At 64.5% G+C, this 55,888-nt stretch carries 54 protein-coding genes, 1 tRNA gene and 5 pseudogenes (1 of these 60 cut by a window edge); 33 read left to right on the top strand and 27 right to left on the bottom strand.

Going from position 1 to position 55,888, the window contains the following annotated elements; all coding sequences use genetic code 11:
* Nucleotides 1-65 carry the beginning of a GlsB/YeaQ/YmgE family stress response membrane protein gene (locus tag ABFP37_RS19080; RefSeq protein WP_078029516.1) on the bottom strand. It extends 220 nt beyond the left edge of the window, so 65 of the gene's 285 nt are visible here — the first part of the coding sequence; its start codon is at nt 63-65; its stop codon lies beyond the left edge, outside the window.
* Between the two features lie 310 nt (nt 66-375).
* Here ABFP37_RS19080 and ABFP37_RS19075 point away from each other — a divergent pair, with 310 nt between their 5' ends.
* Complete coding sequence (locus ABFP37_RS19075; RefSeq protein ID WP_347034569.1) at nt 376-1,191, top strand: response regulator; 816 nt, start codon at nt 376-378, stop codon at nt 1,189-1,191.
* A 1,107-nt stretch (nt 1,192-2,298) separates the two neighbouring features.
* Here ABFP37_RS19075 and ABFP37_RS19070 read toward each other — a convergent pair.
* The 3 genes from ABFP37_RS19070 to ABFP37_RS19060 form a co-directional block, all read right to left on the bottom strand.
* Nucleotides 2,299-3,096, bottom strand: coding sequence for an SDR family NAD(P)-dependent oxidoreductase (locus tag ABFP37_RS19070; RefSeq protein ID WP_347034568.1), 798 nt, complete (start codon nt 3,094-3,096; stop codon nt 2,299-2,301).
* Between the two features lie 73 nt (nt 3,097-3,169).
* On the bottom strand, nt 3,170-4,063 hold the full coding sequence (locus ABFP37_RS19065; RefSeq protein ID WP_347034567.1) for a DNA/RNA non-specific endonuclease: 894 nt from the start codon (nt 4,061-4,063) through the stop codon (nt 3,170-3,172).
* A 378-nt stretch (nt 4,064-4,441) separates the two neighbouring features.
* Nucleotides 4,442-6,193 (bottom strand): Ig-like domain-containing protein, encoded by a 1,752-nt coding sequence (locus tag ABFP37_RS19060; RefSeq protein WP_347034565.1) that lies wholly within the window; start codon nt 6,191-6,193, stop codon nt 4,442-4,444.
* A gap of 1,064 nt (nt 6,194-7,257) precedes the next feature.
* Between ABFP37_RS19060 and ABFP37_RS19055 the strand changes: the two genes are divergently transcribed.
* The 4 genes from ABFP37_RS19055 (at nt 7,258) to ABFP37_RS19040 (ending at nt 10,110) form a co-directional block, all read left to right on the top strand.
* Nucleotides 7,258-7,407, top strand: coding sequence for a hypothetical protein (locus tag ABFP37_RS19055; protein WP_347034564.1), 150 nt, complete (start codon nt 7,258-7,260; stop codon nt 7,405-7,407).
* A 313-nt stretch (nt 7,408-7,720) separates the two neighbouring features.
* Nucleotides 7,721-7,915 carry a hypothetical protein gene (locus ABFP37_RS19050; RefSeq protein WP_347034563.1) on the top strand — a complete coding sequence of 65 codons (195 nt, stop codon included), beginning with the start codon at nt 7,721-7,723 and terminating at the stop codon, nt 7,913-7,915.
* Between the two features lie 794 nt (nt 7,916-8,709).
* Nucleotides 8,710-9,135, top strand: coding sequence for an Hsp20/alpha crystallin family protein (locus ABFP37_RS19045; RefSeq protein ID WP_347034562.1), 426 nt, complete (start codon nt 8,710-8,712; stop codon nt 9,133-9,135).
* A 228-nt stretch (nt 9,136-9,363) separates the two neighbouring features.
* Entirely contained in the window at nt 9,364-10,110 is a 747-nt protein-coding gene (locus ABFP37_RS19040; protein ID WP_347034561.1) for a hypothetical protein, read from the top strand.
* A gap of 112 nt (nt 10,111-10,222) precedes the next feature.
* Here the strand turns inward: ABFP37_RS19040 and ABFP37_RS19035 are convergent, their stop codons facing one another.
* The 3 genes from ABFP37_RS19035 to ABFP37_RS19025 all read right to left on the bottom strand — a co-directional run bounded on the left by ABFP37_RS19035 (nt 10,223) and on the right by ABFP37_RS19025 (nt 11,614).
* A complete protein-coding gene (locus ABFP37_RS19035) occupies nt 10,223-10,612 on the bottom strand; it encodes a hypothetical protein (protein WP_347034559.1) in 390 nt (129 codons plus the stop codon).
* Between the two features lie 36 nt (nt 10,613-10,648).
* Nucleotides 10,649-11,062: a J domain-containing protein gene (locus tag ABFP37_RS19030; protein ID WP_347034557.1), complete on the bottom strand. Its 414-nt coding sequence runs from the start codon at nt 11,060-11,062 to the stop codon at nt 10,649-10,651.
* A gap of 126 nt (nt 11,063-11,188) precedes the next feature.
* On the bottom strand, nt 11,189-11,614 hold the full coding sequence (locus ABFP37_RS19025; RefSeq protein WP_347034556.1) for an Hsp20 family protein: 426 nt from the start codon (nt 11,612-11,614) through the stop codon (nt 11,189-11,191).
* 133 nt (nt 11,615-11,747) lie between these two features.
* Between ABFP37_RS19025 and ABFP37_RS19020 the strand changes: the two genes are divergently transcribed.
* Complete coding sequence (locus ABFP37_RS19020) at nt 11,748-12,092, top strand: MerR family transcriptional regulator (RefSeq protein WP_078028919.1); 345 nt, start codon at nt 11,748-11,750, stop codon at nt 12,090-12,092.
* A 377-nt stretch (nt 12,093-12,469) separates the two neighbouring features.
* On the opposite strand, the gene ABFP37_RS19015 is transcribed toward ABFP37_RS19020, so the two are convergent.
* The 5 genes from ABFP37_RS19015 to ABFP37_RS18995 all read right to left on the bottom strand — a co-directional run bounded on the left by ABFP37_RS19015 (nt 12,470) and on the right by ABFP37_RS18995 (nt 17,407).
* Nucleotides 12,470-12,718 carry a hypothetical protein gene (locus ABFP37_RS19015; RefSeq protein WP_078028918.1) on the bottom strand — a complete coding sequence of 83 codons (249 nt, stop codon included), beginning with the start codon at nt 12,716-12,718 and terminating at the stop codon, nt 12,470-12,472.
* Nucleotides 12,719-12,784: 66 nt separating this feature from the next.
* Nucleotides 12,785-12,856: transfer RNA gene (locus ABFP37_RS19010), tRNA-Lys, on the bottom strand.
* A 692-nt stretch (nt 12,857-13,548) separates the two neighbouring features.
* A complete protein-coding gene (locus ABFP37_RS19005) occupies nt 13,549-14,388 on the bottom strand; it encodes a GAF and ANTAR domain-containing protein (RefSeq protein WP_347034555.1) in 840 nt (279 codons plus the stop codon).
* An 813-nt stretch (nt 14,389-15,201) separates the two neighbouring features.
* Nucleotides 15,202-16,119, bottom strand: coding sequence for a protein adenylyltransferase SelO family protein (locus ABFP37_RS19000; RefSeq protein ID WP_347034553.1), 918 nt, complete (start codon nt 16,117-16,119; stop codon nt 15,202-15,204).
* Between the two features lie 973 nt (nt 16,120-17,092).
* Complete coding sequence (locus ABFP37_RS18995) at nt 17,093-17,407, bottom strand: transposase (protein ID WP_347034552.1); 315 nt, start codon at nt 17,405-17,407, stop codon at nt 17,093-17,095.
* On the opposite strand from ABFP37_RS18995, the gene ABFP37_RS18990 reads away from it, so the two are divergent.
* The 4 genes from ABFP37_RS18990 to ABFP37_RS18975 all read left to right on the top strand — a co-directional run bounded on the left by ABFP37_RS18990 (nt 17,387) and on the right by ABFP37_RS18975 (nt 20,032).
* Nucleotides 17,387-17,881, top strand: coding sequence for an IS110 family transposase (locus tag ABFP37_RS18990; RefSeq protein ID WP_347034550.1), 495 nt, complete (start codon nt 17,387-17,389; stop codon nt 17,879-17,881). The genes ABFP37_RS18995 and ABFP37_RS18990 overlap by 21 nt on opposite strands.
* A gap of 226 nt (nt 17,882-18,107) precedes the next feature.
* Nucleotides 18,108-18,686, top strand: coding sequence for a histidine phosphatase family protein (locus ABFP37_RS18985; RefSeq protein WP_347034549.1), 579 nt, complete (start codon nt 18,108-18,110; stop codon nt 18,684-18,686).
* A 24-nt stretch (nt 18,687-18,710) separates the two neighbouring features.
* Nucleotides 18,711-19,265 carry a DUF3090 domain-containing protein gene (locus tag ABFP37_RS18980; RefSeq protein ID WP_347034547.1) on the top strand — a complete coding sequence of 185 codons (555 nt, stop codon included), beginning with the start codon at nt 18,711-18,713 and terminating at the stop codon, nt 19,263-19,265.
* Nucleotides 19,265-20,032, top strand: coding sequence for an SCO1664 family protein (locus ABFP37_RS18975; RefSeq protein WP_347034546.1), 768 nt, complete (start codon nt 19,265-19,267; stop codon nt 20,030-20,032). The genes ABFP37_RS18980 and ABFP37_RS18975 overlap by 1 nt, the downstream gene beginning before the upstream one ends.
* A 537-nt stretch (nt 20,033-20,569) precedes the next feature.
* Here the strand turns inward: ABFP37_RS18975 and ABFP37_RS18970 are convergent.
* A complete protein-coding gene (locus tag ABFP37_RS18970) occupies nt 20,570-20,860 on the bottom strand; it encodes a hypothetical protein (RefSeq protein ID WP_347034545.1) in 291 nt (96 codons plus the stop codon).
* Between the two features lie 375 nt (nt 20,861-21,235).
* Between ABFP37_RS18970 and ABFP37_RS18965 the strand changes: the two genes are divergently transcribed.
* From ABFP37_RS18965 to ABFP37_RS18930, 8 genes and pseudogenes are all read left to right on the top strand, one after another.
* Nucleotides 21,236-21,841, top strand: a complete 606-nt coding sequence (locus ABFP37_RS18965) for a gamma-glutamyl-gamma-aminobutyrate hydrolase family protein (protein WP_347034543.1) — start codon at nt 21,236-21,238, stop codon at nt 21,839-21,841.
* Between the two features lie 353 nt (nt 21,842-22,194).
* A complete protein-coding gene (locus ABFP37_RS18960) occupies nt 22,195-23,001 on the top strand; it encodes a tyrosine-type recombinase/integrase (RefSeq protein ID WP_347034542.1) in 807 nt (268 codons plus the stop codon).
* Nucleotides 22,943-23,476 carry a tyrosine-type recombinase/integrase gene (locus ABFP37_RS18955; RefSeq protein WP_347034590.1) on the top strand — a complete coding sequence of 178 codons (534 nt, stop codon included), beginning with the start codon at nt 22,943-22,945 and terminating at the stop codon, nt 23,474-23,476. The genes ABFP37_RS18960 and ABFP37_RS18955 overlap by 59 nt, the downstream gene beginning before the upstream one ends.
* Nucleotides 23,473-24,513, top strand: coding sequence for a tyrosine-type recombinase/integrase (locus ABFP37_RS18950; RefSeq protein WP_347034540.1), 1,041 nt, complete (start codon nt 23,473-23,475; stop codon nt 24,511-24,513). The genes ABFP37_RS18955 and ABFP37_RS18950 overlap by 4 nt, the downstream gene beginning before the upstream one ends.
* Nucleotides 24,514-24,627: 114 nt before the next feature.
* A pseudogene (locus tag ABFP37_RS18945) lies at nt 24,628-24,981 on the top strand (integrase core domain-containing protein); the annotation flags it as partial.
* Nucleotides 24,982-25,201: 220 nt separating this feature from the next.
* Nucleotides 25,202-25,459 carry a helix-turn-helix transcriptional regulator gene (locus ABFP37_RS18940; RefSeq protein ID WP_347034539.1) on the top strand — a complete coding sequence of 86 codons (258 nt, stop codon included), beginning with the start codon at nt 25,202-25,204 and terminating at the stop codon, nt 25,457-25,459.
* Nucleotides 25,456-26,706 carry a HipA domain-containing protein gene (locus ABFP37_RS18935; protein ID WP_078028904.1) on the top strand — a complete coding sequence of 417 codons (1,251 nt, stop codon included), beginning with the start codon at nt 25,456-25,458 and terminating at the stop codon, nt 26,704-26,706. The genes ABFP37_RS18940 and ABFP37_RS18935 overlap by 4 nt, the downstream gene beginning before the upstream one ends.
* Nucleotides 26,707-26,841: 135 nt before the next feature.
* Nucleotides 26,842-27,654 carry a hypothetical protein gene (locus ABFP37_RS18930; RefSeq protein ID WP_347034538.1) on the top strand — a complete coding sequence of 271 codons (813 nt, stop codon included), beginning with the start codon at nt 26,842-26,844 and terminating at the stop codon, nt 27,652-27,654.
* A 997-nt stretch (nt 27,655-28,651) separates the two neighbouring features.
* On the opposite strand, the gene ABFP37_RS18925 is transcribed toward ABFP37_RS18930, so the two are convergent.
* Nucleotides 28,652-29,563 carry an IS110 family transposase gene (locus ABFP37_RS18925; RefSeq protein ID WP_347034537.1) on the bottom strand — a complete coding sequence of 304 codons (912 nt, stop codon included), beginning with the start codon at nt 29,561-29,563 and terminating at the stop codon, nt 28,652-28,654.
* Nucleotides 29,564-29,834: 271 nt separating this feature from the next.
* Between ABFP37_RS18925 and ABFP37_RS18920 the strand changes: the two are divergent.
* A pseudogene (locus ABFP37_RS18920) lies at nt 29,835-30,835 on the top strand (IS256 family transposase); the annotation flags it as partial.
* A 99-nt stretch (nt 30,836-30,934) separates the two neighbouring features.
* On the opposite strand, the gene ABFP37_RS18915 reads toward ABFP37_RS18920, so the two are convergent.
* Complete coding sequence (locus ABFP37_RS18915; protein ID WP_347034536.1) at nt 30,935-32,392, bottom strand: transposase; 1,458 nt, start codon at nt 32,390-32,392, stop codon at nt 30,935-30,937.
* A gap of 168 nt (nt 32,393-32,560) precedes the next feature.
* On the opposite strand from ABFP37_RS18915, the pseudogene ABFP37_RS18910 reads away from it, so the two are divergent.
* Nucleotides 32,561-32,818, top strand: a pseudogene (locus ABFP37_RS18910) (transposase); the annotation flags it as partial.
* Nucleotides 32,819-33,337: 519 nt separating this feature from the next.
* Here the strand turns inward: ABFP37_RS18910 and ABFP37_RS18905 are convergent.
* The 7 genes from ABFP37_RS18905 to ABFP37_RS18875 form a co-directional block, all read right to left on the bottom strand.
* On the bottom strand, nt 33,338-34,417 hold the full coding sequence (locus ABFP37_RS18905; RefSeq protein ID WP_078028902.1) for a beta-ketoacyl-ACP synthase III: 1,080 nt from the start codon (nt 34,415-34,417) through the stop codon (nt 33,338-33,340).
* Nucleotides 34,418-34,636: 219 nt separating this feature from the next.
* The gene (locus tag ABFP37_RS18900; protein WP_139362855.1) at nt 34,637-35,092 is read right to left on the bottom strand and encodes a hypothetical protein; all 456 of its coding nucleotides are present in this window, start codon (nt 35,090-35,092) and stop codon (nt 34,637-34,639) included.
* Nucleotides 35,093-35,097: 5 nt separating this feature from the next.
* Nucleotides 35,098-35,478 (bottom strand): metalloregulator ArsR/SmtB family transcription factor, encoded by a 381-nt coding sequence (locus ABFP37_RS18895; RefSeq protein ID WP_347034535.1) that lies wholly within the window; start codon nt 35,476-35,478, stop codon nt 35,098-35,100.
* 178 nt (nt 35,479-35,656) lie between these two features.
* The gene (locus ABFP37_RS18890) at nt 35,657-35,851 is read right to left on the bottom strand and encodes a hypothetical protein (RefSeq protein ID WP_078028900.1); all 195 of its coding nucleotides are present in this window, start codon (nt 35,849-35,851) and stop codon (nt 35,657-35,659) included.
* A gap of 258 nt (nt 35,852-36,109) precedes the next feature.
* On the bottom strand, nt 36,110-36,538 hold the full coding sequence (locus tag ABFP37_RS18885; RefSeq protein WP_347034534.1) for a pyridoxamine 5'-phosphate oxidase family protein: 429 nt from the start codon (nt 36,536-36,538) through the stop codon (nt 36,110-36,112).
* Nucleotides 36,539-36,783: 245 nt separating this feature from the next.
* Complete coding sequence (locus ABFP37_RS18880) at nt 36,784-38,004, bottom strand: NADP-dependent isocitrate dehydrogenase (RefSeq protein WP_347034533.1); 1,221 nt, start codon at nt 38,002-38,004, stop codon at nt 36,784-36,786.
* A 230-nt stretch (nt 38,005-38,234) separates the two neighbouring features.
* A complete protein-coding gene (locus ABFP37_RS18875) occupies nt 38,235-40,094 on the bottom strand; it encodes a phosphoenolpyruvate carboxykinase (GTP) (protein ID WP_347034532.1) in 1,860 nt (619 codons plus the stop codon).
* A gap of 242 nt (nt 40,095-40,336) precedes the next feature.
* Here ABFP37_RS18875 and ABFP37_RS18870 point away from each other — a divergent pair.
* Both ABFP37_RS18870 and ABFP37_RS18865 read left to right on the top strand, forming a co-directional pair.
* Nucleotides 40,337-40,805: pseudogene (locus tag ABFP37_RS18870) on the top strand (glutathione peroxidase).
* 437 nt (nt 40,806-41,242) lie between these two features.
* Nucleotides 41,243-41,452, top strand: a complete 210-nt coding sequence (locus tag ABFP37_RS18865) for a hypothetical protein (protein ID WP_313902468.1) — start codon at nt 41,243-41,245, stop codon at nt 41,450-41,452.
* Nucleotides 41,453-41,782: 330 nt separating this feature from the next.
* Here ABFP37_RS18865 and ABFP37_RS18860 read toward each other — a convergent pair whose 3' ends face one another.
* Nucleotides 41,783-42,103, bottom strand: coding sequence for a DUF6278 family protein (locus ABFP37_RS18860; RefSeq protein WP_347034531.1), 321 nt, complete (start codon nt 42,101-42,103; stop codon nt 41,783-41,785).
* A gap of 151 nt (nt 42,104-42,254) precedes the next feature.
* Nucleotides 42,255-42,716 carry a hypothetical protein gene (locus ABFP37_RS18855; protein ID WP_347034530.1) on the bottom strand — a complete coding sequence of 154 codons (462 nt, stop codon included), beginning with the start codon at nt 42,714-42,716 and terminating at the stop codon, nt 42,255-42,257.
* A 356-nt stretch (nt 42,717-43,072) separates the two neighbouring features.
* Between ABFP37_RS18855 and ABFP37_RS18850 the strand changes: the two genes are divergently transcribed.
* The 6 genes from ABFP37_RS18850 to ABFP37_RS18825 are packed head-to-tail and all read left to right on the top strand — an operon-like array spanning nt 43,073 to nt 48,212.
* Nucleotides 43,073-43,459, top strand: a complete 387-nt coding sequence (locus tag ABFP37_RS18850; RefSeq protein WP_078028938.1) for a metalloregulator ArsR/SmtB family transcription factor — start codon at nt 43,073-43,075, stop codon at nt 43,457-43,459.
* Nucleotides 43,456-45,195, top strand: a complete 1,740-nt coding sequence (locus tag ABFP37_RS18845) for a SulP family inorganic anion transporter (protein WP_347034528.1) — start codon at nt 43,456-43,458, stop codon at nt 45,193-45,195. Before ABFP37_RS18850 ends, ABFP37_RS18845 begins: the two co-directional genes overlap by 4 nt.
* A 17-nt stretch (nt 45,196-45,212) precedes the next feature.
* Entirely contained in the window at nt 45,213-45,467 is a 255-nt protein-coding gene (locus ABFP37_RS18840; protein WP_347034527.1) for a hypothetical protein, read from the top strand.
* The gene (locus ABFP37_RS18835) at nt 45,464-46,198 is read left to right on the top strand and encodes a class I SAM-dependent methyltransferase (RefSeq protein ID WP_347034526.1); all 735 of its coding nucleotides are present in this window, start codon (nt 45,464-45,466) and stop codon (nt 46,196-46,198) included. Before ABFP37_RS18840 ends, ABFP37_RS18835 begins: the two co-directional genes overlap by 4 nt.
* Nucleotides 46,195-47,988: a cytochrome c oxidase subunit I gene (gene ctaD / locus ABFP37_RS18830; protein ID WP_347034525.1), complete on the top strand. Its 1,794-nt coding sequence runs from the start codon at nt 46,195-46,197 to the stop codon at nt 47,986-47,988. Before ABFP37_RS18835 ends, ctaD begins: the two co-directional genes overlap by 4 nt.
* Nucleotides 47,973-48,212 carry a hypothetical protein gene (locus tag ABFP37_RS18825; RefSeq protein ID WP_347034524.1) on the top strand — a complete coding sequence of 80 codons (240 nt, stop codon included), beginning with the start codon at nt 47,973-47,975 and terminating at the stop codon, nt 48,210-48,212. Before ctaD ends, ABFP37_RS18825 begins: the two co-directional genes overlap by 16 nt.
* 11 nt (nt 48,213-48,223) lie before the next feature.
* Here ABFP37_RS18825 and ABFP37_RS18820 read toward each other — a convergent pair whose 3' ends face one another.
* From ABFP37_RS18820 to ABFP37_RS18810, 3 genes are all read right to left on the bottom strand, one after another.
* Entirely contained in the window at nt 48,224-48,586 is a 363-nt protein-coding gene (locus tag ABFP37_RS18820; protein WP_347034523.1) for a hypothetical protein, read from the bottom strand.
* An 800-nt stretch (nt 48,587-49,386) separates the two neighbouring features.
* The gene (locus tag ABFP37_RS18815; protein ID WP_347034522.1) at nt 49,387-49,755 is read right to left on the bottom strand and encodes a Fic family protein; all 369 of its coding nucleotides are present in this window, start codon (nt 49,753-49,755) and stop codon (nt 49,387-49,389) included.
* Nucleotides 49,752-49,958: a ribbon-helix-helix protein, CopG family gene (locus ABFP37_RS18810; protein WP_267278892.1), complete on the bottom strand. Its 207-nt coding sequence runs from the start codon at nt 49,956-49,958 to the stop codon at nt 49,752-49,754. The genes ABFP37_RS18815 and ABFP37_RS18810 overlap by 4 nt, the downstream gene beginning before the upstream one ends.
* A gap of 1,036 nt (nt 49,959-50,994) precedes the next feature.
* On the opposite strand from ABFP37_RS18810, the gene ABFP37_RS18805 reads away from it, so the two are divergent.
* The 5 genes and pseudogenes from ABFP37_RS18805 to ABFP37_RS18785 form a co-directional block, all read left to right on the top strand.
* Nucleotides 50,995-53,385, top strand: a complete 2,391-nt coding sequence (locus tag ABFP37_RS18805) for a LuxR C-terminal-related transcriptional regulator (protein ID WP_347034521.1) — start codon at nt 50,995-50,997, stop codon at nt 53,383-53,385.
* A gap of 123 nt (nt 53,386-53,508) precedes the next feature.
* On the top strand, nt 53,509-54,198 hold the full coding sequence (locus tag ABFP37_RS18800; protein ID WP_347034520.1) for a hypothetical protein: 690 nt from the start codon (nt 53,509-53,511) through the stop codon (nt 54,196-54,198).
* Between the two features lie 50 nt (nt 54,199-54,248).
* Nucleotides 54,249-54,500 carry a hypothetical protein gene (locus ABFP37_RS18795; protein WP_347034519.1) on the top strand — a complete coding sequence of 84 codons (252 nt, stop codon included), beginning with the start codon at nt 54,249-54,251 and terminating at the stop codon, nt 54,498-54,500.
* A gap of 415 nt (nt 54,501-54,915) precedes the next feature.
* Nucleotides 54,916-55,542 carry a hypothetical protein gene (locus ABFP37_RS18790; RefSeq protein ID WP_347034517.1) on the top strand — a complete coding sequence of 209 codons (627 nt, stop codon included), beginning with the start codon at nt 54,916-54,918 and terminating at the stop codon, nt 55,540-55,542.
* A 115-nt stretch (nt 55,543-55,657) separates the two neighbouring features.
* Nucleotides 55,658-55,888, top strand: a pseudogene (locus ABFP37_RS18785) (MFS transporter); the annotation flags it as partial.

Genomic DNA, 55,888 nt, shown 5'->3' with positions numbered 1-55,888 from the left:
GGAAGGATGGCCTTCGCGATGGCTCCAGCGATCAGGCCGAGAACGAGAAATCCGAGGATTCCCATGACGCACTTCTTTCTTGTCAGTCAGCTAACAGCCGGCCATCACCGGCCATACTCTGAGTATGATCAGCGTGCTTAGCATCTGACAAGCCTCGATGATTGGATGAAGGGGTAAGATGTCAGCGAGCCAGGCGGGAGCAGACCGCAGAAGAAAGACCATGAAACTTCGTGGCTGACGCCTCAATGCCCTGGCCGATCACCCCGATGCGGCCGTGGTGGATCCAGTAAAGCAGCAGGTCGTCTATAGGGCAGGGCTCCCGACGGAGGTCCGGTCGTCGTATGGGGTCGCTTGAGCTGTTGTTTAGACCCGCCGGTGGGGTTGGACGGACGGGTCGCGTGCGGCTGTGCTGGTTTCGTTGCGGATTGTGGCGGCGGACGTGGCCGGGAACAACTGAATTCAGACAATTGCCGTGTCATCGAAAACAACCAGGCAATCCGGGACCTGTTCTGCATTTTGTCCTTACCGGAATGGGCTTCGTGGTCCGCGCCGAAACCCACCGACACAGGAAGTCTCCGGGCGGCCGGAACAATGGATCTGGCCCTCATAACTCTCGACCCGGGCCTTTCGGACCTCATCGGCCTGGACGTAGCGCGCGGCCTGCGGGCACTCTCGAAGGCACCGATCTTGATGATCACCGCGTGGGCAGAACCCGGCGAAGAGATCGACGGCATGGCTGCCGGCGCCGACGCCTACCTCGCAAAGCCCGTCCGCCCCACATGCCAGGTGCACGACTCGTCCACCCTGGTGCTCGCCCTGACCTACGCCGGCGCCCTGGGGATTGCGCTCCTGATGTTCCTCGGCCAACTGGCCGCTTTCACCGCCCCGCTGGCCAGCGCCGCCAGCGCCAAACTCCTGATTCTTGCTGCCCGGGCGTCGGGGGACGGCGCCGGATGTCCCCGGCGAGGCCCACAGGCCCATCACGCCGGCGCCTTTCCGCCCCTGTCGGCGGCTGCGTTCCCTGGAAATCGGAGGCTCTCCGTGTTCGGTCCAGGGTGGACCCTGCATGGGTCGCCGCACCCAGGACTGACAGGGGAATGCATTACCGGGTCCGGCGGACTGACCTGCTGGAGGGCACCGTCCGATCCGAAGGGCGCGATCCTCGGGCGGCCATGTTCGACATCTCGGTGAGACAAGCGCTCCAACCGAGAGTCAGGCGTAAAATAGTGAGTTACCGGATCCAAGGACACCGCTTTGGAAACGAATCCGGTCCCTGGTCTCCCGCATTTTACGGGAGCCTTTTTTAATTACGGACATAGGTGGCTGACTTAGCCTGCCAACGCAACGTGATCGGCCAGTGCTGCTCGGCTACAAAGAAGTTTGCATAGTTATGCAGGAGCAAGAAATGACTGTTACTCCGACGATCCGAAGCCGCCATTCCTTCTCGGCCAGGTTCGGGCTGGTCTCGACAGTTTCCTTGGGACTGCTTGCGGGTCCTGTTGCCATGGCCGGGCCAGCCACTGCAATGCCCGATCATTCCAGAAAAGCCGATTGCACGGTCACGGCTCTCGACCCCTACGCTTCCAACCACGGCAGTGAAGCCGTGAGAGGCGATCCCCGCAACGGGAACCGCAAATCCGTGAGGGTTAGTTTCCCGTTCAGGATTCACTGCGACAAGGATGCCCAGGTTCGTTACAACCAAAGAATGTTCCAGAAGCACGACCCTTGGGACACCGAATGCCTGGGACACCGTATGGGTTTCCGGTCACGACAGAATCGTCAATGTGGAGAGGGTGACTGCCGACCCGGGGCGAGAGGTCGGTAACGGTCTACCACACCGTCAGGATCCGGGTGCAGGACGACCGGGGCGGCAACAGGAACGGGTCGTCCGATTTTGATAGGAGCAACACCGTCACCATCTGGGTCTCGAACAACCACAGATAACAGTCGGCGAGGGCTTTGCCACTGACCGGTTAGCGACTGGGAGGACGACGGCGGCACGAAAGTGCCGCCGTCGTCCTTTTTCTTCGTCCCTGCGGCTTTACAGCGAGCCGGTGGTGGACTTCCAGCTGTGGGTCTTCAGGCCACAACCGGCGAGGTCGCGGACGACGAACGCGATCCGGTTGGATTCACGCCATGCAGCAGCTCGCCCGCGTCTTCATCAACAACTACACCTCCCCCGGGATTCCAGTTCCTCCCCGGCGGACAACTCCCACCGCCGCCGGCGCCGGGGTCAACCCGTAATAAGGTCCGCTTCAGAGGACCGCGTCGAAGAATTCGTAGACCTCATTCCTTCTCCTAGTTCCTGGTATTGAAGGCGGGCGTTCCTGCGAGCTTGCCGCCGTCAACTGTGAGAACGGTGCCGGTGACGAACGACGATTGGTCCGAGCAGAGCCAGAGTGCTGCCGCAGCAACATCGCCGGGGGTGCCGATCCGGCCAAGCGGAACGCTTGCGGCTACGCGGTTCTGGGCGGCTTGGCCCGCCGCGGCGAGCCGGTCGGTGAGTATGGGCCCGGGAGCGATCGCGTTAATCCGGATTCCGTGGGCGGCGTAGTCGAGCGCAGCGACCCGGGTCAGGCCTGCAACGCCGAATTTGCTTGCCGAATAGCCGCTCAGCCCGGCGACGCCCTGTTCGCCTGCCGTGGAGGTCATGTTCACGATCGCCGCACCGCTTCCCGCAGCGAGCATGAGCTCGATTTCGTACTTCATGCACAGGAAGACTCCGCGGAGGTTCACCGCGATTGCGCTGTCGAAGTCCTCGCTGGCCCAGTCGCTCAGGGGCGCCGGAGCGCGTCCGCCGCCTGCGGCGTTGTTCACCGCAGCGTCAAGGCGTCCGAACCGCTCGCTGATCCCTGCCATCAGGTTTTTCACCGAGTCCTCATCGGTGACGTCGACGGGCATGGCCGTGGCTTGCCCGCCGGAGGATGTAAGGGTCTCGACCAGGTAGGACAAGGCGTCCCTGTCGCGTGCAGCCAGCACGACGTGCGCGCCGGAGCCTGCCAGTGTGGCCGCGATGGCGGCGCCAATGCCGCGGCTGGCCCCGGTGACGAGTGCGACCTTCCCGGACATCGGACGGGTGGGTTCGGTGGCCGTCATGTCCTGCTCCTTTGCTTGGCGTGTCTTTGAGGCCCAGCTGCCCTGACCTGGCGTGGCCAGAAGCGTCCCGGGCCTAATCCTTCAGGTCGAAGTCCAGGTCGAGGTCTTCGGCGGCGCCCAGCTCCCGCCAGGTGGACCCGACCCGGGCAGCGCCGAGAGTCGTGGCAACGGGCATCCGGTCCACGGCAACCAGCTGGTCCAGGTCAAGGCCGGTGAGCTCGGCGATGTCCCGGATGGGTGCCTGGAAGGTCCGGAACGGGCCCAGCGGCGGGACATCCTCGGTGACCCCTGGCCGGGACACGTCGGGCAGATCGGCCAGCTGCGGGGTCTGGTCCACCACGTAGCCGGTGGCTGCCAGGCCGCCCTGGTGGATGAAGGCGGCGACCTTGAAGTAACGCAGCGGGATATCCACGCCCCGGTACACCGGATCGAGGGCGCTGAAAATGGGTCCGGTGAACACCACGATGCGGCTCCGGTATTGGGCGGCGTGCTCCTGCAGGTAGGACTCGATGCCCAGCCACAGTTCCAGGCCCTGGTTGAATTTGGCGGCCCGCGGTGCGGCGTTGGTGTAGTGGAAGGTGTCTTCGTTCGCCAACTCGGCCTCGGCCACGGTGTCGCCCCAGACCGCGGAGGACCGGCGCACCAGGTGGCCGCGGTCGATGTCGTTCCGGGTGTAGACCCGCTCCCCTGTCTGCTGCTCCGCGGGAAGCCGGGGATCGAGCTTCCAAGAGATTCCCGCCCGGTCCAGGTCCATGAGCGTGCTGCCGTCGATACCCACACCGGTGACGGCCGCCAGCCGCTTATCGCGGCGCATCAGCACCGAGAAGTGCGTGTAGGGCAGCAGGACGCTTTCCACCCCGGCCAGGCCCGGCAGCGGCACGTGTTGGCCAAGGAAGTCCTCGTCGAAGCCTTTCCGGCCCGCATAGTCTTTCGCGGTGACTGTCAGGTTCTGCAGCAGCTCGTCCATGGCCGGACACTACCAGCCAAAGGTGAGAGTCCGATGAAGGCTTGGTGGACGCTGGCTACCGCAGGGGACGGCCCGCAGCCTTTCCGAAAGCTCCCCGAGAGACTCCCGCCATTCCGGTTCATCAGCGTCGTCCCCTAGCTCAGCAAGTTCGGATTCTTCTCCTGCCACCCGTGTAACGGCCTGCAGGGCGAGCCCTCGCCTGTTCGTTTAGCAGCACCCTGTCACTGGCTGGTCGTGGAAGTTGAACGTCGCATTCATCGACCCTGCCGTCGCCCCGGCGGAAGCGTGCTCGGTATAGTGCCCGCTCGCGCCGAAAGGTCAGCCCGGGTCCGCACTCCTCGTGCGGCACCGGGCTGACCTCGGGTGGGTGTGGCTGTACTACCCGCCGGTCGTGAAGCTCCAGGAGCCACCGGCGAGCGTGTTGCCGACGGCGTCCTTGATGCTTGAGGACATCGACGCGGTGTATCTCGTGCTGGCGGCCAGGGTCACGTTCGGGTTCAGTGTTGCAACCCGGGTGGTGGCGTTGTAGCTGACCGCGTAGCTGACGAGCGCCCCCGTGGCGGCGTTCCTGAGCGCGAAGGTTCCGTTGGCGACACCGCTGACGGCCTCACTGATGGTGACCGTGACGTTGGCGGTCCGGCTGACACCGGTGGCGTTGACCGCCGGTGTCCTGGAGGCCATGATTGGCCTGGGCCCGGTCGTGAAGGCCCAGGAGGACGCGGCCAGCGGGTTGCCGGCGAGGTCCGTGATGCCTGCCGTGAGGCTTGCCGTGTGCCGTTTGTCCGCAGCGAGGGTGGCTGCCGGGTTCAGCGTGGCGACCCGGGTTGCGGCCGTCCAGGTCACTGGTGCGGCCACGACGGCTCCGGCGGCGTTCTTCAGCGTGAAGCGCGCAGCGCTCAGACCCGCAATCGGCTCATTGAAGGTTGCTGTGATATTGCCCGTCTGGCTGACCGCCATGGAGTTAAGTGCCGGGGCCTTCGCCGTCACGAGGGGCGCCACCGTATCGACGGTCACGGCGAGGGAACCGGCCGACATGGTTTCGGTTCCCCCGGCCGTGGTTTCGCTGGCCGTGATCGTGTGCCGGCCGTTGCTCAGAGGCGTGGTCGGGGTCAGCGAGAAGCTGCCATTTGCCGCGACCGTTGCCGTGCCGCTGGCTGCCCCGTCCACGTACAGCGTCGCGCTCGTGGAATCAGGCAGCGCCACAGCGCCCGTGAAGGTGGGCGACGTGATGCGCGTGATGTTGTCAGTGGCGGAACTGCCGGTGTCCGAAGCGGCAGTCATGTCCGGAACCGAGGGACCCTTCGCCAGCGGCGCGGTGCAAGGGGCGGTGGGACCGCCGATCTGCCCGAACTCGAAGATCGTGTTTTCCGTCAGGAGGGCGGGATTGCGGCCGAGCCACATCCCGCGGCTTTCGGAGTTGACCGGGGTCGATGCCCTGTCCGCGTCGGAAAGACCATCGAATCCACTGACACCAGTGAGCCCCGTCCACGTCGCCGTCCAGGTCGTTAGGCCCGGCCCGTCGTACGCCAGGGTGCCGTCGTCGCCAGCGGCCGCGCTGGCCCGAAGGGTGCGCTTGCCGTTGAGGGCGAAGGACTGGTTCTTGGCCACGATGCGGGCCTGAATCTGGTCGATAGGAATCTGTCCGCCGCCGGGGGCGACAGCTGTTCCCTTCATCACCACGGTACCGGGACCGGTCTTCGTGGCCTGCTGCGTGACGCTGACATTCGCCGTGAAGGTCTCGTCCCCGACGGTGGGGGCGGTGAGAACCCGGACGACATCGCCGGTGCGGATGTCCGGTGTGACGCCGTCCCAGCAGCCTCCGCCGGGGTGGTTGACTTCCACGAGACCGTCAAAACCGGGCGTCCCGGGATCGTCCTGCGGGATGAGGTTGGACGCGGTCCCGATGACCGCACCGCCACGCAGCACCTGAACGGTGGCCACGTCGGTCCTGGCATACCCTGACGCGGAGACGAAGTCCCTGACCGGGAAAACAAGGATGGAATGCGGCGCGACCGGCACCGCGTTAATAGCGGCCGAAGCCGGCACCGCGGCGCTCTGCACCGCCAGAATGGCAAGCGCACCCGCGGCGAGACCGGCCGCCACCCGTTGACGATTTCTTTCAGATTTCATGAAAAACTCCCCTCAGAGACCCCAGACTTCACCGGGCCGAGAACGGGCCGATGATGCACACCGGTCCATGCCCGGCGTGGATGCCAGTATCAGGAAACGACCCTGCGGAAACCCTTGACAAAAATCCAGGCACCGCCAGGGCATGCGGCCCGGACGCGGCGAATTCCTCGGAGTTTCGCAGGCAATTCTCAGGAACGACCCTTAGCTTTGACACCAGGCCCACCGAGTCAGAGACTGGGCGGTCCTGCCGCTAGGAAAAGCCCCGCCTCCCCTCCAAGGCCGCGGGGCCTTTCCGCGTGAGCCCCAAGTAGGTTTCGACGGCCGCTACCCGGGGTCGAGGGACCTTGCGGGAGCATTGAGCTAAAGCCAGACCGCGGGACCCCGATCGGGTCCCCCATCCCCGCCACCTCGGCCCGAGGACCTCCATCCTGCCAGGTACCGGAGTGTTTGCGGTAGTGATGATATTGCACATAGCTCCCCTTCGAAAATCTCCAGCAGGCGGCGAACACGGGCACTGAACGGCACACCCACCTGCGGGTATGAACGTCTCACTGGGCCTGCAGCAATTGGGACAGCGGAGGGCCATGAATGCCCCCGTTGCGCCCACGACCCCATCTTCGAGCTTGCAGAGAGCCTGGTTCGCATCATCGCAGCGCCCCTGGAAGGGGTCGCGGCGGCAATCGGCCGCGCGTAGGTTGGCCCCGGTCCGGCATCCTTTGTCCCGCACTCAACCACTGATGACGGCGCCCGCTCAGCCTCGGATCGGCGCACAAGCAGCTTTCCAAGGGACCGCGCAGGGCTCTCGGCGAGCCGTAAGATTAGTCAGAAGATGGTCGTTTGCCACACCACGTGTGGACAGACCGGCGGCCAGAGTCGGGACAGCATCACGGGTAATGCGAAGCATCTGCCCCGCCCGGGCCAGCTGCCGGCAGATATGTCACAACCGGGGCAGGAGCGACCGGCTACAACATCGTCGCCGTCCCCGGTCGCGGGCGCGTTTTGGTTCACCGGCTACACCTGAGTGGGGCCGCGTAGAGCAGGGGCAGAATTGGCCGGGGGACCACATGAATTCACGCCACTGCCTTGTCATCGAAGACGACCCGGACATGCGGGACCTGCTCTGCATCATCCTCACCGGAATGGGCTTCGTCGTCCACGCCGAAACCACCGGCACGGCAGGACTCCGGGCAGCCGGAACACTCGATTCGATCTAGCCCTCATCACCCTGGACCCGGGGCTGCCCGATCTCAACGGTCTGGACGTGGCACGCCACATCCGGACGTACTCGAAGGCACCAATCCTGATTATCTCTGCTTGGCCGAACCCGGCGACGAGCTCAACGGCGTGGCCTCCGGCGCCGACGCGTACCTAACCAAACCCTTGCGGCCCCACTTGTTCCGCGAACTCGTACAACGGCTCTGCCCGTCAGAGCCGTTGTACGCCCCGCCCGCGCGAACCCAAGACACAAGCACGGGTTCCTCGGCCGAGCCCCGGTCGCCGCGCGGCCGCCGGCAGGGCCGCAGCTAGATGCCCGACTCCTCCACCCTGGTGTTCACCCTGACCTATGCCGGCACCCTGGGCGTGGCGTTCCTGATGTTCCTCGGCCAGTTCGCAGCCTTCACCGCCCTGCTGACCATCGCGGCCATCGCCAAACTCCTGATCCGTGCGGCGCAGGCCGCCACGCGGCGACGCATCTTCGCTGCGAGATCAACAGATCTCTGAACCCGGCGGAGCCGGCTGACCCCGGTCGCTGGCACCGTTCCTTAAAACTGGGACGCTGTGCGGGTCGGATCCATGGCCAGAATTACTAGGGGTCGCCGGACCCGGCACTGACTGGGAGAAGTGCGTTGCCGGGTCCGGCGGACTGATCGGTCGGAGGACACCTAACGACCAGATATCCAGATCATGGCGGTGCGACCTTCACGAAAGGGTAGCCGGACCTTGTGAAATCGCAGCCCTTCCCTCACATAAGACCGCCCCCGTGGTCGGGTACAGGAACAAAGCCCCCGCTCGGGGACTGACAACCACGCCGTTCGGAGGAACGGGACCGGCGACGGGCTGGGTGTCCGTCTGGGATTGCGGGTACCAGTGGACCACCGCCGCCGGCCTGACTCTCAGCGTACGCCGGTGAGGAGCGGACCGACCCGGCCGTTCATGCCGGGCGCAGGCCCTCCCGTGACTGCCAGTCGTGGAGGTGGGCGGGCAGCGAAGGTCTCGGAACCGGCCGTATTGGCGGACGCGACAGCGTGCCAGATGAAGCCTTGCGCGGACGGGTGTGAATGACAACGCCCGGCAACGCGGGGACCGCTATCTGAGGAGTCCCTGACGCTCGGGAGGCTGGCGTTCGCGTCCACGGCAAAACAAGGTGGCAAGCCCCCGCCCGCTCCCCAGTCCCGGTCATGTTGGCAAAATTTCCTAGGCCCCGCCCCCTTGCCAGCGGTTAACCGAAGTGGTAAAAAATCTGTATCAGCGGATATAGATCTGCCCCCTGTCAATGCTAATTAAGGAGGTATGTCATGTTGATGATGAGCGATCCCTTCCGCCAGCTGGACCGGCTTGCCCAGCAGGTGCTTGGCACGGCCGCGCACCCGGCCGCCATGCCGTTGGATGCCTGGCGGGAGGACACCGAGTTTGTGATCTCGGTCGATCTGCCTGCCATGGATGTTGACTCGATCGACGTCGACGTCGAGCGGAACCTCCTGACCGTGAAGGCTGAGCGGAAAAACACCGCCCCCGAAGGGGCCGAGCTGGTGGCCGCTGAGCGGCCGCAGGGCGTCTTCAGCCGGCAACTGGTCCTCGGCGAGGCATTGGATGCCGAGAACGTTACGGCCGGGTACGACGGCGGCGTGTTGACCCTGCGTATCCCGGTCGCTGCCAAGGCGCAGCCGCGGAAGATCGAAATCACCAGCGGCCAAGGCGCCCAGCAGCAGATCAGCGCCTAACCGGCAGGGCGGGACACCGAACCCCATGCTGTCGTAGGGCGGTTGGCCTTCAGCGACGAATGCCAATGCGTCATTCGCGCACAGGCAGCATCAGCCGGCCAGGCGCCCCTCCCGAACGCGGTCCCCGGTACCGGTGGCCCGGGGACCGCGCCACATCACGCCACGAAGCCACACCGCGCGACGAAGGGGCATGACCCCGGGATAACAGGGAGGACGGGACTCACTGCAATGCCAGTCACACGCAACGTTGCCTGGGACAGGCGTTTGGAATCCTTCAAGGGCAGGGACACGACCCAATACGTGCTCACAGCTGCTTCCATGGCCAGCGCGTGTGCTGCCTGCCGGGCGCCCCTTGAGTCCGATGAGGCGCTCTCACTGCTGGTAAACGTCACGGAAAGCACGGCACCGGACGGAACAAGTTACGTCACCTTCACCGACTGCGTCTGCCACCGCCGCTGCAGCGGTCCCGGCCTGAGTTTTCAGCGGTGCCAGTGGGCGCCAAACGAACTCACCCCCATGGCCGTCCGGATGATCCTGACCCGGCAGGCCGGCAACGGACAGGGACGGCTGGTGCCGGTACTGGTCTACACGCTGGTCCCGATCGTGGCCTTCCGGGAGAACGACGGCGACCTGACCTCGGCTCTCGTCTCGATCCTGCTCTCCCATGGCTTCCAGTTGGCCATGAGTCCGGACTTCACCAGCATCATGGAAGACGCCGTCGAAACGCCGGCGAGCTGCAGTTTCGCCGTGACGTCGCAGGGTCTGGTCACCTTCAGCATCGGTGGCAGAAGCCTCTTCGGCGAACAGCTCCGCCCGGACAAACCCGACGACGCGCTGTGGCTCGAGGCGGCCCGCGGCGGGCGCGTCCTTGTTGTCAGCGGGGACAACCTCATCATCACCGCCAATGGCCTCGACATCCGCCCCGCCGCAGCCCAGGGAACACTGGTCATCGGCATGGTACCTGTCCACGCATAAGGGATGGACCCTCTGCCCTGCCCTACTCCGCGCATGCTGCCCCCGCTCCGCGCATGCTGCCGTAACGGCATGCTGGATGACAAGGACGCGTGCTCGCCTGACCGCATGGACGCTAGTCCACGAGCGGTGGAGGGCCGAAGAGGAATTCGTTGGCGTGGGCTACGGCTTTGCGGAACGCGTCATTCCGAAGCGCCACCAGGTGTTCAATGTCATCCATGCCGGGCTCAAGGAACCCGGTAAAGCCCGGGCGAAGCATCCAGATGTCCCCCGCAGGTGGCAGGTAGAACACGCCGAAGGAGCGGTGCTGGCTGTCGTCGTCGGTCCAGATGGGCACCACGGCCAGGGCGGCACCGGTGGCGGGATTGATCCACTGCGCGCGGGGCAGCGGTTCCTCATGGGTTTCGGGGTCCAGGAACGGGGCTGTGCCCTTGCCCCAACGCTGCTCGAAGCGCTCGTGGAAGGCCGGGATCAGGTGTGAGTCGTAGCGGCGCCAGTCGCTCATCGTTGTAGTTCTCCTCTGGGTCTGATTCGTGTGCGGTTATGCCCACGGTCCGCTCTCCCACCTGACGGGAGTGACGCGCAGTGGCGGCTCTCGCCGCCGAACCACCCGGACCGGAATGAACTGCGGACCGCCGTTCCGCCCTCCGGCGCCCTGGCGGGTGTCCTGGCCGTTCGCTTCCGGACGTTCCCGCGGATGGTTGTGCTCGGCGGGTGGAGCAGCGCGCCCGGCGCGGAAGTCTTCCCGGTCGTAGGCGTGGCGGCGCTTGGGGTCACGGAGTACGGAGAAGGCCTGCATGATGAGCTGCAGTTCGGCGGCCGCAGCCTCTCCACCGGCAACATCGGGATGGTGCCGGCGCATGAGGGCGCGGTAGGCGCGCGCGATTTCCTGTGGCGATGCGCCACGGGAAACGTGCAGGACCGCGTAGTAGTCCGGGACAGGTCGGGTCATCATGAAGCCTGTTGCTGCTGCAGGATTGTGTTGGTATTTGCGGTTGCCGGTGGCAGCGGTCCGGGGCGGCCTCCGGCAGACGCCCGAAGACGGGAATCCGGACGCCGCCCCGTCAGGCGCATCGGAGGGCTACGTCTCGATCTGGTGCTGTTGGCCCTTGCTCTCGATCTCGATCTTGCGCGGCTTTGCCTGTTCCGCCACGGGGATGCGCAGTGTCAGCACGCCGACGTCGTAGCTGGCCTTGATGTTGTCCGTGTCCAGCGTGTCGCCAAGGATGAGCTGGCGGCTGAAGACGCCGCGCGGCCGCTCGGCAACCACCAGCTCCACGTTGGGCTGGGTGGCGTCCCGGCGCTCGGCCCGGACAGTGAGGACGTTCCTTTCAACGTTCAGATCCGCGGCGTCGGGCGTGATCCCGGGCAGGTCAAACGCCACGACAAATTCCCCGTCCTCCTGCCACGCGTCCATCGGCATGGCCGCCGGGCGGGCTGCTGTTCCGAAGACCTGCTGGGTGAGCCGGTCCAGCTCACGGAACGGGTCAGTACGGATAAGCATCATTTCCCACTCCCTTCAACACCTAGGTTTCATGGCTACCCACCGCCGGGTATCTGTGACAGTGGATATAGATTTCTTATAGCACTGGTGACAAAATGGTGCAAGAGGAAGATTCAGGCAAATTGACGGGAAACGCATGACAAACCAACGCGGCAGCGGGCGCGGGCTGTACGCCATATCCGTGGTGGCAGAACTCCTGGGAACGGGTCAACAAAACATCCGGCTCTATGAACGCCGCGGCCTGCTGACCCCGGAACGGACCGAAGGAGGCACCCGCCAGTACAGCGAATCCGACCTCGCGGTGTTGCGCCGGATCGGAGAGCTCCTGGACGACGGGCTCAACCTGGCCGGCGTGGCCAAGGTGCTGGAACTGGAAATGGACAACGCCCGGCTCCGGCTTCAGCTGCAGCGGGTCCGCGCCCGCAGCAGCCGCGCAGCGGCCCATCCTGAGCAAAGCGCCCGCCCGGACGACAGCATGTGAAGGAACTCGCATCCTCCGCGCGGCTTAGGGCCAGCTGCCCGCCGCGAACCGGAGAGTGCTGCAGGTACCCGGCGCCTGGTTTCGGGTTGCCCCTCACTCCCGTGACCAGCCTGCCAAACGGAGCCCACAGGCAGTTGTTACACAGCCGTCCTGCCCACACCACGTCGATACAAACGCCTTCCTCCGGCCAGGCATATGCGCCAGGAAGCAACCTGTGGGCCGAACGTGTTCCGCGCGCGGCGCCGATGGGTGCTGGTGAAGCCAGTCCGGCAGGTGCAAAAGCCCCAGAGCCGAACAGGCGTGGACAGGCCCCCGCCCGGGCCTGTGCCACCCACTCTCGGACCGCCGGAGCGCAGCCGAACAGAACCTACGCCTCTCTAGGACAGGCCTGCAATCCCCGGTTGCTTCCAGGACGGTTCCCGTCCGGGAACACTCCGGCTGAGCAAATCCAGCAGTTCGCCCTGGTCCAGTCCGGTCGCCTCGCTGACCTCGGCCAGGGTGGCATCCCCGGCGCGCAGCAGAGCCGTCGAGGATTCCCGCAGCGTCCGGCTTGCCACGTTCAGGGCGGCTTCGGCGGTTGCTATGACCGCCGCCAGCGCCCAAAGCCGCTGGAGTTCTGGGTTCATTTCGTATCACCGCCCTTTCCTCTGGATCCCCGCCGACCGCCAGGAGTCCGGCGGAATGTCCGGCAGTGCACCCGGCGGGGTCGAACCCACGACCCGAGGATTAAAAGTCCCCTGCTCTCCCGGCTGAGCTACGGGTGCCCGCTCCCTGCAGCATGTGCCCGCTTCCCTCTTCGTTCGCTCATCACAGATCTATATCAACCACCATAGATTTTCTAGCACTGGTACAACGCCGATGCAAGAGTTTTCGAAAGGGAAACCCGCCAGAGAGCGTTCGATGCAAGGCTCAGGGCGGCGGCGTCAGCCCCGTTCAATTCTTAACCTAACGTTTCCACTGAATTTCACTCGAGGAACCGGGACCCAAGTGTTTGCCCACTTCGTACCCGACCGAATCCCCCCACGACTGCAGCCGCCACTAGCAACGTCATCATCAGCGACAACTGCACGTTTCCGCGAACAGGTCCGCGCTAATAGGGAGGGAACCATGCTGCTCTATGAACGCCGTCGCCTGCTCACACCGAATCTGCAGTCCTGCGCCGGATCGGTGAACTCCTGGCCGACGGGCTCAATCCGGCAGCCGTGGCTAAGCTCCTGGAACTGGAGATGGACAACGCCCGCTGCAGGGCCAGGCTTAGGCGCGCCCGCCCCCACACCTGCGGTCCGGATCAAAGGAAGTGACGAGCCTGCGGCTTGTATCCGCCCCCGAGCGGACCGGTTCCGGCAGGAGCGCCCACCTACCCGCCGCAAGTCGGAACTACGAGGTTCGCCGGCCCGGACCGCGGGCAGTGCACGGTCACGGCGTGTTTGATCGATTCACGCCTAATCGCCAAGCACTACCTTGGCCAACCCGGCAGGAATTCGGCTGACGGACCGTCTCGGGCCGGGACCGGCGCTTTGGACCCTTGAGCTCCCGGCGCAGGGCGGATCAGGCGTCGAAGTGCGTCCGGACCCTTCGGGTCGTCTGCTACTGAGGCGACGACTGATGCAGCGATGTCCCGAAGTTTGACGTTGCGGGTGTTGGAAGCGATTTTGAGGATTTTCACGGCAGTCTCCTGGCTGCAGCGGTTTTGCGCCATGATGGCGCCGGTCGCCAGGTCGATGGTGGTCCGGGATTCCAAGGCGGCGGCGAGGTTGGTTTTCGCCTCGGCCAGCTGGCTGATTCGCACCGCCAGTCGAAGGGCCTTGGACGCATAGTAGGCATACGCTTCCACCATGTCGATGTCCTCTCCGGTGAAGCCATGGGACCGGGTGGAATACATGTTCAGACCCGCTTCCGCTTCCCCCTCCAACAGGAGCGGTATGGACAGGCTTGATTCCACGCCTTCCCCCAGCGCGGCTGCAGTGTAGTCGGGCCAGCGGCGCTCACAGTTAAGGTCCGGGACGTGGATAATAGCCTGTTCGCGGATTGCTGTCAGGCACGGTCCCTCACCGGCACTGTATTGGGTTTCATCGAGCCGGAGTGCGTTCACTATACTGCTGGCCACGGTCACCGGTTTCTTCCGCTGTATCAGCGTGATGCTGCAGAAGGCAGCGGCCGGGTCAGCCAGGGTGAGAGCGGAGAACTCGGCCAGCTCGTCCAGCATCTCCTTCACATCCCCGGTTTTCAGGACAAGATCCTGCAGACGGTCTACGACAACACTCGAGGGCAAGAGACGCGGTTCTTGGGCCATCATCGGCCTCGTTCCTCATAGGGCCCTGACAACAACCCCTTGGCGGGAGGCCCTGAAGGACAACGAAACCGCACGGGCGGCGGCTCTTTGAGTATGGCCGCTGACGCAGAGAATGGGTAGCTGCCCAGCTGCGAGGCGTCTGATCGGCCAATCACCCGGACCCCGAGGGATGCAAGAATCCCGGGAGGAGACGCTCCTTTGTCCGTCCATAACTGCATGTCACTGCCTGCCGGTCCATGAGAGAGCACCCTGATTCTTCCGCCGGGCGGGGGCGCCGGCCACTCCTTTGCACCGAACCTCCGCCCGTGTGTGCGCCGACAAGGGACGCTGCCCGGGACGAAGCCGATGCCTCCGCCGGCTCCGCCCTTTGCAGCGAACCGCAGCCGCGTCAGCCATGGGACGCCCGAACGGAATTCCAAGGTTTTCGTAGCTTTCGACCCCACCCTGAGGGGATACTACGAACGCATTGGGGCAGTCATGGATTCTGGTTCGAGGACATATTTTGACCGGGCATTGAGCCGGCGTCAGTTTGGCTGGATAGTCGGTGGTGGCGCGATGGCAACCCTCGGCTTGTGAGATCCAGAGACCACCTGGCGTTTAGGCGTGTCCATGCCAGAGGCAGGAAGCGGTGAATTGTTTAGAGACCTAGCCCGGTCTCCTGACGCTCAGATTCCGCAGGCCCGTGCCCGGACGGGCCAGCATCTGGAGCCGCCCAAGAATCTGATGGGCCCACCGGGACCGCACACGATAGTCCCAGTTAAGGGCGTTCAGGGCGAGACTGATCAAGTCCCTAATTGAAGGAGCGCGTGCAAGGGGTCAAGTTCCGCAGAAGGTCCGGTAGGCGCCGAAATCTTCCGGGGCGCCGACTGCGTATTGCTCGAGACCGGGGCGCTCGTCGAAGGGACGGGTGACCGCGTTCAGAAGCCGGAACAGTGGCTGCATCTCGCCGCTCGTAGCGGCGGCCAAGGCCTCTTCCATCAGGTGGTTGCGGGGAATGTAAGCGGGGTTGACCCGGTCCATGGCGTCGGCGTCCGGTCCCAAGGCACGCCAGCGGTCAGCCCAGGCATCGAACGCCGTTACATCAGGAAACAGTTGCCGCGCAGGCTCCGAGTGGCCGCGGGCCGCTTTGCCAAGGCTGCGGAAGATCGAGGTGTAGTCGACGTGTCCCTCCTGCAGGAGGGCCAAAAGCTCTTCGACGAGGGGCCAGGTCACGTTGTCACTGAGCCCAGGACGGAATCCAAGCTTCGCGTTCATGCCCGCCGCCCATGCAGCACTGTACTGACGGCGGAAATCATCCAGTGACTCCACCGAGAGCTGGATGGCCATCTCCTGGTCCTCATGCAGCAGGGGCAGAAGAGACTCGGCGAGACGGGCGAGATTCCATTCCGCCACCACTGGCTGGTTCCGATAGGCGTAGCGGCCGCTGTCGTCGACCGAGCTGTAGACGGCAGCGGGATCGAACGCGTCCATGAAGGCACACGGGCCGTAATCGATCGTCTCGCCCGAAATTGTCATGTTGTCGGTGTTCATCACCCCATGGACGAATCCCACCAGCATCCAGCGGGCCACCAGCGACGCCTGCGCAGCAACGACTGCGTGGAACAGGGCGAGATAGGGGTTTTCGGCTCCCGCCGCGGCCGGATAGTGCCTGGTGATCGCGTACTCGGCCAGGCGGCGAACGAGACCGGTGCCCCCCCATGGCCGCGGCGTACTGAAAGCTGCCCACGCGCACATGACTCATCGCGACGCGGGTGAGCACGGCTCCGGGCAGCACGGTCTCACGCTGCACCAGACGCCCCGTTCCCACAACGGCAAACGACCGTGTGGTGGGAATGCCTAACGCGTGCATGGCTTCGCTGACGAGATACTCGCGCAGCATCGGTCCAACAACCGCCAGGCCGTCTCCCCCGCGGCCGAACGGTGTGCGCCCTGACCCCTTCAGGTGCACGTCCCGTAGCAGACCGTCAGCGTGCATGATCTCGCCCAGCAACAGGGCACGCCCGTCCCCAAGCCGCGGGGCGTACCAGCCGAACTGGTGACCCGCGTAAGCCTGTGCGACCGGCGTGGCATCAACGGGGAGCCGATTCCCGGTTAGCAGGCCCATCCCGTCGGCACTGCCTAAGAAGTCAGGATCCAGGCCCAATTCGGTGGCCAACGGCTCGTTGAGCACCAATAATTGAGGGTCGGGAATGCCCACAGCCCGCCACGCAATGGCCATCTCCGGAAAGTCGCGGGCAAAGTGGCCGCTCATGGCGACGGCTGACAGGGAGATGGCATCCATCCATCAAGAATAGCCGCGACACGATGACCGGTGACGGTTCCCGGCACCGGCCCGGCCTCAAAGGTTCGACCTTCTTGTGACCGTCGACGCGGACTGCGCCTTCGCGTCAGGCCAGTCGCGCTTGCCCAACACTGACGACGACAAACCGTCCGGAACTGGCGGCGGCTTCATTCCCGACCGGCAGACGGACTGGCACCTGTCAGCGAAGCACAGATTCGACCAGTTCTCGCGGCGGACCGCAATCGGCATTGCACTCTGAAATCATGCCGCCCCACTCCCCCACCTCCATGAATCACCAGAAGCAACTGCGATGTTTGATGCTCCTATGTCTCGTCAGACGGGAGTGTCCGTTTAACGGTTGATCCACGGTGGGCACTTACTTGATTCTTCCGTCGAAGGCCAGTCAAGGAACGGTACGAACTCGCTTCATGCGTTCTCCCACAGCCGGCTGATCGCCGGGTACTGCCTGCCCCATTTGCCCGAGAACTCCACGAAGCGTTCCTTCGCCGCGGCCTCGGACGGCGCTGTGTAGACCGGGCGCAGATCACAGGACATTTCGTCCCAGTACTGCCGGGCGACATAGCGGAAGGTGTTGCCGATCAGGCGCACGATGCAGGTCTGGACGACAGTGAGCTGCCAGACCGTGCTGATGGCCTCGGGCAGGCCCTTGAGCCCGTCGCAGACCGTGATGCAGACGTCCTCGGCACCGGCTTCTCCGGGATGGTAGCCGACCTTGCTCAACGGCTCCTCACCCATCTGCACCGCCTCACCGAGGAGATCGATGAACTCACCGCCGAACTCAGCCGCCGGATCCCAGTCATCGCTCCGGCATTGCTGGCGATCGTCGGCTGCAGGACTTTGACGGCGGCGAAGATTCTGGGAGAGACCGCCGGCGTTACGCGGTTCCGCTCGAAGGACGCCTACCCATGCCATAACGGCACTGCCCCGCTGCCGGTGTGGTCGTCGAACAAGGCCCGCCACCGACTCTCCCGAACCGGGAACAGACAGCTGAACGCGGCGCTGCACCGGATCGCGCTCACCCAGGCCCGCTGCCATCCCGGCGCGCGAGAGCTTCTGGCCCGCCGCAAAGCAGGCGGAGACGGCGGCATGGAAGCACTGCGTATCCTCAAACGCCGACTATCCGACGTCGTATACCGAGCTCTGATCGACGATCACAAAACCTCCGCAGCCAGCACGCTCATCCTCGCCGCTTGACAGAGGAGCTAGCCACAGTCCTGGGCCATCACAACCAGTGGCACACGACCCGCTCTGAGAGGGCGGGAACTTCTGGATCCGACGCGGAGCGGTACAGGACGTCCCCCATGCGGGGGTCGACTTCGGCCGGGGGTTCTGGCTGTGCCGCTTCTTCCGGTTTCGCTGCGTCGTCCATGAGCTGGTCAATACGTTCCGAGTCCCTCTGGGCGGGTTTGAGCGCGTCGGCGTGCTTGAAGGGTTCCGCCAGTGCTTTGTCTGCCTGTTCGACGCGCGACCCGGTACAGTTCACACCGCCATCGAGCGGGCAGGCGGCTCTGACCGGAGACCGGCTCGCGGCCGTGCCGTGCCCGTGGTCGGGGTGGTGTCGAGCCCGCTTGAGCGTTGTCAGCAGACCGCCCAGTTCATCCTCGATCGCCAGGCTGGCACGCCGTTCGCGCCGGTCGATCCCGATCTCACCGAGTGCGATTACGGTCAGTGGCAGGGCCGCACGCTCAGTGATCTTGCGACCGAGGATTTGTGGCCGGTTGTGCAGTTGCAGCCGTCCGCCGTCGTCTTTCCCGGCGGTGAATCCCTGGCCGCGCTGCAGGCTCGGTCGGTGGCAGCGATTCGACGCCACGATACAGCCTTCGAAGCCGTGTACGGGCCAGCGTGCGTGTGGGTGGCGGTGAGTCACGGTGACATCATCAAGTCAATCCTCGCCGACGCGCTCGGCATGCATCTTGACCTGTTCCAGTCGTGGCTGTCGAACGCACTCCACTGTGGCGATGCGCCGGTGGGCGGCGGTGCAGGGCAGAAGGCGCCGTGAACCTCATGTGCCTAAAATACTGACATGCCTACACGTGTTCACGAGTTTGCCTGGCCTGATCGGGTCGTCGTCGGCACCATTGGCCTTCCGGGGGCGCGCACGTTCTATCTGCAGGTGCGCACAGGGACTCAAATCGTAAGTATCGCCTTGGAGAAGCAGCAGTCCGCTCTGCTCGCCGACAAAATCGACGAAATGCTCGACCAGCTCCTCACCGTCGAGGGCAACCCCCACAGCGTTCCCGCCAGTACTCCCATCGAACTCGTCGACAATGACCAGCTCGAGGCCGTTCAGGAGCAGTTTCGGGCCGGCGCCATGAGCTTAGGTTGGGACCCGACGACGGCGCAGGTCGTGATAGAGGCCTACCAGATCACTGATGTCGATGCTGATGACAACGACGGATCGCTTGATGAGGACGGCGCTGACGTGCCCGAAATGCTGCTGGTGCGGATGCCGGTTGGCACCGCCCGCGCATTCGCCAAGCGAACCCGTGAGGTTGTGGGCGCCGGGCGTCCCGCATGCCCGCTCTGCGGTTACCCCGTAGACGCCGACGGGCACGTCTGCACTCTTCCCGAGGTCTGATGCCGGCGCCAGACCTGTTGACGGCCAAGCTGACGCTCACCTGCCGCATTACGACGGCGTCGAACGCCACCTTCCTGGGCAGCATCGGCCACACGACGGTCGTCTATAAGCCGATAGCAGGCGAAAGTCCGCTGTGGGATTTTCCCCACGGCTTCCTTGCTCACCGGGAGGTTGCCGCCTACCTGGTCTCGGAGGTCCTCGGCTGGAACGTGGTGCCATGCACCTGGCTGCGCGCTGGTCCGTTCGGCGAAGGGATGGTGCAGCTGTGGCAGGAGACAGACCCCGACCAGAACGCGGTGGACCTCGTTGCGTCGGACGACGTACCAGAGATTGGTTGGAAACACGTTCTCAAGGGTCAGGATGAGAACGGACGGATGGTGGCCCTCATACACGAGGACTCTCCTGCGCTCAGACGCGTGGCGGTGTTCGACGTTGTCGTGAACAACGCCGACCGCAAAGGCGACCACATTCTTGCCATGACGGACGGACACCGGTACGGCGTGGACCATGGAATCACCTTTCACCGTGATCACAAGCTGCGCACGGTGCTGTGGGGATGGCTGGGAGACGCTCTGACCGCCGAGGAACGCGACGGCATCGATCGTGTCAGCGAAGGACTGCACGGTGGGCTGGGCCGAAACCTGGTGGGCTTGCTCAGCGCCGAAGAAATTGCATCGCTCGCCGCGCGCTGCGCCCGGTTGCGCTTGGCAGGGCGGTTTCCGGCTCCGAGTGGTGAGATGTCGGCGGTGCCCTGGCCGCTGTTCTGAGGGAATTACGGCTACGGGCTTCGCAGGCTGTGTCACGTTGATGGCATGGTTCTAAAGCTAGCGACGGAGCTCATCATTCCTGAGCGCAAGCTCGGCTGGCTCTTTTTCCTAGGAGCCCAGGCCCCGGCCGGCGATCCTCTGTTCCGAAGGCTTGAGCTATGGGAGAGACTTCAACTGTCACTGGGAATTCGCTGCCCAAACGCCGATAAGAGCGCATATGTTCTCTCGCACCCGGCGAATCGCATCCGGTGCGAATTCGACGGACTTCGACCTCTCCCCTCTCGGTGAACCGTAGGCCCGGGATTTCGTTCGAATGGCCGGGTCTGAGCATTGGGTGTATGAAGGCGGTAAGGCCCAGGGACGCTCAGGGCGGAATCTGCAATGACCAGTGACAGGGATCGGGATGCTTCAAGGCGTCCGCGGCAAGCCCGGCCACGTGACGCTCTGGGGCGGCCGCTGCCGTACGGAAGCGCTGGCGTCGAGCCGGTCTCGGAGGAACCGCTGCCGGCGGCGCAGACATTGGTCTCGGCCCGGAGTCTAGTGGAAGCTGGCCGGCCCTTCGCCGCCCATGAGGTACTCGAGGCCCGCTGGAAAGCTGGACCGGCCGAAGAACGCAACCTTTGGCAAGGACTCGCCCAAATCTGTGTCGGACTCACCCACGCCGCCCGGGGGAACAGCGTTGGAGCGCTCCGGCTCTTCGAACGAGGTGCGGCCCGACTCGAGGAGTACGGTTCCGGCGAAGGGCCGACCTACGGGCTCGACTTGCCCGCCGTCGTGAGTTGCGCACGCGATCGGATGCGCACCGGCAGCCGAGCTGGCGACCAGCATCCCTCGCGAACAGCCTGCGGAGACACTATGAAATGAATGCACTGTTCCAAAGGACAGCGAGCGTTGAACTGTCCTGAGACGTTCCGGTTCTGTATCCAACGGCACTTACCAGCAGCGCAAAGGCGGATCGAAGCAATCATTCAGTTCTGCGGGGTTTGAGCCGCCTGCGGTTTCAAAGGGTGCTGCGGGTCCAGGCACACCGATCTAATTTGACACAGCCGCCGGGTTGATCGGGAACAGGTTGCTGTTAGTCCCTGCCGCTGCAATGAACTGGTGGCGGCCTGGCATGGATACCCAATAGTGACGGCCCTGTAACACGGAGTACACACGCCGTTCGTAGCCTTGCAGTAGGAATTTTCCCAGTAGGACATGTGCATGAATGCCGCAGACACCGCAATCAAGCCGATCATTGGCCTGACCACATATCTTGAGCAGGCCGGCACCGACGGCTGCGGCAACGTTCGCGCCGCATTCCTCCCCGAAAAATGCCTCACTCCCCTCCTTGACGCCGGAGCAGTTCCGATCCTTCTCCCGCCCCAGCTCACGACCGGGAACATGATCGAGCACCTGGTCAGCAGGCTGGACGGGCTGGTCATTCCCGGTGGCTGGGACGTCGATCCAACCCGATACGGTCAGGAGCCGCATCCGGAAACGGACTCTCCCCGGCCGGAACGCGACGAGTGGGAAGCCGCCCTGATCCTCGAAGCGATCCGCCAGGATGTCCCTCTTCTCTGCATCTGCAGGCGTGAACAGCTGCTCAACGTCACGCTCGGCGGGACCCTGCACCAGCACCTGCCCGACGTCCTGGGAACCGGGCATTACCAGCTGGGTGGCCACCAGTTCAATGCCATCCGTGTCGACATTCGGCCCGACTCCCGGCTTGGCCGTCTCCTTGGGGCCGACGCACTGGAAGCCGTTCCCGTTTCGCACCACCAGGCCGTGGACCGCCTTGGCGAAGCTCATCGCCACCGCTTGGAGTGAAGACCAGAAAGTCGAAGCAATTGAGCATCCCGGCGCCGGCTTCTGCGTGGGGGTGCAATGGCACCCGGAACAGGTCGCGGAATAGAAAGCGCTGTTCCATGGCTTTGTGGAGGCGGCCAGCACCAAGATGCTGTCACGGCTTCGCCCGGCTGCTGTGGAGTCCCTGGAGTTCGCGCACGAAATGGCTGCCAGCTAACTCCTACGTGACGCCTTGAGCCATAGGGCGCGATGTACACCCACTTTTAACAAGTCCAGAGCATTTCAGCCGCGCTCCCCAAGACGGGGCTCGACCACCCGGAACCTGCGCCAGGAACCCTTCCGGTGCGCTGGTCCTGGCCAAGCTTGCGCACTACGTGCTTGACGAGCGGCCGGTCTCCGACGAAGAAGAGATGTTCTTGAGGCTGAAGGCCCCGCATGTCACCTTGGCTGACCATGCGGCGATTTACGTGATCGTCAACCAGGTCTTTCGTGCGTCCGGGGTGGAAGCTGTGAAGGTTGGAACGCGTTCCCTTCGCTACAACGCGGCGTCCAAGTTGTTGCGGGCGGGCACCGCGTTGCCGACGATTTCGGCGATTCTCGGTCATGCCCATAGTGACTCGACCAATGTGTATCTGAGTGCGGATACCGAGCGGTTGCGCTCGTGTGTCCTTCCGCTGCCGGAAGGACACAGCGCGATGAGCACGTATGAATTCACCAGCGTGTTCGCCCGGGAATTGACGCGGTACCTTGCCTTCAAACAGGGCATGGGCTGCTACGGCGATTCGCGCATCTGGTACCTGCGCAGCTTCGACACCTACTGCACGGAACACGAGGGGGCGTCTTTTGACCAGCAAGCCATCGAGGGTTGGGTCATCTTCAAGAAGTCGTCCCAGCCCGGGTCCAGCCCGTCCTGGATGTCATACATCAGGGATTTCGGCCGCTGGTTGCGGACCCACGGCAACGCGGAAGCGTATGTGCTTGCCGAATCCTGGAAGAGCGGATTCTTCCGCTCCCAGCCGTACTTGTTGAGCCGCGAAGAAATTTCGTTGTTCTTCCAATCCGCTACTGAACTGGAGACCACTTCGCCGTGGAAATGGCAGTCCGTCGCCTTTTTTGCGCTTGATGCACTCGTGCGGGCTTCGGACCTTCGAAACCCGCAGGCTGCAACCCCGGGATGTTGACCTCGACAAAGGGGAAATCGATGTGCGGTGGTCCAAGGGCAACAGGAGCCGGCGCCTGCCAATCACCGGCCAGATCATCGATATCCTCGCCGACTGCGACCGGATATCCCGCAAGAAGTTCGGGCAACAGCGTCCCGGGTTCTTCGTCTCCTCGACCGCAGCCCCGGTATCACCGGCATCGATCGGGGTCACGTTTAACCGGATCTGGGACCAAGCCGGGTTGCCGCGAGCAGCTGGTGGCAGACAGCCTCACCCCTACTCCTTCCGCCACCATTTCGCCTACGCCAACATCGAACGATGGATGGCCGAAGGCACCGACGTCAGTGCGATGCTGCCCTACCTCGCCCGCTACATGGGGCACGCATCGCTGGACAGCACCTTCTACTACATCCATACATCACCGGACTTCATGGATGGCTACGCAGCACTCACCCACGACGGTCCAGGCGTATTTCCCGAGTTGGGATTTGAATGAAACGCACAACGCACGAACCGACCCCTGATTTCTGGGGTTACGCACGGAACTACCTGCACGACTTCCTGCCCAACGTCAGGGAAATGGCGCCGCGCAGCATTGAGGCATACCGGATCAGTCTGGAGAGCTATGTCCATTACCTGGTCACGGAGAAGCAGGTCCGCCCCCAGAACATCGGTTTTGATCACTTCGACCGGCAATTCCTGAAGGACTGGTTGGTATGGATGCGGCAAGCCAAGGAATACCTGCCCGCAACCATCGGCCTGCGCCTGAGCGCCGTCAAGGCCTTCCTGAATTTCGCGTCCACGGAAGACCTCACTCTGGTCGCTGTTTACCAGGCTGCCAAGAGCATCAAGGCACCGGCCACACCGCGCAAACCCATCGAATACCTCCAGGAGAACGAAACGGCAGCGATTCTCGCCGCCTACGACGGCAAGGACGTGAAGTCACGCCGGAACCGCATGCTGCTCATCCTGCTCTACGACAGCGGTGCGCGCGTCGGCGAGATCACCGCGCTAACCATTGACGACCTGGCACTGGCAAGACCGGCCCACCTGACCCTCACGGGAAAACGGGACAAGAGCCGCGTCGTCCCCCTGGGAGAAAAAGCCGTGGAACATCCAAAGGTCTATCTCGACGAGTTCCTCCCGCAACGCGCAACCCGGCCGGCGACGCGGCCCCTGTTCTATAGCTGGCACCGCGGGCAACCAACTGCCCTTTCCAGCGACACCGTCGCCGCGGTGCTCAAGAAAGCTGGGGACCTCGCCCGCGAACGGTGCCCTTCGATCCCGGGCAACCTCCACTGCCACATGCTGCGGAAGACCAAGGCCATGGACCTCTACAAGCAAGGCATACCGTTACCGATCATCATGCAACTGCTAGGACACGAAAGCATGAGCACCACTTCCGTGTTCTATGCCTTCGCCACCCTCGACATGATGCGGACAGCAATGAATGCCGCCACCCCGGCAATCAGCGACATGAGCACCGAGGCGCTCAGTGACGACGAACTTCGGCTGCTCTACTCACTGAAATAGCACGAAACGTTAAGCCGGGAAACAGGGCCGCGACCCAGGAATCACAAGGGCAAACTCCCCAACCTCGGCTTAACGATTACCTCGGCATAATCGGAATTAAGCCGAATTCGGCTTAACTCCGATGCGGGCAGCCAGTACACCTCCATCCGTGACACCGACACACTGGCCTTGGAGGGCCTGCAGCCGTCCATTGGCAGCGTGGGTGATGCCTATGACAATGCCGCCGACGAGACCGTGATGGGGTTGTTCAAGAACGAAGCCGTCGCGAAGGATTCACCGTTCCGCAGCGGGGCGTTGAAAACCGAAAGCGACGTGATGGAGATCGTCTTCGAGTGGGTCCACTGGTACAACAACGAACGCCTGCATTCCGCCCTGTATCACCAGACGCCAGAGGAATACCAGCAGACATATTATGATCTACAAACCGGCCCGTTACCCGACGACGCCGCCAACAAACAGGCGGCATGATTTCCGGGACGGTTCACCGGCACCAGATGACGAATTCGTAGCGGTATCGACACGAATACGTCCCAGTCCGGTCCGGCTCTCGAAAAGCCGCTCCTGGGGGTCAGCCGCCAGGATGCCCGCGATAGCCGGACGCCAATGTCAGATATATCGAACATTCCCGTATAGGCTTCGGATGTTTGAAATATAGAACAAATGGTCGGTCTGGCATTATGATCGATATATGGAACACGACGAGCCGACCCCGTTCTACCGTGCGGTGGATGCTTCCTCGCTGGGCAGGGCCATCAGCGATGCCCGCAAGGAGGCCGGCCTGACACAGCAGGACCTGGCTGAGCGGCTCAAGGTGACCCGCGGGACCATCGTCCGGCTCGAACGCGGGGAAGCCGTGTCCCTGGTCGTGGCCATGCAGGCCATCAGGGTCCTTGGCCGTGACGTCGCCCTCGTCCCGCGGTTTTCGAAGCTTCAGGTCCGCCCGTGAGCCCACGCAAAACCCTGGACGTCTTCCTTCGCGGCACGCGGATCGGCGAACTGAAAGGCAGCGGACTTCGCATTTCCTTCCAGTACGACCGGGCAGCTGTGGCCGAGTACGGCTCCGGCTCCATCCTGTTGTCGCTGTCCATGCCCGTGAGCCGGAACAGCATCGGGGGCCCGGAAGTGTACGACTTCTTTGACGGGCTGTTGCCGGAAGGCCAGGTGCGCTCCCACATCGCCAAGGAGAACGGCTTGTCCACCCCGGATGCGTTCGGTCTTCTCAGGGTCCTCGGTGCGGACTGTGCCGGCGCCGTTCAAATCCTGCCACCCGGGGACGCCCCGGACGTACCAGGCGCCGCCATTCCCATGACCGAGGATGAAGTCGCCACGGTTGTCGAGTCACTCCCCACCTGGGACCTGCCCGATGACTTCCTCATCACAGCCTCCCTGGGCGGGGTCCAGTCCAAGGTGCTGCTGACCCGGCACGACGGCGGCTGGGCCTGGCCGGGCCGTGGAGCTGTATCCACCCACATCATCAAGCCTGAGCCCCTGGAGTCGACCATCCCGGCCCTCCTCGCCGCCGAGGACTGGGCGTTGAAGACGGCGGCTGCGGCCGGAATACCCGCAGCCACGGCACGCCTGGAGAAGTTCGGCTCCCGCCAGGCGATCATCGTGGACCGCTTTGACCGTGCCCCGGACGGCAGCCGGCTCCACCAGGAGGACTTCACTCAAGCCCTGGCACTGGCCAGCGAAGCGAAATACGAGGGCAGTTCAGCCCCGCCGTCCCGGCTGACCCGCCTGGTCAACGCAGCCGCACCGCACACGCGCGATGACGACGCCTTCCGCCGGGACCTGCTCAGGGCAGTGACTTTCAACCTGGCGATCGGTAACGGAGACGCGCACTCCAAGAACTACTCCCTTATTCTGCGCGATGGCGGCGAAGTGCTGCTCGCCCCGATGTACGACGTGGCACCCACGTTGCTGCTCTACGCACCGAGCAACAACGCCGGCCACTCCATCGATGGCCAGATCCGACTAAGCTACATCACCCTGGAGCACCTGGCCCGTGAGGGCGCAGCCTGGGGCCTGGACCTGGACGACGCACGGCAGACCGCGGTGTCGACGCTGGAAGCCATCGCCGCAGCGGCCACCAGGACCCAAGCCCCGGAGGGGTTGCATTTCCTCCAGGACCTTGTGCCCGCCCGCGTCAGCGACCTGCTGAAGGGCGTCGCCGCCCGGCGGGAACTCCGCTAGCCAGTTCTCAAAGGCGTCAAAATCAGCCCGGACCAGGCGCCACCGATGGACGGATTCGTCGGCCGTGTCATTGCTTCCGTAATCTGTGATGCGGAGCCCGGAATGATGCCGGGCTGAATCGAACGAAGGCTGTCCATGATCGAGGACGTCACCGGTGACCTGAAACTTGGGCATCTTTTCAAGGCCGCGGGCCTTGCTCCCGATGATGTGGCTGTCACCCGGCACACGCTCAATCCGGGAGGCTTGAAAACCCGGGCCGATGCCCTGGGGCCAAACCTTTTGCCTTACACGCGCGAACAGAGGCACAACAACAAGCTCGGCAAAACACCTCCGAGGATCTGGCTGAACTTCCTGGCCACCACCGGACGGCGGGCCCGGTTCATCACCGCTTTCGAGAACCACGGCGAAGTTCCTGAAGAGCGGACCGATATTTGGCGCTTCTTCGATCTACGGCCCTCGCCCGTTTTTTCGGCTCTGACCGATCGCCTTGTTATCGAGTGGACTCCGGACACAGTGAACTGGGCCAAATCCGGCAGGACGGCGAGTCCTATGGTGGCGATAGAGATTGCTGATCCGCAGACGGAGCCGTTTCCCGGCTTCGACTCGCTCCTCATCAGCTACGACGAGCTCCAGGCCGTGGTCGCCGACGACCGCTACAGCCAATGGCGGACAGCCCTCAGCTCAGCGTGCCGGGTCGATCCATGCCCGGCAACCGGATTCCAGCTAGTCCCCCAGCTCGGAGCGGCGGAACCGCAACTCCCGCACGGCACCGTTCAGGGGCGAGCCGGTGAACGGCAGCGCGTTCAAGTCCACTGCCCGGGCCACGGAGAGGGCAGTTTTGTTGGTGGCCGTGGCGGCTCGTTCCAGGAGCCCAATGCTGGCGGCGAACTCCTGCCAGTGTCTGACTTTGAGGTTCTTGACCTTGCCGCTGATGGTAAGTGCCGTTGAATCGTCGCCGTAGAGCAGCGTCCACTGGATGTCATTGACGGGTGCCACCACCCAACCTCCGTGCCGGCCTTCGAGCACCGAGGCGTTCTTGGCGTGCAGGTCACCGTTCCCTGTCAGCCAGACGAGCACGAACTGCAGGTAGAGGTTCCTGACGGGTGACCGCCCGGGCTTTGCACAGTCCGGACAGGGCCAGCACCACTTCCTCGGCTCTGACGGCATATTTGGATGCCGGCGGAAGGTTCAGGACCTGGGCGGCGTCTTCCAGGTCCAGCCGCTTCATCCCGTCGTCCCAAGTGCGGTCAACCTTTCCACTAGGAGTCCCGGCAACCCGTTCCGGTCTGTGACGACACGGTGCGCTGCCACCGGCATCTTTAGTGCCTTGGCAGCGGTGAGGTGGGCTGCTTCATTCAGGACCAGGTGTGCGTGTTCGGGCGGGTCCTGTTTGAGCAGCTAGCGGCGGTTCGCCAGGGCAAGCGGCATCGTCAGCATGGAGGCGCTGGCTCTGGATTGGACTCCCGGCAGCCCGTGGGGATCCACCGCTTCGGCCAGGGCAGAGAAGTTCAGGGCTTCGGGTCGCGTCGTGTCCGCAGGGGGCGGTGGCTCTACCGGCCGCTCCCCTGCCGCGAACAGACTTGCCCGGAAGAAAGTCCGGATCCCACACACCTGGACTCTGTCAACGGTTCGTACCAGCCAGAGATACCCCGCTGCACCCGGAACATCCAACGACACGGACGATCCAGGCCGCCAAGTCATGTCGCTGAAACAGAGAATTTCATGAAGTGGTGAAGGCAGGACCAGGAGGAAGGGACCAACATGCGGGCCCGAAAGCCGCCCGTGCACACCCCCTTTGGGCCGACAAACACCCGCTGAGCGAGTTTTTCAATGTCGCGGTCGGTGAGTTCAATGAGCGTCAGGTCGTGACGTGGGGACTGTCCCTAGCTCCTCTGTCAAGCGGCGAGGATGAGCGTGCTGGATGCGGAGGTTTTGTGATCGTCGATCAGAGCTCGGTATACAACGTCGGATAGTCGGCGTTTGAGGATACGCAGTGCTTCCATGCCGCCGCGTTCAGCTGTCTGTTCCCGGTTCGGGAGAGTCGGTGGCGGGCCTTGTTCGACGACCAGACCGGCAGCGGGGCAGTGCCGTTATGGCGTGCGTAGGCGTCCTTCGAGCGGAACCGCGTGACGCCGGCGGTCTCTCCCAGGATCTTCGCCGCCGTCAACGACCCGCAGCCGACGATCGCCAGCAGTGCCGGAGCGATGACTGGGATCCGGCGGCTGAGTTCGGCGGTGAGTTCATCGATCTCCTCGGTGAGGCGGTGCAGATGGGTGAGGAGCCGTTGAGCGAGGTCGGCGACGATCCCGGCGAAGTCGTCCAGGTGGAATTTGATGCGTGCGAACGCGCTGACCCGGTCGAAGTTCGCCGGGGCCGACCATGCAGGATCGAGCTCGTGCAGGTGCCAGCGGAGCCGGCTGATCACGCGGGTCCGTTCAGCGACGAGGTCCTCGCGGTGGTCGACCAGGAGGCGGATCTCGCGTTCGGCGCCATCGAGACGGGCGACGGGCAGATCGGGTTCTCGCAGGGCGGCACGTGCGATCGAGAGAGCATCGATCGGGTCGGATTTGCCGAACGTGCGGGCGCTGTCCCGAACATGGGACATCAGCTTCGGAGGCACCCGCACGACCTGTTCGCCCGCCGCGAGGAGGTCGCTTTCCAACCGTCTGCTCAGATGCCGGCAGTCCTCGATCGCCCAGAGCCGTTCCTGATCATCATGCTTGTTCGCCCATGCCAGCAGGGCGAGATGGTCGTTGCTGGTCGTGCCGATCGTCTTGACTGCGATCTGCCTGCCAACCGTGTCCGCGATCACGGCCGTGTGGGAGCGCTTGTGCGCATCGATTCCGATGATCACCATGGTCCTGTCTCCTTTCCGTCTACGGGTAGGGGTGCAGGACCGGTCGGTCGGCATATCCCAGTCAGGGGCGATGCCACGCTCCTCTCAAGCCAGGCCGGCCGGTCCCTCCGTGCCAGCCGGCCGCACTACAGACATTTGCCACGGAGGCGAAAAACGATGGAGCGAACCAACCGGCACACCAAAATAGTGACACTGGGAATAACGGTGGATTCATGGCTGGCCTGACACGCCGGGCGTTGCCTGGCGGGGAGGACTGATCACGAGCGACATCATGGATCCCATGGCGACTGATGTGGATCAGCAAGAGTTAGCGCAGCAGCTCCTGGCCCAGGCCAGGGAGCAGGGCATCGACCTCGTCGGCCCGGACGGGCTGTTGAACCGGCTCACCAAAAACGTCCTGGAGACCGCTTGGAAGCGGAAATGGACGAACACCTCGGATACGAAAAACACGACGTGTCCGGGCGCGGGAGCGGTAACTCCCGCAACGGCACACGCACGAAGACCGTGCTGACGGAGATCGGGCCGGTGGAGATCGACGTGCCGCGGGACACCGGCTCGACGTTTGATCCGCGGGTCGTCAAGAAACGGCAGCGCCGGCTGACCGGCGTGGATGAGATCGTGTTGTCACTGAACGCGAAAGGGCTCACGACCGGTGAGATCGCGGCGCACTTCGCCGACGTGTTCGGCGCCAGGGTCTCTAAAGACACGATCTCGCGGATCACCGAGAAGGTCATCGGGGAGATGACCGAGTGGCAGAACCGGCCGCTAGACCGCGTCTACCCGGTGGTGTTCATCGACGCGATCCACGTCAAGGTTCGCGACGGGCAGGTCACGAACCGGCCGGTCTATGTCGCGATCGGTGTCAGCGTCAACGGTGAACGGGACATCCTCGGGCTGTGGGCCGGGGACGGCGGCGAAGGCGCGAAATTCTGGCTCTCGGTGCTGACCGAGATCAAGAACCGCGGCGTGGAGGACGTCTGCATCACGGTCTGCGACGGACTCAAGGGCCTGCCGGAGGCGATCACGACCACGTGGGAGCGAACGGTGGTGCAGCACTGCATCGTGCACCTGATCCGCAACAGCTTCCGCTACGCCGGACGCCAGCACCGCGACGGCATCGTCAAGGCGCTCAAGCCGGTCTACACGGCCCCGTCAGAGCAAGCGGCGAAGGACCGGTTCGCCGAGTTCACGGCCGCGTGGGGCCAGCGATATCCGGCAATCGTGCGGCTCTGGGAGTCCTCCTGGGCGGAATTCGTGCCGTTCCTGGACTACGGAGGCTGTCGCAGAATGGCGTGTCCCAGCCCGGGCGGTACGAGGGGCCTGTTAGTGGGCGCCGGCGGGTCCGCTTGACGGGTCCGTGCGGTCGAGGCCTCAGCCGGTTACCGTGTGGATCTTCCGGATGTTGTAGGCGGCGGCCGCGAGGTTCAGCTCACTGCGGGCTGCGTCGAGGCCTCTCCGGGAGAATCTGCCCAGGATCGTCTTGAGGGTTCCGATGCTGGGTTCGACGGTTGCGCCGCGGCGCTTGTATGCCGCTGACCCTTCAGGCGTTCGGAGGCGGTGGGCCATTGCTTCCCGCGCGTTCGCCCCGGCCGGCGGCGCGCCAGATGCCGGTGATCGAACTGCTTGGGCGTGCTGTTCGCGCCCTTTGTCCAAGGCGATGATCCGGTCGGCGCCGGGTGCCTCCAGGTTCTTGTTGCTGCAGTAGCCGGCATCGGCCAGCACGATCCCGATCTGGTGCTCAGGCGAACCGGTCCTAGCATGCAGGCCCGCGGCCGCGTCGGTGGCCGCGCTCATCATGGGAACGAACGAGGGCATGTCGTTGGGCTGCTGGTTCACATCGACGGCGGCGATGACGTGGTCACCGGTGACGGCGACCTGCGCGTTGTACCCCTGAACGAAACCCCGGCGCGTGGGCATCACCCGCGACTCCGGGTCTGTGGTGTTCGCGACGGCCTTGGGGAGGCCCCTCGTCGGGGCTTGCTCGTCGCGCGCCGCGGCGGCTTCGGCCGCAGCAACGACACGGCGTGCCCGGATGATCCGCGAGTGCTCCTCGGTCGGGACAGGCGGGGCGCCCATCGGCTTCTTCCCCGCGGCGATCAATGCGGCCCTGCGATCGAGCTTGGCCTGGTGGTCGCGCAGCTCCCGTTCCAGATGCGCCCTCTCCTCGGCCAGCCGTAGCGGGCCGTCGGGGATCCGGCCTCGCACCGGCAGCCCAGCCTGGGACGCCTGCAGCCGGGCCTGAGCCCCGGTCTGGCGGGCCTCGCGATCGGTGTCCAGTCGACGCTGCTGCTGGGCAAGCTCCGCTGCTGCGCGACGGATCCGCTCCGCTCTGGCCGACCTCCCGGCCAGCGCTCCATGGACACGGTCGCCGCCGTCGTCGGCCCCGCGGGCGGCCAGCGCATCCTCGGCTGCGTCCACGCGTTGCGCCTCTTCGACGACATCGGCGGCGATCTCTTTGGCGTGCTGGTCGAACCAGTCCCGGCCTCGGTTCGCGTCGATGGACGCGTTCGCCGGGATCTTCGTCCCGTCGATCGCGATCGTCCCGAACCGGGCGAGCCCCGCCCGTGCGGCGATCAGCAGCACCTGAGCGAACAACCCGGCGAACGCTTCCCCTGACACGGCACGGAACCTCGCGATCGTCGCGTGGTCGGGCACATCGCCTGCGCACGCCACCTTGAACGCAATGTCCGTGTGGCATAGCCGCTCGACTTGACGCGAGGACCGCACGCCGCGGCAGTACGCATAGACCAGCAGCCCCAGAAGCATCCGCGGATCGTATCCCGCTGCGCCGACCCCGCCCCGCCGCCGCGACGCTTCGAAAGCTGACACATCGAGCGTCTCGACGACCTCGATGACAAGCCAGACGAGGTGATCTTCCGGCAACCAGTCCCGCATATCCGGCGGAAGCAGAAACACCTGATCACGCCGCACAGGACGATAGCTCTGAGCCATACCCGATTCTCCCAGGCCCCTCGTCACCGCCCGGGCTGGGACACGCCATTCTGCGACAGCCTCTACGACGTCGAAATCCGGCGGGTCATCTGCAGCACCAACGCCATCGAATCCGTCAACGCCCGCTACCGGCGCGCGGTCAGGGCCCGGGGCCATTTCCCCACCGAGCAGGCGGCACTGAAATGCCTCTACCTCGCCACCCGGGCACTGGACCCCACCGGCAAAGGCAGGGCACGATGGGCCACACGATGGAAGCCGGCCCTGAACGCCTTCGCCATCAGCTTCAACGGAAGAGTCAACTAAATGCCAACCGTGGAGCCACCGAAAATCGGACAGTCCCATCCGTGCAGGAGATCCGATACCAAGGTCGGGGAAACGCCGCCTGATGCGCGGAACGCGTCGAGGAGAAGGGCCGTGTTTCCCGTGATGGAAGGTCAGCCAGTCGTCAGGAAGGGCAGACAGGCGTCATAATTGGCCATAACATCATCAAAGCTCCGTAGGTATGCCCGGCCGGAGGCCGCTGTTCCTGCAGCGCGGGCGTCGACGGAGGCTAGGAGCGGCTGACAGCTGCGCCCTGCAGCTTCCAATGTGGCGATACCCCAAGGGTGTGTGGCCGGTCCCACGGCAATGCCGAAGGGCTCAAATGTGTCTGTAAGGATGTTGCGCGCTACGGATTTCCACGTAGCCAGGTAGGTCTCCTGGGATTTCTGGATCAGTTCGTCGTTCTTGCTGTCTTAGGCACGAAGCAATTCCGTGGAGAGGCTGTCCCATTCTTCGGCGGTGCGAACCAGCAGGTGGGCGGCACGAAGCCGGGCCCGGATTTCATTCAGGGACGGCATGCTTGCCTTCTTCCATGGCAACGGTTTTTGGTGCGGGCGATTGGTGCTTCGCCTTAGGCCGGGGCAGGGTATTTGTTTCTGTCGTGGAGGGGGTGTGGATGACCTGGCCCGCGTAGGAGAATCCTCCCCCGAAGCCGAAGAGCAGTACGGGGCGGTCGGGGGGAAGCTGGCCCTCGCGGACGAGCTTGGCCAGGGCGAGTGGGATGCTGGCGGAAGATGTGTTCCCCGAGGTGATAACATCCCGCGCGGTGATCTCACGGGGAATGCCGAGTTGGTCTGCGAGGGGTTCGATGATGCGCAGGTTTGCCTGGTGCGGGACGAAGGCGACGAGCTCTTCCGGCAGGACACCGGCCATTTCGCATGTTCGTCGGGCCAGCTCTGCTGCTTTGGTGATGGCCCAGCGGAACACGGACATGCCTTCCTGCTGGAAGCGGTGATCTGGCTCCTCGATCCTAACGGCGTGGGACAATTCCGGGACCGAGCCCCAATGGACAGGTCCGACGCCTGGGGTGGCCGAGGCTGTGAGCACAATGGCGCCGGCGCCGTCACCGACAAGCACACAGGTGGTCCGGTCCCCCCAGTCCGTGAAGTCGCTGAGCTTCTCTGCCCCGATGACAAGGGCATGCTTGGCAGCTCCTGAGCGGATGGCCTGATCCGCCACGGCGAGGGCATGCGTGAAGCCTGAACAGGCGGCGTTAAGGTCAAAAACGGCAGGGTTGCGGGCGCCTAGGGCAGCTGAAACCCGTCCGGCTGTGCTCGGGGAGCGGTCCTGGGCGGTAACAGTGGCAACGACGATCAAATCGAGATCCCGGGCGTCGATGCCGGAGTGCCGGAGCGCGTCCCGCCCGGCGCGGGTGGCCATGTCCGCAACGGACTCGCTGTCGGCAATGCGGCGTGTTTGGATCCCGACCCTGCTGCGGATCCATTCATCGCTGGTGTCCACCATAAGGCTGAGGTCCTCGTTGGTGAGGACCCTGTCAGGCTGGTATGAACCGACCCCGGTAACGCGGGATCCGCGGGATGGGGAGACGTTTTGTCCCCGGCTGCGCGTTGCTGTGGTCATGGTTGTTCCTCATGTTCGGAGCGGTCAGGGATTCGCTGGCGGACGGGCCGCCCAATGGTCCCGTCGGCCGTGGTTTCGGGACGTGTCGTCTCTGGGCTTGGACTTTCGATGCCTACCTGCTTGGGATTTATCGCTGGTGTCTACCCGTTGCTTGGTCCCGGCGAGGCGCCGGAAACGTGACGGCAAGCCGTGGTCGTGATCGGCGGATGGGGGTCGGGTTCAGAGCCAACTCATCTCGCCCTCTTCAAGTCTCGGTTCCTGGGTGCTGGACGGGGAGCTGCGGATCACCTTGAAAATCTCCTGGACGGTCATCCCTGCCGCTTTGGCGGCAATGTCAGGCTCGATCTCGGCTGCTATGGCCTCTCGCAGTGCCTGCGCCAGGGCAGCTTTGGCCTGCTCGGTGCGGATCTCCTGCATCTCCAATTCTCCCGCAGCGGTGTAGAGCTTCAGCAGCCGTTCATGCATGGCGTCTCCTTGAACTGATTGGCCGGGATGGGGAAGTGTGCCGAGCCGTCCCAGGTATAAGGGCGGGTCATGCCTGCGCGCGAGTTCCACAGCCGGAGCCAGCTCATCGAACACGTGCTTGTGGCGGCGCAGTGATTCCAGCACGCCGACCCGGATAACCAGCGCAAGATGCCGGTCCTGCGACGGCAGCGGCGTGCGGGCAGTGTTCACGACCCTCACCCGGCGCTGCCTGCGGGGACAGACTCACGTGATGGTGCCCCGGAATGTTCCAGCTGTTCGCGGGTGGTGTGCAGCATGTCGTTCAGCAGCAATCTGGCCACCGCGAGAAGGTCCGCGACCTGGGGATAAGCCAGCGAGTAGAACATCTGCAGCGCCCTGCGTTCGCCCTTCACCAAGTTAAAGCGCCGCAACACCATCAGATGCTGGGACAAATGGGAGGCCTCCAGCCCGGTCGCGGCAAGCATGTCAGTGACCGACACCTCCGGCGCCGCCGAGAGCAGCTCCAGCACCCGGATCCTCACCGGGTGGGCCAGGCCCTTGAAAAGGTTGGCCTTCACCTCATACAACGGCGCCCGGAAATCCGAGAATTCTTCCATACCTGCCTCCCGGTGCAATATGCACGCCCGCGGTTACTAATTTATTAATCCATCATCCACTAACGCAAGCGGAATTGCTGCACTGATGTTGTCAACTCCCGACATTCCCTTCCCCCCGTCCTGCGGCGGGTGATTTAGTCCCCGTGGACCGCGTTGCTGTTCTCCAGTGAGGGAACGGTTACAGGCTTGCGGAGGATGTCGAGGACTTCACCAAGCTCATGTTGACGGCCGCCGCGACCACTTCAGGAGGCACCGGAGCCGCCAACGCCGTACATACGGCCTGGATGAAGGCCTCGTGGGCCCGGTCGGCGCGGATCTCCAGCATTTCCACCTCGAGGGCTGCTGGATGAATGCTTTTCAGACCTTCGTCCATGGATTGCCTTCTGGCGCTGGCGAAGTCGCGAGCAAAGAAGACGAGGGTCAGTCTTCGGGGTCGGCGGAACGGACGTCACGATCCCCAAAATGCGGCCGCGGAGTTCATTGAGAGGCTGCACCAGAGGGCCAACATGGCCCGCACCCTGGCCCGGGCGGATGAATTCATCCGAAGGCTCAGCGGGTATGGCTGACTGGGTACGCCGTCCGCAACCCGCCAGGTGCAGGGGAGGCCGGATGCGACCCGGGCCCTCGTCTCTTACTCCTGGGCGTACTCCTGGGCGCAGATGGGCCGCCGCCGGCCGGTGATCCCGGTGGGGACAATCTCGACGAAGGACCCTTTCGCGGTCGGCGTCCAGAGGCGCTGGGCTTTCTGCTCAGCGGTATCGATTTCCGACCAGTTCTGCAGTTCGCGGGCCGTTCCTTGGACGACAACGGTCCAGGCGGACGTTTCCGACCGGCCGTTCGCTTCAAAGGCCACCGAAGGGTTGATGGTCAGTTCCACGAGCATCTTGCCCTGGGGCGTTCGCACCAGTATTTTGCCGTTCTCGGCGTGGAATTCCACGGGAAAAATATCAGGCTTGTTATGCACGCTCACGGCCAGCCGGCCCTCGGTGGTACCGGCCAGCAGTTTCCAGCATTCATGCGGGTTCAGGTTCGCCGCGGGGTACTGCGCATCAGAGAGCATGATCGTCCTTCCACGGCCCCGGACATACCGTTGGCCTTGTCAACTGCCTCATCCAGCGTTCTTGCGCCGATGATATAGCGCCCAGCTTAGCGCCGGGTTTAACCCGTGGCTCTTCACGCCCCGACCCGGACTCGGCCCCGGAGGACACGGAAGCGGCCGGTCGGACCAAGCTCGAGCTGCGCACCGCCCGCTCGGCGGCTCCCCCGAGCGGGCGAGTGGATCTCCGGGAACGGTCGGTCGGCGGACTAGCCCAGGCGTGCCTTGAGGTTGTCGTCCAGTGCTGCGAGGAACTCCTCGGTAGTGAGCCATTCCTGGTCCGGTCCCACCAAGAGGGCCAGGTCCTTGGTCATCTGGCCGGCTTCGACCGTCTTGATGACGACGTCTTCGAGAGTGACGGCAAAGTCAATGACGGCAGGGGTGTTGTCCAGTTTGCCGCGGTGCATGATGCCCCTGGTCCACGCGAAGATCGAGGCGATCGGATTGGTGGATGTGGGCTTGCCCTTCTGGTGCTGGCGGTAGTGGCGCGTCACGGTGCCGTGTGCGGCTTCGGCCTCGACAGTCTTGCCGTCCGGGGTCATCAGCACGGAGGTCATGAGACCGAGCGAGCCGTAGCCCTGGGCGATGGTGTCGGACTGGACGTCGCCGTCGTAGTTCTTGCAGGCCCAGACGTAGCCGCCTTCCCACTTCATCGCCGATGCCACCATGTCATCGATCAGCCGGTGCTCGTAGCTGAGGCCTGCTGCTTCAAACACATCTTTGAACTCGGCGTCGAATACTTCCTGGAAGAGATCCTTGAACTGGCCGTCGTAGGCCTTCAGGATGGTGTTCTTGGTGGAGAGGTAGACGGGGTAGTTCCGCTGCAGCCCGTACGCGAAGGAGGCGCGGGCAAAGTCACGGATGGAGTCGTTGAAGTTGTACATGCCCATGGCCACCCCGCCGCCGCTGGGGTAGGTGACCACCGTCTGCCTGATTTCTTCGCCTCCGTCGGAGGGGGTGAAGGTCATCGTCAGCGTGCCAGAGCCCGGGACCTTGAAGTTGGTCGCCATGTATTGGTCGCCGAAGGCGTGACGGCCGATGATGATCGGCCTGTTCCAGCCCGGAACCAGGCGCGGGATGTTGGAAATGATGATGGGCTCGCGGAAAACGACGCCGCCAAGGATGTTACGGACGGTTCCATTCGGGGACGGCCACATCTTCTTCAGGCCGAATTCCTCGACCCGGGTCTCGTCAGGGGTTATCGTGGCGCACTTAACGCCGACGTTGTATTCCTTGATGGCGTTGGCGGCGTCGATCGTGACCTGGTCATCGGTCGCGTCACGGTTCTGGATGGACAAATCGAAGTGTTTCAGGTCCACATCCAGATAGGGGACGATCAGGCGGTCCTTGATGAACTGCCAGATGATGCGCGTCATCTCGTCGCCGTCAAGCTCCACAATGGAGCCAGCGACCTTGATCTTTTCGTTCATACGGTCCTCTCTGATTTCATGGGCACCATGCCCACACCGATGGTGGTCTCTGACATCTGCAGCCCCGGCGGTGAGCCTGACGTCGCGGGTTGGTGCGACAGGCCGGGATGACGCCGGATCGCCCCGTACTCTCCGGACGCGCGCTGCCGGTCCGGTGCCCTGAACAGGCGAACCGAAGGGTGGCGCCCGGTGCACGGACCGTTCCGGTCACCGGGCGCCACCCCCGGAACCTATCGGGAGCTGACGCGCGGCGTCCCCCGGCGGGCAGCGAAGCGGTTCTTGAGGTGTTGCAGCTCGGCCGGCAGCTCGGGGGGCAGCAAGTCACCGAACCGGCCGTACCACTGATCGATGCTGTCGATTTCCGGGGCCCACTCCTGTGAATCGACTGCCAGGGCGGCATTGAGGTGTCCGGGGGTGACGTCGAGGCCTTCGATGTCGAGGGACTCCGGTGCGGGGACGAAGCCGATGGGGGTTTCGATGGCAGCCGCTGTCCCCTCGAGCCTTTCGATGGCCCATTTCAGGACGCGGGAGTTGTCTCCGAACCCGGGCCAGAGGAAATTCCCGTCGGCGCCGCGGCGGAACCAGTTGACCAGGAAGATCCGGGGCAGTAGGGCGGGATTGGCCGTCCGGCCGATCTCCAGCCAGTGGCTTAGGTAGTCTCCGGCATCGTAGCCGATGAAGGGGAGCATGGCCATCGGATCGCGCCGGACGACCCCGACCTGACCGGCGGCTGCCGCTGTCGTCTCGGAAGACAGCGTCGATCCCATGAACACACCCCCTGCCCAGTCCCTGGACTCGGTGACCAGGGGGATGGTTGTCTTCCGGCGGCCGCCGAAGAAAATGGCCGAGAGCGGCACGCCCTCGGGCTGGTAGTACTCCTCGGCCAGGATGGCGACCTGGCTGATGGGCGTACAGAACCGTGAGTTGGGATGGGCCGCGGGCCGGCCGGAGGCCGGGGTCCAGTCCTGGCCTTTCCAGTCGGTCAGGTGTTCCGGGATCTCCCGGGTCATGCCCTCCCACCAGACGCCGCCGTCATCGGTGAGGGCCACGTTGGTGAAGATGGTGTTGCCTTTGGCGATGGCGTCCATGGCGTTCGGGTTAGTCTGCCATCCGGTGCCCGGTGCCACGCCGAAGAGACCCGCCTCCGGGTTGGTGGCCCGCAGTTCCCCGTCCTTGCCCGGACGTATCCAGGCGATGTCATCCCCGAGGGTTTCCACTTTCCAGCCCTCCACGGTGGGGTTCAGCAAGGCGAGGTTGGTTTTGCCGCAGGCCGAGGGGAACGCCGCGGAGATGTAGTAGGCCTTATTTTCCGGGCTGGTGAGTTTGAGGATGAGCATGTGTTCCGCGAGCCAGCCCTCCTGCCGGGACATCGCTGACGCAATGCGGAGCGAGTAACATTTCTTGCCCAGCAGCGCGTTGCCTCCGTACCCGGAGCCGTAGGACCAGATGGACTTTTCCTCCGGGAAGTGCACGATCCATTTCTCGTCATTGCAGGGCCAGCTGACATCCTGCTGGCGTGGTTCCAGCGGCGCGCCGACGGAGTGCAGCGCGGGGACGAAGTCCGCGTCCAGCTCGACCATTTTGGCCAGGACATCGGAACCGGTGTGGGCCATGATGCGCATGGAGGCGACCACGTAGGCGCTGTCGGTGATCTCAACCCCGAATTTGGGGTCCTCGGCGTCGAGGTGGCCCATCACGAACGGAATCACGTACATGGTGCGGCCGCGCATGGCGCCGGCCAAGAGCCCGCCCAGTTTCTCCTTCATCCGCGCGGGCTCCATCCAGTTGTTGGTGAAGCCCGCGTCCCGTTCGTCTTCGGAGCAGATGAAGGTCCGCTCTTCGACGCGGGCGACGTCCTTGGGGTCGGAGAAGGCGGCAAAGGAGTTGGGGAACTTGCCCTCGGCCAGGCGCGTCAGCGTCCCGGCTGCGACGAGCCCGTCGGTGAGCGCACGGTATTCGTCCTCGGATCCGTCTACCCAGTGGATGCGCTCCGGTCCGGTCAGGGCGGCTACCTCGCCGACCCAGTCCAGAAGCCGGTCAGAGGCAACGGGGGCGGTGTCCAGGAGGCTGGAGGTTGTGGTGTTGTGCACGGTTCTCTTCCTTCCCCCGCACTGACGGCGGGCGGGGCGGTCCTAGAAAAGTCATGGAAATGTTCGTGAAGCCTCGGCCAGGGCTGACAGGAATGAGCAACGGCCGTCCGCGCACGATAGAGGAATCGGGCGAAAGCTTTACTATTTGATGGATACATCATCTAATATAACAGTCATTCAATGGTGCGGGTCGCCCTGCCGTCACCGTGACCCTTAGGACCGACAACTTTGCGAGATGCCTCATGACCGCTCTGCACTCCATTCCACTCACCCTCATCGACGGAACGGACACTGACTTCGGCCGCTTCAAGGGGAGGTGGTGCTGGTGGTGAACGTCGCGTCAAGTGCGGGAACACGCCGCAGTACGCGGGGCTTAAGGCCCTGCACAACAAGTTCCGGGAGCAGGGCTTCGCCGTGCTGGGAGTCCCGTGCAACCAGTTTGCCGGGCACGAATCGGGGGCCGACGCCGAGATCGCCGAGTTCTGCGAACGCAACTTCGGCGTGACGTTCCCGCTGACCACCAAGGCAGAGATCCGCGGCGAGAACCAGCACCCGCTCTATGCCGAGCTGACCAAGTTCAAGACCGGCGAACTTCCGGACCTGGTGCAGTGGAATTTCGAGAAGTTCCTGGTGGGCCGCGACGGCGAGGTCAGGGCGCGTTTTGCCCCCGCAATGGATGTCATCGAGGCCGTCCAGGCAGCCCTTGCCTGATCCTGACACAGGGCCGGGGGCCCCTATCCCAAAGTATGCTGACCAGCCCAGACCGGCCACATCGTCTAACCCCCGGGCGAATCCGCTGGCCTGCCCACGGCGTGGTCATGGTGCCCCGGGGCTGGACGGCACGGCTGGCGCATCAGAAAGTATGGTGAATAACAGCTGGAACCCCCGCGCAGTCCAGCAGCCGGCCGAGGTGGAGCACATCCCCATGCTGTGTTGCCCGGAGCGGAAACGGAATGCGCACGCCGTTTTCCGGGTTTCTGCCGGAACAGGGCTGCGGCATTGGTCGACATCAAGCAGGTCGGGGAGGGCCCGGAGGGGCACCTTTTCATGCGCGGGGACTTTGCCGCGGAGGAAGATGCGTCCACGGGCAGACCGGGGCCGCCTTGACCGTTCGCCCGCGGATTATTTTAGTGAAGGTGGCTGTTCCGATGGACCGATTTCCCGCCCGGCAGGTGGACCTGTCCGAGGTAATGGCCGAACTCTTCAAGAGTCTGGCCCACTCTGTCCGGGTCAGGGTTTTGGAGCTGTTGGCGGCGGCAGAAGGCACCGTGCCCGTCTCGGACCTCCTTGCCAGCACGGGATGGAAGCCTCCCACCTGTCCCAGCACTTATCTGTGCTGCGCCGCCATCATCTGGTGAGGTCCACCCGGCGGGGTTCGCAGGTATCTTATGAACTGTCTTCCCCCACGTCCCGGACCTGCTCGCCGCCGCACGGGAGCTGCTGCTGAACGGTCCTGCAGACCAACCAGGAGCATCTGGCATGGTCCCGGGCTCAGACCGCACCGGCACCGCCGTCACGGGCGGACGGCAGAGACGCCTGAAGACGGCTCAGCGCCCCTTGACGCGGAGCTGCGGCAGATCACCCGATGGGAGCCGGAACCTGACGCGGCAGATGCGCAGTGCCATCCCCGGTATCCGTGCCGCGGGCCTGCCATGACCGGCGACGGCAGGGATGCGGTCAGCGGGCATCTAGGGTGTCGTTGTCAGGCTTTGGGCGTAGGGCAGGACGGTCCGCAGGTCCGGTGCGCCGGTTTCCAGGCGCGCCCGGGCGAGGGCGATGACGTCCAGGTCGGTGTTTTCGGCCAGGCGGACGACGGGGTGGCCGTTGGGAAGAAGCCACCACTGGGCCGCAGGGACGTTTCGGACCAGGACGGTGCCGAGGAAGAGCCCGGTTTCGACCCTGAGGCGCCATGGCGCGGGCCGGTTCCTGTCCGGCCCGGCGAGGAGTCCTCGAGTGCTTCGATCCCCGGCGCGGTGTCGGTGAGCGTTGCGCCGCGGGCCGCGGTCCATTGACGGAGGCTGCTGCACTGCCCCAGATGGGCATCGAGTTGTTGCTCCATGGCAGCGGCGCCGGCTGCCGGTTCCCTGGTGAAGAAGATTGCATAGTCCCGGGCGGTGCCGGTACCCGGGTTGCGCCGGCAAAAATCCGCGGGCTGTCCGCTCATGCTCTGGGGACTCCCGTCACCAACCGGGTGAGGGGAATCCATGTCTGGAGTTCCTGTCCGTTGAGGGAGCTGTACGCGGTGATGCAGCGATCCTCCCCCAGCCCGGCCAGGGAGGCCCGCGGGAAGAGCGCCGTGACGGACATACCGGCGCAGGACGCTCCGCCGCGCGGGTGCAGTGTGCGGGTGCTGGTCCCGAAATCGTAGGTGGACAGGCTCGTGACCCGCCCGCCACGGAGATTGACCGTGAGGTGCCTGATCGTGGTCCGTCCCCCGTCGCCGGCACGGAGCCCGACCAGGTAGCTTCCCCTGCCAGGCGGCCCGTTCCGCAGAGTTAATTCCACGCGCAGGGCCGGGCCGGAGGTGTCCACCGACACCTCAGCGATGAGCGGAGCCGGAGGCGCGGGGGCAGGAAGCGGCGCGGACCGGTCCGGCGCGGGCACTGTCGGTGGCCGCATCATGCCGCCCGCTCCCCCGGCCGCTGCCCGGACGGTGCGGGATGTGTCCGGGCGGCGGGTCTGAAGGCCGCGGCGCGCTGCGGGCCGCCCGTTTCGCGGGGACGGGACCGCCAGTGCCGGGCCTCTGTCATCCGACGGGCCGTGGCGGCCGCCGGGATCTTCGTCGGGCAGGGCATTGGCGCCCCTTTCCCCGGTCGGGCGAAAGCGTGCGGATTTGCCCCGGGCCGGCGTGGTGTGTAGGTCGGGTCCCGGAAAGCCCGGGTCCGGCCGGGACGGAATGTTCCGCCCCCTGTTATATTGGATGATGGATCTATAAAATAGTCAACTATGAGCTTATTGTGATCGGCCGGGAGGCAGACATGGAAGAATTCTCGGATTTCCGGGCACCCTTGTATGAGGTGAAGGCCAACCTTTTCAAGGGCCTGGCCCACCCGGTGAGGATCCGGGTCCTGGAGCTGCTCTCGGCGGCGCCGGAGGTGTCGGTTACTGACATGCTTGCCGCGACCGGGCTGGAGGCCTCCCATCTGTCCCAGCATCTGATGGTGTTGCGGCGCTATAACTTGGTGAAGGGCCAACGCAGGGCGCTGCAGATGTTCTACTCGCTGGCTTATCCCCAGATCGCGGACCTTCTCGCGGTGGCCAGATTGCTGCTGAACGACATGCTGCACACCACCCGCGAGCAGCTCGAGTACTCGGGCACAGCCACCCCCGTGGCGGCAGGGGACACCATAGGCAGCACACGATGAAGGCCCTGACCGCGGCCCGGGCGCTTCTGCCCGGCCGGAGGGACTATGCAGATCTGCCCCGCACGTGGAAAGGGGACCTCATCGCCGGGGTCACCGTGGGCATCGTCGCCCTCCCGTTGGCGCTGGCCTTCGGGGTCAGCTCCGGCGCCGGTGCGGCCAGCGGACTGATTACTGCCGTCATCGCCGGCGTGATCGCCGCCGTCTTCGGCGGTTCCAACATCCAGGTCTCCGGTCCCACCGGGGCCATGGTTGTGGTCCTGGGTCCGGTCATCGCAACCCATGGCGCCGGGGCCCTGGCCGCGGTGGCCGTCCTGGCCGGGGTCATCGTCGTCGCCGCCGGTGTGCTCAAGCTCGGCCGGGTCGTGACCCTGCTGCCCTGGCCGGTGATCGAGGGATTCACCCTCGGGATTGCCATGATCATCTTCCTCCAGCAGGTCCCGGCCGCCTTCGGCGTCAAAGCCGGACCGAGCAGCAACGCCGCCGTCTCGGCCGTCCAGGGCCTCGCCACGATGTCCCCCTCCGCCCTGCTGGCCCCGCTGGCACTGGTGGTCCTGGTCGCCGCGATCATGGTCGCCGCACCCCGGATCCACCCGCAGATCCCCGGTTCCCTCATCGCCATCATCATCGCCAGCATCGCCGCCCAGGTGCTGGACCTTCCGGTGGCCCGGATCGGTTACCTTCCCGACACACTGCCCGCACCCGTCATACCGTCATTGGACTGGGGCGCCGTGGCTGCCCTGGCCGGGCCGGCGGCGACCATCGCGGCACTGGCGGCGATCGAATCGCTGCTCTCGGCCAGGGTTGCCGCGGCGATCTCCGATACCGGCCCCTACGACGCCGACCGGGAACTTCTGGGGCAGGGCCTGGCCTCCGTCTGTTCCGGGTTTTTCGGCGGCATGCCCGCCACCGGGGCCATCGCCCGCACCGCGGTGAACATCCGCTCCGGCGGCCGGACGCGGCTGGCCGCCGTCACGCACGCCCTGGTCCTGCTGGGCGTGGTGTATCTGGCCACGGGCCCGGTCTCGCGGATCCCGCTTGCGGCCCTGGCCGGGGTCCTGATGGTCACCGCCACGCGTATGGTCTCCCTGGCCACGCTGCGCAGCGTGATCGGGTCAACCCGGGCCGACACCGTGGTGTTCTTTGTCACCGCGCTCATTACCGTGTCCTTCGACCTGATCGAGGCCGTGGCGATCGGCATCGCCGTCGCCTCCTTCTTCGCCCTGCGCACCCTGGTCAAGTCCAGCGGCGTGCACCGCGAAGAGATCCCCGGTCCGGTCCAGGACGGGGACGAACACATCGCCGTTTTCCGCCTCGACGGGGCCCTGTTCTTCGCTGCCGCCGAGCGCGTCCTGGACCGGGTCAGCGCGATCCGCAACGTGGACGTCGTCATCATCCGCATGTCACAGCTCCAGGTCCTCGACGCAACCGGGGCCAGGGTCATCACCGACATCGTCAATGCCCTCGAACGCCGCGGGATCACCGTGCTGATCAAAGGGATCCAGGAGCGCCACCTGGCCCTGGTCACCAAGGTCGGCGTGCTGGAATCGCTGCGCCACCACAAACACCTGTTCGCGGAACTGCCCCCCGCCGTGGAACACGCCCGCAGCCACGTCGCCCGCGCCCGGGCCGCCCGTACCGCAGAACATCGGGCACAGGACAAGGAATCCGACGCCGGCCGGGACCCCGTCCGTCGCCCGGGCGCGACAGCCACGCCCCGCAACACCACGGTCCGATGAATGATTAGGAGCAACCTTTGCCGTCACCAGCCACCCTGGAATCCAGGCCCCAACGGGACCACGTGCGGCAGTACCTCCTGGGTTTCAGTCTCGCGGCCCTTCTGCTGTTCGACCGCCCGGCACTTCTCGCCGGGCCCACGAACCCGGCCTGGCTGGCCGCGGTGGTACTGACCGGCCCCACCGTCGGCATCCCCGCCGGGATCGCCGCCTTCCGGCAGCGCAACGGCGGCGGGCCCGCCGGAGCGCTGCGCCCGGGCAGGAGCCGGCGGTGAGCGTGGACGGCATGCCGTTGCCTGCGTGGAAGCACGCACGGGGACGGCCCGGCTACCCCGCGGGCGCGGAAGCGTGGAACCGCTGGTACGCCGAAACGGACTACGGCTGGGCCCCTGCCAGCTCGTCCGTGCGCTCGGCACTTAACGGACTGGCCCCCGGGCGGGCGCTGGACCTCGGATCCGGGGACGGCCGCCACGCAGTGTGGCTGGCCGGCCGGGGCTGGCACGTGCGTGCCATGGATTTCTCCACCGAAGCCCTGACCATCGGGCGGGAGCGTGCCTTCGCCGAGGGTGTCACCGGCCTGATCACCTGGTCGGTGGCCGACGTCACGGCGCACAATCCGGCCCCGGGGAGCCTGGACCTGGTCCTGGCAGCCTTCCTGGACCTGCCTGGACCAGACCTCCAACGCGTCATCGCGCGCGCCGCCCAAGCACTCGCCCCCGGTGGAATCTTCCTGTTTATCGGCCACGATCCCGCCGACCCACGCGAAGGAACCACTGGACCTCGGGCCTCCATGCTGCACGAGGGCACCGAAGTCGCCGTGTGGGCCAGGGCAGCCGGCCTCCAGGTCGCCACAGCCGAGTCCCGGTCCAGGCCCGTTCCCGGGGACCGCCGCCCCGCGCTGGACTGCGTCGTCCTGGCCCGCAGCCCGGCCAGGGCTGCTGCGGACATCCCGTCCTTCAACGCACCCTTGCCCGCCAAGAACACCGATCGTAAGGTCCCGTCATGACCACGAGCACCACCCTCCCCGCCCCAGTGGTTCCCCGGTCCAAGGGCCGCATCGTGGTCAGCTGGATCACCACCACAGACCACAAAACCATCGGGTACATGTACCTGATCGCGTCCTTCACGTTCTTCTGCCTTGGCGGGGTGATGGCCCTGCTCATCCGCGCCGAGCTCTTCGAGCCGGGCATGCAGATCCTGCAGACCAAGGAACAGTACAACCAGCTGTTCACCATGCACGGCACGATCATGCTGCTCATGTTCGCCACCCCGCTCTTCGCCGGGTTCGCCAATGTCATGATGCCCCTGCAGATCGGTGCCCCTGACGTCGCGTTCCCGCGGCTGAATGCCCTGGCGTTCTGGTTCTTCCTCTTCGGTTCGACCATCGCCATCTCCGGGTTCATCACTCCCCAGGGTGCGGCGTCGTTCGGCTGGTTCGCGTACGCTCCGCTGTCCAACACCACCTTCACCCCGGGGGTCGGCGGTGACCTGTGGGTCTTCGGCCTGGCACTGTCCGGGTTCGGCACGATCCTGGGGGCGGTGAACTTCATCACCACCATCATCTGCATGCGCGCCCCCGGCCTGACGATGTGGCGCATGCCGATATTCACCTGGAACACGCTCATCACGGCCATCCTGGTCCTGATGGCCTTCCCGCCACTGGCTGCGGCGCTGTTCGCCCTGGGAGCGGACCGGAAATTCGGCGCCCACATCTTCGACCCCGAAAACGGCGGCCCGATCCTCTGGCAGCACCTGTTCTGGTTCTTCGGCCACCCCGAGGTGTACATCATCGCGCTGCCGTTCTTCGGCATTGCCTCCGAGATCTTCCCGGTCTTCAGCCGCAAACCCCTCTTCGGCTACAAGGGCATCGTGTATGCGACCATCTCCATCGGCGCCCTGTCCGTGACCGTGTGGGCGCACCACATGTACGTCACCGGCTCGGTGCTGCTGCCGTTCTTTGCCTTCATGACCATGCTGATCGCGGTGCCCACGGGCGTGAAGTTCTTCAACTGGATCGGCACGATGTGGGGCGGTTCCCTGACGTTCGAAACCCCGATGCTGTGGAGCCTGGGCTTCCTGGTCACGTTCCTCTTCGGCGGCCTGACCGGCATCATCCTGTCCTCCCCGCCGCTGGACTTCCACGTCTCCGACACCTACTTCGTGGTGGCACACTTCCACTACACCGTCTTTGGCACCGTGGTGTTCGCGATGTTCGCCGGCTTCTACTTCTGGTGGCCGAAGTGGACCGGCAAGATGCTCAACGAACGCCTGGGCAAGATCCACTTCTGGATGCTGTTCCTGGGCTTCCACGGCACCTTCCTGATCCAGCACTGGCTCGGCGTCGAAGGCATGCCCCGCCGCTACGCGGATTACATGCCCCAGGACAACTTCACCTGGATGAACCAGTTCTCCACCGGCGCGTCCTTCCTCCTGGGCGCCTCCCTGATCCCGTTCTTCTGGAACGTCTTCATCACCGCACGCAATGGGGAGAAGGTCGAAGTGGATGACCCGTGGGGCTTCGGGGCGTCACTGGAGTGGGCCACGTCCTGCCCGCCGCCGCGCCACAACTTCACTTCCCTGCCGCGGATCCGCTCCGAACGCCCCGCACTGGACCTGCACCACCCCGAACTACGGGTCCGCGAACACGAAACGACGCATTCGCCGGCAGCGGCCGCCCTCGGCGCCGCGGATATTGGAGTCCGTGATGTTCGTTCCCCGGATCCAATGACTGACCCTGACGCCCCTTGGGCCGTCTGCGCTTCACAGAAAGTAGGACAATTGTGGACCAATATCTGACTAGTCTCTGGTCCGCGTCCGCTGACCTGGAAATGCTTCAGGTGCAGACCGACCAGGCCCACGAGGCCCTCGTCCAGGCCCTGTGCAAGGCAATGGCGGCGCAGATTCCCCCGGAAGAGGTCGCGGCGGCGGCCAACATGAGCCTAAGTGAACTCTTCGACGCGCTCCGCAGGCGCAGGGTCGCCCCCTCCGCGGAGGATGGCCACGCGGTACACGACTCGTAAGCCCCCTCCCGTTACCGGGACAGGCAGCGACGTCCGGTCCGGTCCCCTGGGACCGGGGCGCCGCCCGTGTGCTGCGGCGTCGGGTCGACCCGGCCCCGACCCCCAACAGGCCCTGGCGCCGGGTGTCGGAATGGCCGTTGCTCGCCGCGGCCGTGTTCCTTGCCGCCTACTCGGTCCAGGTCATCACCAACCTGCCCGGAGCACAGACACCTCCAGCACCTTCTTTGCCCGCGGGGTGAAGGGAATCTGGCCGGAGGGCGCCTTCTGGCCCTGGCCGATGATCTCCTGTTCCTGCTCGCGGACGCCGTCGAGCGAAATGCTGAAGGACTCAAGAGCTTGGCGGCAACACCCTCACCCTCGCGGATCAGACCCAAGAGGATGTGTTCGGTACCAAGGTAATTGTGGTTCTAACCTCGTCCTCCTCAGCCGGATAGGAACGCCTCTGTAGTGCATTAGGTTGTGCATGAAGGCCGAACCACATCCCCCGACCCGCGGACCGTGCCGTTCAGGGTCTTGCTCCGGCCAGGCCGGAGGACGTCTTCCAATCACGGTTCGGTCTGGCTCAATTTTCTTCAGTTGCCCATTAGGCGCTCGTAAAGTTTCAGCAGCTAATCCCTGTAATAGGTCACGAGCACGCGTCAACATTGCCCGAGTCGTTCTCCTAGCGGGAACAGCAGGAGAGTATGTCCCTATGAATAGGCGCGTGACCTGTGTGGGGGTCGAAACCCTGCTGACCTGCGGAAACACTGTGCCCGAGGTGGGACTCGAACTGTCTTCCATCACCCGCAAACACTGAGCCCCCGTGGAAACATGCGGAATCCGGCCCGATCCGACCCACATACGAGCCGATCCCAAGCCCGAAATGTGCACAATGTACACACCCCAAATTGGCCGCCCCAAAGCTCTCAGACCAACGACCGCACCCCGCAACAACGGGAGGCAGTCCCTCTTTGTCCTGACAGATTTTGCTCAGTTTGAGGCAGTTCTGCGGTTTCAATGCCCGAGACCGTCGGGACGCCGCAAAAGAGCCAGAAGCTTGCCCAGCGTCCTGACCAGCTTCCCGGATGTTCATAGTCTGTGCCACCCCCTTCAATCACCTCATGCCCCCCGGCACAGACTCACATGACAGGCCAGGAAGCAGCCAACCGGCAAAGCCCGCGGACCCGGCGTCTAGCTAGCGACTGACGAGATGCGTGGCAATCAGCCCGGCGCTGACTTCAAGTGGGACATCGCCGGCGGCGACACCGACGACGACGTCAAATGCCGCATCCGTGCTGAAGTCATGCCGGTAGCCGTTGATCCAGAGCATCAGAACCATCAGCGTCCACGCCGTGCGTTTATTGCCATCGATCAGCGGATGAAACCGCGCCACCGACTCCAGCAGGGCTGCCGCCTTCATCGGCAGCTGCGGATAAGCCTCTGCACCCGAGACCGTCGTTGCCGGCCGGGCCAAAGCCGAGGCCAGGAGCCCGATGTCACGGATATGGAACCCGTACCGGTCAACGACCTGCAACGCATCCTCTATCTCGAGGTACGCAGTCACGCATCCTCAAGGCGCGTCAGGAGCTCCGCGTCATGGCTCATGACGAAATCCAAACCCTCGCCAATGTCACGCCTGCGCCGATGACGCTGCAGCACAAGCTCTGCACCCTGGAGCAGCAACGCAGACTTCGAGGTGTGTTCCTCGGCAGCGAGCTGGTCCAATCGCCGATCCAGGTCTTCGGGAACACGCAGATTCATAGCCATAAAATCATGGTACCAAACCAGTACCACGCTGGCCTTTGCAACCATATCCACTCTGCAAAAAAGCCTGAACTGCGGTCTGCCTGCCGGAGCACATCTCCATCAATGCCTCCGCATTCAACCCAGCCCAGACCAGCTCCACCGCAACTGCCACATGGAAGGTTGACCCCACTCCCCTACACATCAGGCCGGCGCGCCTTCACTCGCCTCTGCCAACAACTGATATCGCTGACTACGTCAAGCTGACGATCAGACGGGACTCACCTCGCTTCACGGCCGGCATCTGCGAGCCGGGCACCGAAGGAGCCTCCGGTCACTCCAAGACCAATGACAAGAATGCGCATCTATAGATCTTTCCAAACCTGTCATTGCCGTCTCTTGTTGGATGCTCAGTGCTACAGATATATCGAGACCGGCTACGCTTGCGCCGTGGCTTCGTTGCGCGCCTTTCGGAACGAGCGAGGACCCGCCAATGATTCGGCCACAGGCGGCGACGTGGGGCAGATTAGGACCTCGAAACCACATGAAGGCACGTGGCCATGACGACCTTCGCTGCGGTGACAACGGGGTTGCCGCCGAAAGCGACTTCGGTGAGGCGTATTGTTCTAAGGAACGCGGAGGACAGTCTTGCCGACCATCCGTGGCCACGACTGCAGTTTGGGTACAGGATGGCCGCGCCTTCCCGATTTGTTGTGCGCCTTGGAACGGGGTTCGTATGGCACGTCCGCTGATTGCATCGAAGCTGTTCATCCCAAAAGTGCGGCGCCATATTGTGACGCGCACGCGGCTCTTGGATCGCCTGCGTCAGGGAGCAGAGTCACGATTGATGCTGGTGTCTGCTCCGGCCGGGTTCGGTAAGACAACGCTCCTTGCCGTGTGGCTGGGCGGAATGCAGGCGGACGACCGTCGTCTTGCGTGGGTTTCGCTCGACGCCGCCGAGAGTGACCCTGCGTCATTTTGGACCTATATTGTGTCCGCGTTGCAAACTGCAGTGCCTGGGGTCGGGCCATCTGTCTTAGAGCTCATTGCTCCTTCCGACATGTCGATCCAGACCGTGCTCACGTTCGTGCTGAACGATCTGGCAATTGCGCCGGCTGAAGTCTGGTTGGTGCTCGATGATTACCACCTCGTTGACAGTCACGATGTCGGCAACGGGGTGGCCTTCCTGCTGGACCACCTTCCGTCAAACGTCCACGTTGTGATCAGCACGCGTGCGGACCCCGAGCTGCCGTTGTCCCGATGGCGGGTGCGCGGAGAGCTTGTCGAGGTCCGTGCAGCGGAGCTGCGTTTTACGTCCGAGGAGGCTACCGCGTACCTCAATGAGGTGGCAGGACTGGATCTTTCCGCCGTGGACGTCGCGGCGTTGGAGCAGCGCACTGAGGGCTGGGTAGCGGCGCTGCAGCTCGCAGCGCTCTCGCTCCAGGGGCGCGAGGACGTTTCCGATTTTATTGCTGGGTTCGCCGGTACCGACCGGTACATCGTCGACTACCTGGTCGAGGAGGTACTCGAGCATCAACCCGAGTCGGTTCGCGCCTTCTTATTACTGACAGCCGTTCTCGACCGTTTCAGCGGGCCGCTCTGCGATGCTGTGACGGGCCGCGGAGACGGGACCGAGATGCTCACGGCACTGGAGCGGGCCAACCTTTTCATCGTCCCGTTGGATGACCGACGGGAATGGTACCGCTACCACCACCTCTTCGCCGATGTGCTGCTTGCGCGTCTGCTCAACGAAGAGCCTGAATTGATGCCGGGGCTGCATCAGCGCGCCAGTGCATGGTACGAGCGCAAGGACCTGATGGAAGAGGCGGTCAGGCATGCCTTGGAAGCCCAGGACTTTAGCCGGGCGGCCCGCCTGGTGGAGTTGGCCGTGCCGATAATCCGACGCAACCGGCAGGAGGCGGTCCTGTTCGGCTGGCTGAAGGCGCTCCCCGCAGAGGCCGTGCGGTACAGCCCGGTGCTGAGTGTCTTCTACGGATTCATGCTGATGGTCTCCGGTGACCTCCACGGGGTGGAGCCGCGCCTTCAGGATGCAGAACGCGCACTGGCCGCGGTCCCGTCCGGGACCGCGCCGCCTTGGGCCGTCACCGATGAACTCCGGACGCTGCCGGCGACCATCGCGGTCTACCGCGCCTCCCTTGCCCAGGCACGCGGCGATGCGACCGGAACGTCCGAGCACGCCCGGCACGCCCTCGCCCTGGCCGGCCCCCGCGACCATCTTGCGCGCGGCACTGCGGCGGCCTTTCTCGGGCTGGCCGCGTGGGCGAACGGGGAGTTGACGTCGGCGCTGCAGACGTTCACCCAGGCCGTGGCGAGCCTGCACGCATCCGGCAACCTCCTTGACGCGCTCAGCAGCACCGTCGTCCTCGCTGACATGTGGCTCGTGGCAGGCCGGCCCGGCAAGGCGCGGCGACTCTACCAGGATGCGTTGCAGCTGGCCGAGGCCCAGGGCGGCCCGGTCGCCCGGGCAACCGCCGAGCTGCATGTGGGGCTGAGTGAGGTTGACCGGGAGGCTGGAGACTTCGCAGCCGCGACGCGGCACCTCACGACCGCCAGTGAGTTCTTCGAACGGGCACCGATGACCGAGAGCCGCTACCGGTGGTTCGTGGCGAGGGCGCTGGCTGCCCGTGCCGAGGGAAGGCTGGACGAGGCCATCAGCCTGCTTGGCCAGGCCGAGCAGCTCTACCGGCCGGGATTCTTTCCGGAGGTGCAGCCGATCGGGGCGATGAGAGCCAGGATCTGGGTCGTCCAAGGCAAGATATCGGAAGCCGCCGGCTGGGCACAGGACCGAGGGGTGTGTGTAACGGATGACGTCAGCTACCTGAGCGAGTTCGACCACCTCACGCTCGTGCGGCTGCTCATCGCCGGGTACCGGGACCACCCCGACGACGGCACGCCTCAGCAAGCTGATGACCTGTTGGGGCGACTGCTCGAATCCGCAGAGACAGGCGGACGCGCCGGGAGCATGGTGGAGATCCGCATGCTGCAGGCTCTGTCCCAGGCCGTTCAGGGACACCGGGCACAGGCACGCGGGCTCCTTGGCCGGGCTTTCGCGGAGTCACCCGAACCTGCAGGCTATGCCGGGCTCTTCTTAGCCGAAGGGGCCCCGGTGTTGGAGCTGCTGCGTGATGCCGCCGACCACGGAATCGCCGCCGACCACCCCCGGCGGTTGCTGACCCTGGCTGCGTCGCCCACGGCCCAGGCCCCTGTTCAGGGGGACCGGCTGATTTCCTCGGCAGAAGAGAAGCTGAGCCGGCGCGAGCTGCAGATACTCCGGCTTCTGGACAGCGAACTGAGCGGCCCGGAGATCGCCCAGGCGCTATTCATCTCACCCAACACGCTCCGAACCCACACCAAGCACATCTTTACGAAGCTCGCCGTCACCACCCGCCAGGCCGCGGTCCGCCAGGCGCGCGAACGGGGCCTCACATAACCAGCAAAGCAAATCTCACCCTGTCAGTCACATCATAGGGTGATGCCTGCTCACCCAGCCCTTCCCTAGGTTTGAATCATCCCGCGACGCCCCGATGCGGAAACCCAGACCCAGGAGACCAAGATGCCCATCACCACCACAAACCTCACCCGGGCGGCCGGCCTGTCCGCTGTCGCGGCAGGCCTCCTGTTCATCGGCGTCCAAATCAACCACCCCCCACTGGATGCGGAGTTCGCCGCAACCACCGAGTACACGGTCCGCCAAAGCCTGAAGGTGCTCATGGCCGGGTTGTCGTTGGCCGGCATCACCGGGATGTACCTTCGCCAAGTGAAGCAGGCCGGAGTGCTGGGCCTGATCGGGTACCTCGTGTTCGGCGCCGGTTATCTCATCATGACGAGCGTTGAAGTGATCGGGGCCGTTGTCTTTTCGACTCTTGCCCACACTGCACCCGAATACGTCAACGACGTCTTCGCCGTGTTTACGGGCGGGCACGCCAGCGGAGACATCGGGCTGATGCAAGCCCTTAACCTCGCGTCCGCGGCCACATTCCTCGGCGGCGGAGTCCTGTTCGGGATAGGGCTCTACCGCGCCAAGGTCCTCGCCCGCTGGGCCGCCGTGCTACTCGCCGCCAGCTCCGTGGCTACCCTGGCCATCCCCCTGCTGCCGCAGGTCAACGAAAGGCTGTTCGCCATACCCACCGGTATCGCAATGGTGGGCCTGGGATACTCGTTGTGGCGGGACCAGCGCGCCGGCGCCATTCGCTCCCTGCCCCAGGACGCAAGTCGCCCGCTCAACCCGGCCGGCGCCAAGTGACCATGGACAGGGCGGCGCGCCCTGCCTGGTCGATGCGATCGATGGCGTGGGTGCCGTTCGCACTGGTCGCCCTCGTCATGATTCCCGCCGCAGGCGGCTCACTCCGGCTTATCGGGTTGGCCGGCGGACCCCATCTCGTCCGGGAAAACGTCCCTGTGACGGCCTCACCTGTGCCCGTGGCCGGGCACATCGTCAGCGCGAAGATCCGGGACCTCGGCATCCCCCTGATTTCCGTGGAACCCATCGACGCAACGGACCCAATCGGCAGCGAAAGCCATTGCCTGGCAAGGCGAGACTCTTAACCAAACTCGGGACGATAGCGATCATGAGGACCGCCGCAAGGGAACTGGGCGGTCGGCAAATGATGCGGAGCGTCAGAACCGCATTTTTCCTGACTCCAGCACCTGAGGTAGGTCCCCTTTCCGTGGTTCAGCTGCTCCGCTCGGTACCTGCCGCGAGCCATGACGACCAGCGCCCTGTCGTGTACGTGCCCAGGCAATCAGGCTCCATAGTCATTGGAACGGTCGCTACCCGATCGTCATCCCCCGCACCCATCGCCCACGAGAATGCGCTCACCTCATTAATCACCACGGATGGTGATGCCGGGTCACCACCCACGCCGGTAGCTTCCAATTGTCGCCGGCACCCACACCGGATCATGACGAATGTTGAAGCACTCGTTATTTCCCGCAATACCCAAACAGACAAGAGCCTCAGATGCCCTCTAAAATTCCGGTATTCCTACCTGCAGTACTCATTCAGATCTTCGCCTTCGCGGGATATCTCGCAGGAGCCATATTGGTGGTGAACGCGGCCAAACGGGCCGGAATCATCCCTACGTCGCCCTTCACACAGCTGGCCGCACCCGTCGCCCAACTCGCCGCCATCGGACTGGTGATTGGTATCTACCTGCTTGTTTCGCGCAAAACCGGTGCGCTGGCCGCCTCAGGTGCCCTGCTCACCGTAACGTCGCTGGCCGGGCTCGTCGGGGTGGAATTTGTGCTCAACCTTGTCTTTCCCTACGTTGACCCAGCTGTAATCATGACGTTGCGCTCGGGCCCGCTCGGTACCGCCCTGACAGCGGTGTCGGTGCTGTTCCTACTCGGCACCGTAGTCTTCATGGTGGCGCTCTGGCGCACATCGGGTGTGCCGAAGGGGGCGATCCTCCTTTACACCGGGAGTGCCATTCCCATCGCCTTGCGGACTATATTTCCGGAGACTGTGCTGCAGCTGGGTCTGATCGGACTGGCCGTGGCCGTTACATGGCTGGCCACCTGGATGCTCCGGAACATCTCTCTCGAAAACGCCGACCAGACCGCGGCTCGGGCCCGGCAACGGGCGTAATTTTGGTCTAGTTCACTCAGGTACCCCGGACAGCTCGGTTCCCAAGGTTCGGGAAGCGGTCGGCAGCACTGCGGCGGTCGCACTGAATCATCCGGAAGCGCCTGGTGCGGGCGACTCCCGTCTCCTGCAGGGTCTCAGCGTCGGTGGTGAGTTCGGATCCAGCGCCACTTACCTCTCCGAGGTCGCCACGCCGGGGCGCCGCGGGTTCTTCTCCAGCTTCCAGTACGTGTCCATCGTGATCGGCCAACTGTCCGCACTCCTCGTGATGATCCTGCTCCAGCGCATGCTGACTCCGGAACAGATGGGCGAATGGGGCTGGCGCATCCCGTTCATCATCGGCGCCGTT

The sequence above is a fragment of the Burkholderia sp. RS01 genome (assembly GCF_039748055.1).
In the GTDB taxonomy this organism is placed as follows: Bacteria; Actinomycetota; Actinomycetes; order Actinomycetales; family Micrococcaceae; genus Arthrobacter.
This window is presented reverse-complemented; position numbering and strand designations above follow the sequence as displayed.

Bases quoted from the DNA above. Each gene is read 5' to 3' on its own strand.
- ABFP37_RS19070 (WP_347034568.1), bottom strand. From the start codon at position 3,096: ATGACGGCCACCGAACCCACCCGTCCGATGTCCGGGAAGGTCGCACTC.
- ABFP37_RS19065 (WP_347034567.1), bottom strand. From the start codon at position 4,063: ATGGACGAGCTGCTGCAGAACCTGACAGTCACCGCGAAAGACTATGCG.
- ABFP37_RS19060 (WP_347034565.1), bottom strand. From the start codon at position 6,193: ATGAAATCTGAAAGAAATCGTCAACGGGTGGCGGCCGGTCTCGCCGCG.
- ABFP37_RS19055 (WP_347034564.1), top strand. From the start codon at position 7,258: ATGAATTCACGCCACTGCCTTGTCATCGAAGACGACCCGGACATGCGG.
- ABFP37_RS19050 (WP_347034563.1), top strand. From the start codon at position 7,721: ATGCCCGACTCCTCCACCCTGGTGTTCACCCTGACCTATGCCGGCACC.
- ABFP37_RS19045 (WP_347034562.1), top strand. From the start codon at position 8,710: ATGTTGATGATGAGCGATCCCTTCCGCCAGCTGGACCGGCTTGCCCAG.
- ABFP37_RS19040 (WP_347034561.1), top strand. From the start codon at position 9,364: ATGCCAGTCACACGCAACGTTGCCTGGGACAGGCGTTTGGAATCCTTC.
- ABFP37_RS19035 (WP_347034559.1), bottom strand. From the start codon at position 10,612: ATGAGCGACTGGCGCCGCTACGACTCACACCTGATCCCGGCCTTCCAC.
- ABFP37_RS19030 (WP_347034557.1), bottom strand. From the start codon at position 11,062: ATGATGACCCGACCTGTCCCGGACTACTACGCGGTCCTGCACGTTTCC.
- ABFP37_RS19025 (WP_347034556.1), bottom strand. From the start codon at position 11,614: ATGATGCTTATCCGTACTGACCCGTTCCGTGAGCTGGACCGGCTCACC.
- ABFP37_RS19020 (WP_078028919.1), top strand. From the start codon at position 11,748: ATGACAAACCAACGCGGCAGCGGGCGCGGGCTGTACGCCATATCCGTG.
- ABFP37_RS19015 (WP_078028918.1), bottom strand. From the start codon at position 12,718: ATGAACCCAGAACTCCAGCGGCTTTGGGCGCTGGCGGCGGTCATAGCA.
- ABFP37_RS19005 (WP_347034555.1), bottom strand. From the start codon at position 14,388: ATGATGGCCCAAGAACCGCGTCTCTTGCCCTCGAGTGTTGTCGTAGAC.
- ABFP37_RS19000 (WP_347034553.1), bottom strand. From the start codon at position 16,119: ATGTGCGCGTGGGCAGCTTTCAGTACGCCGCGGCCATGGGGGGGCACC.
- ABFP37_RS18990 (WP_347034550.1), top strand. From the start codon at position 17,387: ATGGTAGCCGACCTTGCTCAACGGCTCCTCACCCATCTGCACCGCCTC.
- ABFP37_RS18980 (WP_347034547.1), top strand. From the start codon at position 18,711: ATGCCTACACGTGTTCACGAGTTTGCCTGGCCTGATCGGGTCGTCGTC.
- ABFP37_RS18975 (WP_347034546.1), top strand. From the start codon at position 19,265: ATGCCGGCGCCAGACCTGTTGACGGCCAAGCTGACGCTCACCTGCCGC.
- ABFP37_RS18970 (WP_347034545.1), bottom strand. From the start codon at position 20,860: ATGCTGGTCGCCAGCTCGGCTGCCGGTGCGCATCCGATCGCGTGCGCA.
- ABFP37_RS18965 (WP_347034543.1), top strand. From the start codon at position 21,236: ATGAATGCCGCAGACACCGCAATCAAGCCGATCATTGGCCTGACCACA.
- ABFP37_RS18955 (WP_347034590.1), top strand. From the start codon at position 22,943: ATGCACTCGTGCGGGCTTCGGACCTTCGAAACCCGCAGGCTGCAACCC.
- ABFP37_RS18950 (WP_347034540.1), top strand. From the start codon at position 23,473: ATGAAACGCACAACGCACGAACCGACCCCTGATTTCTGGGGTTACGCA.
- ABFP37_RS18940 (WP_347034539.1), top strand. From the start codon at position 25,202: ATGGAACACGACGAGCCGACCCCGTTCTACCGTGCGGTGGATGCTTCC.
- ABFP37_RS18930 (WP_347034538.1), top strand. From the start codon at position 26,842: ATGATCGAGGACGTCACCGGTGACCTGAAACTTGGGCATCTTTTCAAG.
- ABFP37_RS18925 (WP_347034537.1), bottom strand. From the start codon at position 29,563: ATGGTGATCATCGGAATCGATGCGCACAAGCGCTCCCACACGGCCGTG.
- ABFP37_RS18905 (WP_078028902.1), bottom strand. From the start codon at position 34,417: ATGACCACAGCAACGCGCAGCCGGGGACAAAACGTCTCCCCATCCCGC.
- ABFP37_RS18895 (WP_347034535.1), bottom strand. From the start codon at position 35,478: ATGGAAGAATTCTCGGATTTCCGGGCGCCGTTGTATGAGGTGAAGGCC.
- ABFP37_RS18890 (WP_078028900.1), bottom strand. From the start codon at position 35,851: ATGGACGAAGGTCTGAAAAGCATTCATCCAGCAGCCCTCGAGGTGGAA.
- ABFP37_RS18885 (WP_347034534.1), bottom strand. From the start codon at position 36,538: ATGCTCTCTGATGCGCAGTACCCCGCGGCGAACCTGAACCCGCATGAA.
- ABFP37_RS18880 (WP_347034533.1), bottom strand. From the start codon at position 38,004: ATGAACGAAAAGATCAAGGTCGCTGGCTCCATTGTGGAGCTTGACGGC.
- ABFP37_RS18865 (WP_313902468.1), top strand. From the start codon at position 41,243: ATGGACCGATTTCCCGCCCGGCAGGTGGACCTGTCCGAGGTAATGGCC.
- ABFP37_RS18860 (WP_347034531.1), bottom strand. From the start codon at position 42,103: ATGGACCGCGGCCCGCGGCGCAACGCTCACCGACACCGCGCCGGGGAT.
- ABFP37_RS18855 (WP_347034530.1), bottom strand. From the start codon at position 42,716: ATGATGCGGCCACCGACAGTGCCCGCGCCGGACCGGTCCGCGCCGCTT.
- ABFP37_RS18850 (WP_078028938.1), top strand. From the start codon at position 43,073: ATGGAAGAATTCTCGGATTTCCGGGCACCCTTGTATGAGGTGAAGGCC.
- ABFP37_RS18845 (WP_347034528.1), top strand. From the start codon at position 43,456: ATGAAGGCCCTGACCGCGGCCCGGGCGCTTCTGCCCGGCCGGAGGGAC.
- ctaD (WP_347034525.1), top strand. From the start codon at position 46,195: ATGACCACGAGCACCACCCTCCCCGCCCCAGTGGTTCCCCGGTCCAAG.
- ABFP37_RS18810 (WP_267278892.1), bottom strand. From the start codon at position 49,958: ATGGCTATGAATCTGCGTGTTCCCGAAGACCTGGATCGGCGATTGGAC.
- ABFP37_RS18805 (WP_347034521.1), top strand. From the start codon at position 50,995: ATGTCGATCCAGACCGTGCTCACGTTCGTGCTGAACGATCTGGCAATT.
- ABFP37_RS18800 (WP_347034520.1), top strand. From the start codon at position 53,509: ATGCCCATCACCACCACAAACCTCACCCGGGCGGCCGGCCTGTCCGCT.
- ABFP37_RS18790 (WP_347034517.1), top strand. From the start codon at position 54,916: ATGCCCTCTAAAATTCCGGTATTCCTACCTGCAGTACTCATTCAGATC.